The organism is Pseudoalteromonas sp. XMcav1-K (assembly GCF_044005875.1).
GTDB lineage: Bacteria > Pseudomonadota > Gammaproteobacteria > Enterobacterales > Alteromonadaceae > Pseudoalteromonas > Pseudoalteromonas spongiae.
This window is the reverse complement of record NZ_JBIPJE010000011.1, coordinates 1-41,701: the sequence shown is the minus strand read 5'-3', so window position 1 is coordinate 41,701 and position 41,701 is coordinate 1. Positions and strand designations below refer to the sequence as shown.

General features: G+C 41.6%; 31 protein-coding genes and 1 tRNA gene. 16 read left to right on the top strand and 16 right to left on the bottom strand.

Annotation, left to right across the window (positions count from 1 at the left end):
• Positions 1–445 precede the first annotated feature (445 nt).
• Positions 446–530: transfer RNA gene (locus ACHSBP_RS00390), tRNA-Tyr, on the top strand.
• Between the two features lie 25 nt (positions 531–555).
• On the opposite strand, the gene ACHSBP_RS00385 is transcribed toward ACHSBP_RS00390, so the two are convergent.
• On the bottom strand, positions 556–1,248 hold the full coding sequence (locus tag ACHSBP_RS00385; RefSeq protein ID WP_395387915.1) for a M48 family metallopeptidase: 693 nt from the start codon (positions 1,246–1,248) through the stop codon (positions 556–558).
• 60 nt (positions 1,249–1,308) lie between these two features.
• On the opposite strand from ACHSBP_RS00385, the gene ACHSBP_RS00380 reads away from it, so the two are divergent.
• Both ACHSBP_RS00380 and ACHSBP_RS00375 read left to right on the top strand, forming a co-directional pair.
• Positions 1,309–2,955, top strand: a complete 1,647-nt coding sequence (locus ACHSBP_RS00380) for a response regulator (protein ID WP_395387914.1) — start codon at positions 1,309–1,311, stop codon at positions 2,953–2,955.
• 56 nt (positions 2,956–3,011) lie between these two features.
• Positions 3,012–3,989 (top strand): pentapeptide repeat-containing protein, encoded by a 978-nt coding sequence (locus ACHSBP_RS00375; protein WP_395387913.1) that lies wholly within the window; start codon positions 3,012–3,014, stop codon positions 3,987–3,989.
• A gap of 471 nt (positions 3,990–4,460) precedes the next feature.
• Here ACHSBP_RS00375 and recD read toward each other — a convergent pair whose 3' ends face one another.
• The 3 genes from recD to recC are packed head-to-tail and all read right to left on the bottom strand — an operon-like array spanning position 4,461 to position 13,105.
• Positions 4,461–6,275: an exodeoxyribonuclease V subunit alpha gene (gene recD / locus ACHSBP_RS00370; RefSeq protein ID WP_395387912.1), complete on the bottom strand. Its 1,815-nt coding sequence runs from the start codon at positions 6,273–6,275 to the stop codon at positions 4,461–4,463.
• Positions 6,268–9,837, bottom strand: a complete 3,570-nt coding sequence (gene recB / locus ACHSBP_RS00365) for an exodeoxyribonuclease V subunit beta (protein WP_395387911.1) — start codon at positions 9,835–9,837, stop codon at positions 6,268–6,270. Before recB ends, recD begins: the two co-directional genes overlap by 8 nt.
• The gene (recC, locus tag ACHSBP_RS00360; RefSeq protein WP_395387910.1) at positions 9,824–13,105 is read right to left on the bottom strand and encodes an exodeoxyribonuclease V subunit gamma; all 3,282 of its coding nucleotides are present in this window, start codon (positions 13,103–13,105) and stop codon (positions 9,824–9,826) included. Before recC ends, recB begins: the two co-directional genes overlap by 14 nt.
• Before the next feature lie 146 nt (positions 13,106–13,251).
• Here recC and xthA point away from each other — a divergent pair, with 146 nt between their 5' ends.
• The 3 genes from xthA to rlmA all read left to right on the top strand — a co-directional run bounded on the left by xthA (position 13,252) and on the right by rlmA (position 15,643).
• Positions 13,252–14,058, top strand: coding sequence for an exodeoxyribonuclease III (gene xthA / locus ACHSBP_RS00355; RefSeq protein WP_395387909.1), 807 nt, complete (start codon positions 13,252–13,254; stop codon positions 14,056–14,058).
• 24 nt (positions 14,059–14,082) lie between these two features.
• Positions 14,083–14,730, top strand: coding sequence for a hypothetical protein (locus ACHSBP_RS00350; protein ID WP_395387908.1), 648 nt, complete (start codon positions 14,083–14,085; stop codon positions 14,728–14,730).
• A gap of 103 nt (positions 14,731–14,833) precedes the next feature.
• Positions 14,834–15,643 carry a 23S rRNA (guanine(745)-N(1))-methyltransferase gene (gene rlmA / locus ACHSBP_RS00345; protein ID WP_395387907.1) on the top strand — a complete coding sequence of 270 codons (810 nt, stop codon included), beginning with the start codon at positions 14,834–14,836 and terminating at the stop codon, positions 15,641–15,643.
• A 72-nt stretch (positions 15,644–15,715) separates the two neighbouring features.
• Here rlmA and yfbV read toward each other — a convergent pair whose 3' ends face one another.
• The gene (gene yfbV, locus ACHSBP_RS00340; RefSeq protein WP_054979437.1) at positions 15,716–16,162 is read right to left on the bottom strand and encodes a terminus macrodomain insulation protein YfbV; all 447 of its coding nucleotides are present in this window, start codon (positions 16,160–16,162) and stop codon (positions 15,716–15,718) included.
• Positions 16,163–16,301: 139 nt separating this feature from the next.
• Between yfbV and ACHSBP_RS00335 the strand changes: the two genes are divergently transcribed.
• The 7 genes from ACHSBP_RS00335 to ACHSBP_RS00305 all read left to right on the top strand — a co-directional run bounded on the left by ACHSBP_RS00335 (position 16,302) and on the right by ACHSBP_RS00305 (position 22,761).
• Positions 16,302–17,498 carry an acetate kinase gene (locus ACHSBP_RS00335; RefSeq protein WP_395387906.1) on the top strand — a complete coding sequence of 399 codons (1,197 nt, stop codon included), beginning with the start codon at positions 16,302–16,304 and terminating at the stop codon, positions 17,496–17,498.
• On the top strand, positions 17,498–19,645 hold the full coding sequence (pta, locus tag ACHSBP_RS00330) for a phosphate acetyltransferase (protein WP_010560291.1): 2,148 nt from the start codon (positions 17,498–17,500) through the stop codon (positions 19,643–19,645). Before ACHSBP_RS00335 ends, pta begins: the two co-directional genes overlap by 1 nt.
• A gap of 79 nt (positions 19,646–19,724) precedes the next feature.
• Complete coding sequence (locus ACHSBP_RS00325) at positions 19,725–20,111, top strand: ACT domain-containing protein (RefSeq protein ID WP_395387905.1); 387 nt, start codon at positions 19,725–19,727, stop codon at positions 20,109–20,111.
• On the top strand, positions 20,111–20,623 hold the full coding sequence (locus tag ACHSBP_RS00320) for a PTS glucose transporter subunit IIA (RefSeq protein ID WP_395387904.1): 513 nt from the start codon (positions 20,111–20,113) through the stop codon (positions 20,621–20,623). Before ACHSBP_RS00325 ends, ACHSBP_RS00320 begins: the two co-directional genes overlap by 1 nt.
• Positions 20,616–20,960, top strand: a complete 345-nt coding sequence (locus tag ACHSBP_RS00315) for an ArsC family reductase (protein WP_010560294.1) — start codon at positions 20,616–20,618, stop codon at positions 20,958–20,960. Before ACHSBP_RS00320 ends, ACHSBP_RS00315 begins: the two co-directional genes overlap by 8 nt.
• Complete coding sequence (dapE, locus tag ACHSBP_RS00310) at positions 20,957–22,090, top strand: succinyl-diaminopimelate desuccinylase (RefSeq protein ID WP_395387903.1); 1,134 nt, start codon at positions 20,957–20,959, stop codon at positions 22,088–22,090. The genes ACHSBP_RS00315 and dapE overlap by 4 nt, the downstream gene beginning before the upstream one ends.
• Positions 22,078–22,761, top strand: coding sequence for a M15 family metallopeptidase (locus ACHSBP_RS00305; protein ID WP_395387902.1), 684 nt, complete (start codon positions 22,078–22,080; stop codon positions 22,759–22,761). The genes dapE and ACHSBP_RS00305 overlap by 13 nt, the downstream gene beginning before the upstream one ends.
• Here the strand turns inward: ACHSBP_RS00305 and ACHSBP_RS00300 are convergent.
• Together ACHSBP_RS00300 and ACHSBP_RS00295 are read right to left on the bottom strand one after the other, a co-directional pair.
• Complete coding sequence (locus tag ACHSBP_RS00300) at positions 22,742–23,959, bottom strand: pyridoxal phosphate-dependent aminotransferase (RefSeq protein WP_010560297.1); 1,218 nt, start codon at positions 23,957–23,959, stop codon at positions 22,742–22,744. The genes ACHSBP_RS00305 and ACHSBP_RS00300 overlap by 20 nt on opposite strands.
• Before the next feature lie 194 nt (positions 23,960–24,153).
• Positions 24,154–24,495 carry an Hpt domain-containing protein gene (locus ACHSBP_RS00295; RefSeq protein ID WP_010560298.1) on the bottom strand — a complete coding sequence of 114 codons (342 nt, stop codon included), beginning with the start codon at positions 24,493–24,495 and terminating at the stop codon, positions 24,154–24,156.
• Positions 24,496–24,691: 196 nt separating this feature from the next.
• Here ACHSBP_RS00295 and ACHSBP_RS00290 point away from each other — a divergent pair, with 196 nt between their 5' ends.
• Positions 24,692–25,285 (top strand): tRNA-uridine aminocarboxypropyltransferase, encoded by a 594-nt coding sequence (locus ACHSBP_RS00290; RefSeq protein WP_395387901.1) that lies wholly within the window; start codon positions 24,692–24,694, stop codon positions 25,283–25,285.
• Here ACHSBP_RS00290 and dcd read toward each other — a convergent pair.
• Both dcd and apbC read right to left on the bottom strand, forming a co-directional pair.
• Positions 25,282–25,872 (bottom strand): dCTP deaminase, encoded by a 591-nt coding sequence (gene dcd / locus ACHSBP_RS00285; protein ID WP_010560300.1) that lies wholly within the window; start codon positions 25,870–25,872, stop codon positions 25,282–25,284. The two genes, ACHSBP_RS00290 and dcd, sit on opposite strands and share 4 nt — an antisense overlap.
• Before the next feature lie 2 nt (positions 25,873–25,874).
• The gene (apbC, locus tag ACHSBP_RS00280) at positions 25,875–26,987 is read right to left on the bottom strand and encodes an iron-sulfur cluster carrier protein ApbC (protein WP_336434864.1); all 1,113 of its coding nucleotides are present in this window, start codon (positions 26,985–26,987) and stop codon (positions 25,875–25,877) included.
• A 173-nt stretch (positions 26,988–27,160) separates the two neighbouring features.
• On the opposite strand from apbC, the gene metG reads away from it, so the two are divergent.
• The gene (gene metG, locus ACHSBP_RS00275) at positions 27,161–29,188 is read left to right on the top strand and encodes a methionine--tRNA ligase (protein ID WP_395387900.1); all 2,028 of its coding nucleotides are present in this window, start codon (positions 27,161–27,163) and stop codon (positions 29,186–29,188) included.
• A gap of 237 nt (positions 29,189–29,425) precedes the next feature.
• Here the strand turns inward: metG and ACHSBP_RS00270 are convergent, their stop codons facing one another.
• The 4 genes from ACHSBP_RS00270 to ACHSBP_RS00255 form a co-directional block, all read right to left on the bottom strand.
• Positions 29,426–32,077 carry an ATP-binding protein gene (locus tag ACHSBP_RS00270; protein ID WP_395387899.1) on the bottom strand — a complete coding sequence of 884 codons (2,652 nt, stop codon included), beginning with the start codon at positions 32,075–32,077 and terminating at the stop codon, positions 29,426–29,428.
• Between the two features lie 21 nt (positions 32,078–32,098).
• On the bottom strand, positions 32,099–34,330 hold the full coding sequence (locus ACHSBP_RS00265; RefSeq protein WP_395387898.1) for a TonB-dependent receptor: 2,232 nt from the start codon (positions 34,328–34,330) through the stop codon (positions 32,099–32,101).
• Positions 34,331–34,402: 72 nt separating this feature from the next.
• Positions 34,403–34,675 (bottom strand): acylphosphatase, encoded by a 273-nt coding sequence (locus ACHSBP_RS00260; RefSeq protein WP_395387897.1) that lies wholly within the window; start codon positions 34,673–34,675, stop codon positions 34,403–34,405.
• Between the two features lie 36 nt (positions 34,676–34,711).
• Positions 34,712–35,323: a dienelactone hydrolase family protein gene (locus ACHSBP_RS00255; protein WP_395387896.1), complete on the bottom strand. Its 612-nt coding sequence runs from the start codon at positions 35,321–35,323 to the stop codon at positions 34,712–34,714.
• A gap of 96 nt (positions 35,324–35,419) precedes the next feature.
• Here ACHSBP_RS00255 and ACHSBP_RS00250 point away from each other — a divergent pair, with 96 nt between their 5' ends.
• Entirely contained in the window at positions 35,420–36,610 is a 1,191-nt protein-coding gene (locus ACHSBP_RS00250) for a class I SAM-dependent methyltransferase (RefSeq protein ID WP_395387895.1), read from the top strand.
• A gap of 57 nt (positions 36,611–36,667) precedes the next feature.
• Here ACHSBP_RS00250 and ACHSBP_RS00245 read toward each other — a convergent pair whose 3' ends face one another.
• The 3 genes from ACHSBP_RS00245 to hrpA form a co-directional block, all read right to left on the bottom strand.
• Positions 36,668–36,937: a hypothetical protein gene (locus ACHSBP_RS00245; RefSeq protein WP_395387894.1), complete on the bottom strand. Its 270-nt coding sequence runs from the start codon at positions 36,935–36,937 to the stop codon at positions 36,668–36,670.
• Between the two features lie 175 nt (positions 36,938–37,112).
• Complete coding sequence (locus tag ACHSBP_RS00240; protein ID WP_010560309.1) at positions 37,113–37,409, bottom strand: PilZ domain-containing protein; 297 nt, start codon at positions 37,407–37,409, stop codon at positions 37,113–37,115.
• Between the two features lie 92 nt (positions 37,410–37,501).
• The gene (gene hrpA, locus ACHSBP_RS00235; RefSeq protein WP_395387916.1) at positions 37,502–41,395 is read right to left on the bottom strand and encodes an ATP-dependent RNA helicase HrpA; all 3,894 of its coding nucleotides are present in this window, start codon (positions 41,393–41,395) and stop codon (positions 37,502–37,504) included.
• Positions 41,396–41,701 lie beyond the last annotated feature (306 nt).

Below are 41,701 nucleotides of genomic sequence, written 5' to 3'. Positions count from 1 at the left end.
CAAATTCCAAATTCCAAATTCCAAATTCCAAATTCCAAAAAGTGAAATGTTATCTGGTGCTAAGTCAAACTATTTATTTTATTGATACTCACTTAGCGATTAATTACATACCTATAATTTAAATTTCAACACACAAAATACACTGACCTACTCGTTATCAAAAATGCCTGTATTCACAACGCGTAAATTAACGCTCGATTACGTTAACAAATAATTGAACGTTACTGCCTAACATAAATTATTCTTCTCCAACTAAACAAATTAACGTGTGTCCCTATGTGTCACGAACATCAAATATGAATAACAAAAGTTAATTTGGCGGTTACTTTGAGTGGTTTTGTATGAAATTTAGCTGTTATGATTGCATTTTGAGCGGTTAGCCACTTTTTTATAAAAAGTGCTTTACAGTAAGATAAAGCTTCACTAGTATTGCGCCTACTTCAGTGGAGGGGTTCCCGAGCGGCCAAAGGGATCAGACTGTAAATCTGACGGCATTGCCTTCGATGGTTCGAATCCGTCCCCCTCCACCACTTTCTCTCTGAAGCTCATCTAAATCTACTCAAGTTTAAATATATCCAATCTATATCCGTTTTCTTTAAGCCAGTGTTCAGCTTTTCGATAATCTGGATAGATACTCTCAACCGTCTGCCAAAACCTACGGCTATGATCCATCACTTTTAAATGTGCTACCTCGTGTGCAACAACATATTCAATTACCCATAACGGTGCACTTACTAGCTGTAAATTAAATTGTAATCGTCGTTTCGAATCACATGCGCCCCAACGACTGCGCACATGTTTAACACTCACACTGTGAAATGACTCGTTTATTTGTTTTGCCAATCGCTGCACCTTGGCGCTGCAATAATCAGTAAGTTTATCTTTTGCAAAATCAGCGATTAATGCCAGCTGCTTATCACTTACATTTTTTACTCGTTGCGATGTATTAATTGACAGTACCCCGTCTACTAACTCGACGTTACTTTTTGCCTGCCCTTCAACAAATACTAAATTAACCTCTTCACCTAACATAGTGAGTGTTTTTTGCGTTAATATTGAAGCTGCATCGGCACGTTTAATCTGCTTTTCTAAGTGTTTATTAATCCAACCTTGTTTTTGCATTAACCATTGTTCTATAAAGTCTTGTTTTAAATGCATAGGGGCATAAACCAACACTTCTTTTGCTTTAATTTTTATAGCGAGTGTTTTACGATTTTTACTGCGTTTTAATTGATATTTGATCGACATTATTTTCTATTGTGGTTAACTTGCTATAGTTATAAGAATCTAGCGCTAATCTGTATATAAATGAGTCAAAACAGCGAAAATCCACTCAAAGATAAGTCCATTTTAATTATTGATGACCAGAAATCGTTCCAACAACTGCTTAAAGGTATGTTGATACAACTGGGTGCCAATAATGTCTCATTTTACGATTCCGGCGAAGCCGCGCTTAATAAAATTGACAAAGATTCTGTTGATATTGTGTTTATCGATTATAACCTTGGACAAGGCCGAAATGGTAAACAGTTTTTAGAAGAGCTTAAGTATTTAAACAAATTATCTCGCCACAGTATTTCCATTTTAGTTACAGGAGAAAGTACTCGCTCGGTCGTGTTGTCGGTACTTGAAATTGAGCCTGACGATTATTTAATAAAGCCGTTTTCAAGTGGCATGTTAAAAACACGCTTAAGTAAGCTCTCCAATAAAAAGAAGCTATTTTTTGACGCGAATCAGGCAATCGAAGACGGCCAACTAGAAGCCGCAGTGCAAATTTACTTAAAAATAGCCAAAGATAGGCCGCGTAATGCCCAATTTTGTTATAAACGTGTCTGTCAGATCTACTTTGACTTAGGGCAATACCAAAATGCCTTTGAATTACTTGGTAATATTTTAGCAACAGCACGGCCCACTTGGGCGCTAACTTATATGGCACAAACTTGCATGTTTTTGGCGCAATACGACAAAGCAATTCGTATTTGTGACGAATTACTCGGGCAAAACCGCTTTAATATCGACGCCTTAGACATTAAAGCCTTAAGTTTAAACCATATTGATCAAGGGAAAGAATCACTTTTCCTTATCGAGCAAAGTTGTAATATTTCACCGCATTCATTTGCAAGGCAAAAAACCTTCGCTGAAATCGCACAAGCTAACAACGCTCTTGAGGCGCTTATTAAAGCACACGGCACCCTGCTTGCCATGTCTAAAGGCACCGCATTTGCCCATATTGATTATCAGTTTAACTACATTCGTGCCATGTTCAGCCAACTCCATTTGGCTAACTCAAAAGAAGAAAAAGCTGACCTAAGTAATCAAATTAAAGGGAGTTTGCGTCAAGCACAAAACGACCCTACCGTTACAGAGCAACACGCATTGTTTAAAGAGTTTAATACCTTTTGCGAAGCGCGATTAAGTGTCAGTGAAGGCGACTTTTTAGATGCAAAAAAAATGATAGCGCCTTATATTGCTGAACAATCATTAAGTAGCTCGGTATTGCCTGATTCTGTTATGGCACTATTTGATTTAGGTGAATTTGACGATGCCAACGCTCAGCTTGAAAAATACAAAGGGCTGAACGAATGCGATGGGCAAACCCTTAAACAATTACAAGAGCGTAACGAGTCGCTTGCAAATCATCAAACCGAGTTTGAACAGCACAATGTACGGGGTATCGAGCTGTATAAACAAGGCGATTTTCAAAACGCTATTGAGCAATTTGAAATGGCGCTTAAATACGCACCTATGAATACGGGGAGCGCACTTAACTTACTGCAAGCCCTATTACAGCTTTTGCCTCGAGCAAATCAAGCAGCGGATGTTATTTTAGAAAAATGTCGCAGTAATTTTCGCTTGGTCGAAGGTATGGCATTGCCGCGCCAACACGCTAAACGACTTGAAGATCTTAAGTTTGAATACAACAAGTTAGCTAAACTTTATTCACAATCAAATTAGCAAAACCTTAGCTAGGTGCTAGGCTTAAAGAATTCAATATCTGATATTTTTGATCTATGAGCAATGCACCAAAATGTAAATATGTATCGCCTGAAAACGAGCAATGTCGTGAGCTTGATATGGGTGGCGGCTATTGTTTTTGGCACGATCAAAAATACGATAAAAGTGGCTTAGCGTTAACTGAAAAATTAGAGCGCTATGCCAAACGCGGCGGTTTATTAAAAGGCTTACAGCTAAAACGAGCTGACCTTACCGGGCTTAACCTAGTCAATCACCACGGTGAAAATTTCGACCTATCTTACAGCAACTTTTATCGCGCAAATATGCAAAATGCGCATCTTTACAATACCTGTATTCGTGATGCGTCACTGATGAAAGCCGATTTACGTGATGCCAATTTACATTGTGCCAAATTAGAGGGAACAAACCTACTTGGCATCAAACTAGTCGGTGCACGTATCGACAATATGAAGTTAGGGCACACCTTATTGCAAGAAAACCTTGCGCGAAAAGCTGAAAAACAAAACGACAGTGACAAAGCATTGGATTATTTTGAACAATCTGAAGAGATCTATCGCGATCTTCGAAATGCCGCAGAAAATCAAGGACTGTTAGAGCTATCAGGCAAATTTAATCACAAAGTACTGATTATGCGCAGGCATCAATATCCCAAATTTTCAAGACATCGCATTGCCTCTAAGTTTTTCGATATCTTGTGCGGCTATGGCGAGCGCCCTGTAAACGTTATTTTCTTTTCGATGATGCTGATTCTGCTTTGCGCACTAGGTTACTTTACGTTTGGCGTCAGTTTTAATGGTGACACAATCCAGTTCAGTTCAACGCAAAACACGCAAGATAATTTAATGGCGCTGGTTAACAGCCTCTACTTTAGTGTAGTGACCTTTACAACCTTAGGATACGGTGACATAACGCCCCTTGGCTATTCCCGATTTATTGCCGCTGTCGAAGCTTTTTGCGGTAGCTTCTCTCTAGCCCTGTTCGTGGTAGTTTTCGTTAAGAAAATGACGCGTTAGCGTGAACACCCTTAACGAAAACTCAAACCATTAACTCGAGTATTAACGTCATATTCGTTTTGCTAATTAATGTTGCCAATAATAAACAACATCATGAATACCATTGAAAGTAATCGAAAAAAGAACAACTGCCCTTTTAAACTGCGTACCTGTTTAGACGTTTTAAAAACTTTTAACTCTAATGCTTTACAATATTCACGACTAATCATAATAGAACCCTCATAGTAGTATCGGTGTTATACCAACATACCTGTTTGGCACACTTAGTTAGACTATGCATAATCGTTACCAAGTTTTAATATGCCTTCGCGTTCCTTTTTAACCTCGCTCCCAACTTGCTATCGACCTATCAGATAAAACTTTAAACGATTTTACCGTTAACCTCGCTGTTAGCGACTTACTATCAAAAAAGTAGCTCATAAGTCGCCTGTTCGAGTTAAAGCCTAGTTATCTTTTGTGCGCTTTTTCTATCTAGCGTTCATTACGTTGAAAACGCGCATACAGACCAGAATATCGCGATACTGTGCGTGCCATGGCGCGCTCTAAGCCACCCGCTAACGATACCAACTCAAACGATTCTTTCGCACGCGTAATGCCGGTGTATACCAACTGTCGATTAAGTACCGGTGAATTAACCGGTAATAACATAGCAACATGTTTAAATTCAGAGCCTTGCGATTTATGAATTGTCATTGCATAAACAGTATCAAATTGCGGTAAACGGGTTGTTGAAATCACGCGTTCAGCACCTTGATCGTCAATAAAGCTCGCCATTAATCGACCGTTTTCGTCTTCGATGATAATGCCAATATCCCCGTTAAATAAATTAAGCTGGTAATTGTTTTCACTGATCATAATTGGCATACCAATATAAAAATTACCTGTGCGTTTAATTAACTGCTGCTGGCCAAGCTGTTTCTCAATTTTCATATTGAGCTCGTTGGTACCATACGGCCCAACACGCGTTGCACACAGGACTTGGTAGTTTGCGAACGCTAAATGAATGTCGCGAATGCTGTCGCCATTGCGTATTGCTGCAAGATAAACACTGTAGCGCTCGGCTGCACGGTCAATAAATCCCTTAAAATCAGTCTCAAGCGAGCTAAACATCAAATCTGCACTGTTTGAGTGATATACCTCATTCAGGGCATTCAAATCATTGCTATTAACCGCTTTTGCCAATCGCCCTATGCCGCTGTCGGTTTTAAAACGGTGGCTAACTTGCAAATAAGCAAGGTTATCGTTGAGCTCATACAAGGTTGGTTTTGCCGCATTCATTGGCATATTAAGTAGCTGCGCAAGGGCTTTTGCCGTCTCTGGTGTGTAATTATGATCGACACCTAACGTTAATGGGCGACATAAATCTGACAGTACATTACCCGTATCAACCGACGATAATTGGTCTTTATCACCTAATAAAATAACCCGCGCATGACTTGGTAATGCATCAAATAGTTTAGCTAACATGGCTAAATCAACCATCGAGGCTTCATCTAAAATCACTAAGTCCACATCAAGCGGGTTTTGCCGATTGTGGCGAAACTTGTTAGATAAATGGATCACGCCCAACAAACGGTGCAAGGTTTGCGCCGTGTCTGGAATATGCTTTGCAATTTGCGAATCAATATTCAAGTGTTGCTTTGCACCGGCAATCGATTCACTCAGTCTCGCCGCGGCTTTGCCTGTTGGCGCAACAAGTTGCACTTTTAGTGGTACCTTGCTGTAGAGCGATTGTAGAATTGCCAACAATTTAGTTACTGTGGTCGTTTTACCTGTACCCGGCCCACCAGAAATAATGCAAAAACGTTTTAAGCAGGCTACGGCGCAGGCCACTTTTTGCCAATCAAGGGCCCCTGAGTTTTTAAAATAATGCGACAGTAAATTACCCAACTCAGTTAAATCGAGGTTAGTGGAAAGTGCATTTCTCGCCTTTACCGCCTCTACAAATTCTCGCTCATAATCATCATAGCGAGCAAAATACAGGTGTTTTGCAAACAAACGAAGTGGCTGTTGCTCCCCTACGCTGTGGTGTGCCTGCAAAAGTGCACTAAAGTCATCATCACTTGTAAATGGCGACTGCTTTTTACCATATTCAGTAAGAGCAAGATTAAACGGGTCGTCTTTATCAATGCTTTCAAGCGGTAAACATGAGTGCTGAGAGCGCACCGCACGGCTTAATAACAGTACTAGGCAAAATATTTTAGAATCGCTATCTGGTACTAGTATGCTCGCCAGATTAAGGTCAAACTGATCGATTTTGTCATATTCAATAAGTAGTTCACGCATTGAATGTCCCCTTATCAAATAAGCTATCTAATGCAAGCACTTGCTCAACATCGGGTGCTTTGTAATACACGCCATTACCCGTTGGCATACCGCGCATAAATAAGTAAAGGCTGCCCCCTAAATGGGTGTGAATGTCGTAATTAGCAATGCGTTGTTTTAGCAAACGGTGTAACGCTACCGTGTAGAGTAAATATTGCAAATGGTAGTGATGTGAACTCATCACCGTTTCCATATTGTCTTGATTGTAGTCCTCACCGCTATCACCTAAATAATTCGACTTATAATCGAGCACATAGTAACGGCCATCAAAACAAAAGATTAAATCGATAAAACCTTTCAGCATGCCGCTTACGGTAGCGCTTGTAAGCGGTGTAAAATGGTCGCGACTCTGTGTTAACAAAATATCGTTAAGTTTGCGGGTCACTAATTCGTTTACTGGCAGCATAAACTCCATTTCGATTAGGCACTGCGTCATATCTAGCTGTTCCATCGATATGGCAAGTGGCGCTAATGGCTTAGCTAATAGCTGTTTAATCCAGTTTTCAACAACCTCCTGCCAACCATCATCAATTTGGTATGCGAGTAACTGCTTTTCCACAACATCCGCAAGCGGTTCTTTTTGCTCGAAAACTGGCTGTTCAGCAGCGTTAAAATCGATTTCTTCCATAATGGCGTGTAAGCAACTACCGGCATTGGCGCCTTTTGGAAAGCTAAACTCATTTTGTACGATTGCAGTAGTGCTCTCTTGCCAATCGAGTAAATGCATTTCATCATTGGCACCTTGTTTGTAATCAAATGAGCTGCTATCGCCATGAGACGATTTAGTTAATGATGAAAAACTCGAAAGTCGCCATTTATTTGGTACGCTTTTCGTTTTTTGCTTAACCAATAATTGATCAAACGTGGTGGCTGCTTGAGGTAACACTACGGGCGATTCTGGTGCACTATAAAGTGACGCGCTTAAACCACTATGGCTATCGCAAAATCCGCGCAATTGGTTATACCAGTCATGTCCCGTATCAATATCATCTTTATCAAGTAGCAAATGCCCTAAAGGCGTTTTTGTAATACCTGGTGTTTTACTGCGGCCGTCTTTACAGTTGTATAAGCCCACCACTAAATAATGTACTGCGCGCGTTAGCGCAACATATAAAAGGCGTAAGTCCTCAGCAAGACTTTCTTTACTTGCCAGCGCTTTCGCGTCATCGTCGGGCGCTAAATCATAAATAAGTGTGCCATCGTCTTTATGATAAACCGCATCGTTATTTTCTCTAAAGCTTGCAACAAACGGCATATACACAACAGGATATTCCAGCCCTTTTGAGCCATGCATAGTTACAATGTTCACCAGTTGTTGATCGGTTTCTAGACGCAGTTGCGAACCTTCTGCCGCGAATTTAGTAATTTGGTCATAGAACCAATGCAGCAAACGATGATAACTGTTCAGCGCCAGTTGTTTTTGCTGTAATAATTCACCTAAATGCCGAATATCCGTTAGCAAGCGTGGTACATCCCAGCCTTTTTGCTGCCAACGACTCGGAAGCGCATTTAACTCGACCAGTGATTCAATCACCGCCATTACACCTTTTTGTTGTAGCAACAATTTTAGCTCGGCAAAGTGTTCTAAGGTTTCTTCCCACGCATTGGTATTTTGCGTTAATTCATGCACTTGTGAATAATTTAGCGCAAACAACGGTCCCACTAAAACGCCGCGAAAAATCGCTTCATTGTAGGGGGTAACAAGCGCAGAAAGAAAGGTCAATAAATGACTGGCGAGTGGCGTTTCAAACACACTATCGCGCGATAAAAACACACTGGCAACGCCACATTTATAAAGAGCGCTTTTAATTGAATTTGCTTGGTTGCGATCCCTGACGAGTACCGCGATATCGCTTGCTTTTAACGCGTCACCTTCCAATTTGGCACGTCCCGCTGCGGCATCAATTAATAGTTCGGCAATTTGCGAGGCGCAAATGTTGGCAAGGTGATTATCCCCTTGTCCTTTAGCCACGGTGTCATCAAGTTCATCGAATACACAAAAATGAATACCTGACTTACTTTCTTCATTAACGAATAATCCCGATTCGCTGCTTTTACCAAACGCGTTTACTTTGCTAAATGGAATGTCTTTATTAAAAATAAAACTATCGTCTTTGTTAGCGAAAATACTGTTTACACCATCAACAATTTGCTGCGAAGAGCGATAGTTAGTATCCAGTGTGTAATGACTTTCTAACGGTACTTGGCGCTTGGCGTCAATGTAGGTAAAAATATCAGCGCCGCGAAACCCATAAATAGCTTGCTTAGGATCGCCAATCATAATCAATGCGTTGTCGTTATTTGATACGCTTTTATTGTTTAAATAAATATTGGCGAATATACCGTATTGAATAGGATCGGTATCTTGGAATTCATCGATTAGTGCAACCGGGTACTGGCTTAAAATTGCATTCGCCAGCTCACCACTTGTGTTAGTTTCAAGCGCTAAACTTAAATTTTGTAATAAATCATCCGGATTAATCAACTGATGCTTTTGTTTTTCACTGAGTAACCAATCAACAAGGTAGTGATACGCACTAATTAAAATCGACACTGGCAATGCTGCTTCGGCCTGCGCTTTTAGCGTTGCCGCTTCATCAAATAAGGTTGCTAGTTGATGGCTAACCGGAGATTTATCTTTTAAATAATTGCCTTTATCCGCAAATGCTTGCTCACCCCATATCTCAAACGAACGCTTTGATGCGCCTTCAAAAATGACCTCATCACTTTGGCAATAGGCATTTAATAATGCTAAGTTTTTGCTGCTCGCAATGGGCTTTGATTTTTTAAACGGCGTGTTTTCAATAAAGCCGATAAACTCTTGCGCTAAGACCTGCTGTTTAAGCGTACTTGTAGTCTCATAAAGCGCCGCCTGTAACGAAAGCGCTTGCTCAAAGGTATAATGCGGCGTAATTTCAACGCCTGTGCGGCTCAATAATCCAAATAAATTTTTAAGCAATACATCCGGTGATGAAAAACAGCTGGTTACCGCCGCGTAGCTTTGCTTTTCAAGTGGAAAAACAAACTGACGCCAAAAATCTTTAATCGCGGTCTCAAGCAGTTCACTCTGATCCATAATAAATTGCAAATTAAACGCCATTCCAGATTCAAACGCATGTTGTTTCAGCATACGTTGACAAAAACCATGAATCGTAAAAATGGCGGCATCATCGAGTGATTTAACTGCGCTGTCGATTTGATAAAACGCACTGTGGCTATCATCTATTTGGCTTACTAACTCGTTAACTACCTGATCATTGGTTTCTTTACCCAGCAGTGTGTCACGCAAGGTAATTAAACGCTGCCTTACCCTGTCTTTAATTTCCGCGGTGGCTGCTTCGGTAAACGTTACAACTAAAATCTGTTCAATACTGAGCGGCGTTGTACGTTTGCCTTCTTGGGTAAAGCCAAGTAGTAACCGTAAATATAGTGCTGTGATGGTATACGTTTTACCGGTACCCGCACTTGCCTCAATTAAGTTTGCGCCGCACAGCGGCATCGCCATAGGTTTAAGATTTTGCATATTTATGCTCCGTAATAATGGCGTCTATCGGTGCAAGATAGGTTTCGGTTAATTCAATAAACTCGTCAGCGACACTTTCTAGAGAGGTAAAATCAAGTGCAATATACGGGTCGCTCAATTCGTTTTGACCAACAAACGAGGCACCTGAAAACGTGTTTTCGGCCGCGGCAAAATCGCGTTTTTGCAAATAGCTAAATCCAGTCGTCGCAAACAGTGGCAACGGTCGAGTAAACATACAGAGATATAGCTCGCCCCATTTTTCAAGCTGACTTAATGCCTCGCCTTGGTTCAGTTGCTGGTATTCAATATAGCTATCAAGGGATAAAAACACGGTGCTATTTACGTCACCACTGGCTGAGCCCGCTAGGTGATATAAATACCCAGCAATTTTATCTTTTGCTTTTAATTTAGCTGTAGGACGATACAAATATTGCGTCGCCAACGATACAGGTTTTAATGCACCACTTATTTTCAGCATTGATAGTGACAAATCAACACGTTTTGGCTCAATGGGTGTTTCATCACCTGTAATAATCTGATGGCGCTTTAACTCCATCAACAAAGGCTCTGCAGTATTCACCATGTTATCAAACGCCAACTCAGCACCCGCACCTTGCGGTAAGTCGCCTCTTGCAATAATTGCCGCTAAATTAGGGGCATTACTGAGATAATCGCGCTCGATAATTTCTTGCAGGTAGCGGTAACGCGTTAAACCGTCTAAGGCAAAGGTTTCGTCATCTTGATTATTAAATTGATAGTCACCTAATCGTGCACCAATGGTGGAACGATAAAACGATTGCTGTGGTGCAAGTAATTGCTGAATAAACAGCGCTAAATCAACCTGTGTGTCGATATCTGCAACTAACGGTTCGTTTTGACCCGTTGCTGGCGTTGGTTTTGGTAACCAAATCGGGTTATAGCTTTGCAGGTGCGATTGTTGATAATACGCAGGATTAAACGGCTGCAAGTAGTGGCTCACCGTTAACGATTCAATTAGTTCACCCTTATCGTGCTCAAACACACGGGATAAATAGTCTGTTAGTTCACTGACTAAAACACTAGGTAAACGCTCCGAATTATCCACACACGAATTACCGATATAGCTTAAATACACATGTTCACGGGCACTTAAAATTGCTTCTAAAAACAAGTAACGGTCGTCCATTTTACGTGAACGGTCACCTTTTTGTGGTTTGCTGTGCTGAAGTAAATCAAACCCCAGAGGCTGCACAGTGCGCGGATAATCGCCATCATTTAAGCCTAAAATACACACCACTTTAAAAGGCACCGCACGCATTGGCATTAAAGTACAAAAATTTACCTGGCCCATAAAAAAGCGCTGGCCAACCCCTTTTTGCATCAGTTGCTGCTTGAGAATATGCACCATTAGCACTTGTGATACCGCGCCAGTATGATCGTTGTTTTCAAAGTGCTGTAAAACGTTTTCGAGTGCCTTTTGTACAAAGCCTAAGTCGTTATTTTGGCTTATATCACTTGCGTAAAAGCGCATTGTAAGTTGTTGCAACTGCTTTACTTTTTCAGCTAAGTTGCCACTGGATTTTAACTCTTTTTGTGTTTGTTCAAGTGCATCAAAAAAGCGAATTAATTTAGCCAGCGTTTCAACCGCCATACCTTCAACTTGGTCGGCGGCAAATAACTGGTTAAATTCGGTGTTTTCGTCTTTGCTGGCAAACCCCAGTATTAAGCGCGACAATCCCTGTCGCCAACTGTTAATGGCAATTTTCGGTTGGTTAAATTCGCCCTTATGTTCGCCATCAATGCCCCAGCGTATATTAACCTGCTCTAACCAATAACCAATTTGATTGAGTTCTTCGCTCGAAATTTCAAACTTTGCTGAGATTTCGTCAACTTGTAATAAGTCCAAAATATCAGATACATAGAAACGGCACGCGCCTAAATCGGCAAGTTTAATAAAGCTGTTTACGATTGGTTTTTCTTGCTCAACACCTAAGTCAGAAATCGCAAATGGAATGTAACGGTTGTCTTTTGCACTGCCAAATACCGCTTCAATATATGGGCTGTACTGGCCGGAATCAGGCATCATTACAATAATATCGCGCGGTGATAAGCTATCGTCAGCACTAAATAAGTTCAACAAATGGTCGTGCAGCGCTTCTACTTCTCTAAGTGCATTATGGCAGCGCGCAAACTGAAACGACGAATAGCCTTTGTTTTCACTATAAGTTAACTTGCCCTCATCTGATACAAACCAAGTTGGGTCACTAGCAAGCGGCACGCCTTTAAACGCTAATTCAAAAATTTCCTGTTGTAATTGACCCAGTAAATTCTCATCAAACGCTTCAATAAATATATCGGTCCACTGTGCATCTAATTCCACCAGCTGCTCTAAATATTCGCGCCCTAATTTACCCCATGATGCCAAAAGTGGATTACCTACGATGTAATAATCCTCGCCTTCGGCATCAATATTTGGTTTAATGTCATAATTGGCAATAATTTTCGCTTTGGTTTTTTCATCAACCACATCGCCCCAGTAGTGTTTACTTGGGTTACATAAATAAATGTACACATCAATGTGCTCGGCTAATGCCTGAAACACTTCAAGTTGCTGACTGGGAATGGCAGACAAGCCAAATATGTATAAATTTTGATGAGATAAATTAATTGCATTTTGGTTTAGAGATGCAATTAAATCTTGGTGCAAATTCGCACGGTGATATGGGTTTTGCCCAAGTGTTTGCGTATGCTCAACTAGTTTTCGCCATAATATGGGCTGCCACGGTGCAATTGATATATCGACATCGGCAAGTTCATCGTCACCCTGCTGCCAGCTCTCTAACCAGGCTGGTCGATACATTAAATATTGGTCAAAGGCATCGGCAATTTTTTCGCACAAACTAAATAATCGCGTATCGTTATCGAGCGCAGTTTGCGTATCCACCAAGTACTGTTTTAACAGTGCAAATTCCGCTTGTTCTAAGCAATTAGGCAAAATATTAAATAGCTTCCACGCCATATTATTTTTGTTAAATGACGATTCTTGTGGCACATCTGACAACAAGCTTTGATACAAACGCCAAATATAACTTGAAGGCAACACATAATCGATTTGCCCAGTGACACCATGTTGCTCGGCAATCAACACCTTTAGCCACTGCGCCATACCGGGTGATTGCACCAATACTTGTTCTTTATTAAAAATGCTCGGATTGGGGCTGTGCATCAGCGACTGAGATAAGTGAAGCTGAAGCGCTTCCATACGGTTTGATTGAATAATATGCAGCATTTTAAGAACAAACTAACTAATTGGTTTACCTTATATTAATTTAAATAAAAGCGGCTGACTATGAAAGAGTAAAAAGCTAACGTGACACGCGTGTTTTTTGTTAGACTAGTGCGCACTAATCTCAGATGTGGATAACAAGGTGAACAATGAAAGTTATCAGTTTTAATATAAACGGCTTACGTGCTCGTTTGCATCAACTACAAGCGGTTATCGACAAGCATCAGCCTGACGTAATTGGCCTTCAAGAAATTAAAGTACATGATGAAGCTTTCCCTATCGAAGATGTTGAAGCGATGGGATATCACGTTGCATTTCATGGTCAAAAAGCCCATTACGGCGTGGCGGTTCTTACTAAACAAGCGCCAATCGCAATTGAAAAAGGCTTTCCGACCGATACTGAAGAATCGCAAAAACGCATGATTATTGCGACAGTAGCAGATAAAAACGGTAATCCGGTTAAAATTTTAAACGGCTACTTCCCGCAGGGTGACAACATTGCCCACGAAACTAAATTCCCATACAAACGTCAGTTCTATCTCGATTTAATGACTTATTTAGCAAGTCATGATCCTGAAGAGCAAATTATCGTAATGGGTGATATTAATATTTCACCTCTCGATTTAGATATCGGTATTGGTGAGCCTAATCGTAAACGCTGGCTAAAAACTGGTAAATGTTCATTCCAACCAGAAGAACGTGAATGGCTTGCTCGCCTGCTCGATTGGGGATTTGTTGATACCTTCAGAGCATTAACGCCAGACGCCACTGAAAAGTACTCGTGGTTTGACTACCGTTCTAAAGGCTTTGATGATAACCGCGGTCTGCGTATTGATGTTGTGCTAGCAACCAAAGTGCTTGCAGCAAAGTGCATCGAATCAGATATTGATTACGAGCTGCGCGGCATTGAAAAGCCATCAGATCACGCGCCAATTTGGGCAACATTTGATATTTAACCGAGTCAATTGGTAGGTAACCCTATGCAATTTGATTTAGCTGAATTAACCTGTTTGTTGTTATTTGCAATTGCAGTGATTAAATCACTGAATGCGACCACGCGTCATATTCTTTTATCAAATCAAGTTGTGCAGCGAAGCGTGCTCGCCATCAGCCTAATGTTAGTTGGCTTTTGGTCACTCAAGGCTGGGCTTTATCCCGGTCTTGATATTCACGTTTTAGCACTGACGGGTGTAACGTTAACGCTTGGTCCTCGCCTTGCAATTCTCACTGCAGCGCTTAGCCATAGTTTACAGTTAGGCCTTGGTTTAGTACCGTTTGAGCAAATTGGCAGCTATGCCCTATTTACCTCGCTTTTGCCTATTTTGTTTAGCTACGCACTGTTTTTATTGTGCTACCAATACATTACCCGCCATTTATTTGTTTATATCTTTGTTAATAGCTTTTTAGGCGCTGGCCTTACCGCCGTGTTTCATATTGGCTTAATGACAGGCTATCATTATTTTTCTGGCCACTATGATTGGCAAACATTACTTGATAATTACACTTTTTTAGCAAGCCTCATCTGGTTTCCAGAAGCCACCATCAACGGCATGGCAATGACGGTGTTAATTATTTATCGCCCTCATTGGGTAAGAACCTTTTACGACAACGAGTATTTAGCGCGCTAAATCACATATTTTGAAAGAGCCGAGTTTATGGTGCACTAATCTCGTATCTGCTGGTGGTTTAAGGTTATAATTATGCGATTATTTATCGTGTAACCAGATTTAAATGTCTCAACTTTATTTTTGCCCTATGTGCCAGACGCCACTTGCCGATGACACACATCGTTTAATTTGCGCCAATAACCACAGTTTTGATAAAGCCAAAGAAGGTTATATCAACCTGCTGCCCGTGCAAAACAAAAAAAGTAAAGATCCGGGCGATAACAAAGAAATGGTTATGGCACGACGCGCGTTTTTAGCCCGTGGTCACTATAATTTTTTACGCGATGCGATTTGCCAACAGATTGAAGCACTGGCGAATAACAGCACGTTGCTAGATGTTGGTTGTGGCGAAGGTTTTTATACCCACAAATTTGATGAATGTGAGAATGTCGCAACGACTTACGGGCTCGACATTTCAAAACCTGCGGTTAAATATGCTGCTAAGCGCTTTAAAAACTGCCATTTTAGTGTTGCTTCATCGTCGAATGCACCATTTAACGATGCAGCGTTTGATATTGTAACCAGTGTATTTTCACCACTGTTTAGCGATGAATTAAATCGCCTTGTAAACGACAACGGAACACTAATTGTTGCAAGCCCAGGTGATAACCACTTAACTGAGTTAAAATCGATTATTTATAACGAAGTAAGGCCACATCAAGCAGTTGAAGCGCCGGCTGGCTTTAGCCTTCAAAGCCATACGTTACATACCGAAGTAGTTAGTTTAGAGCTCGATGCGTTAACTGAATTAATTAAAATGACACCATTTGCGTGGAAATTCCGCCCGGAGCATTGGCACTCTCTCAGAGAGAAAACACCTTTTACAGTGACTCTGTCGTTTTATGTAAGTGTGTTTAACAAAGGCAATGCTTAATCTTACAAAGCATTAAGAGAATACAAAAAAGTGTCAGCTAAAGCCCTGACACTTTTTGTTTTCATAGGGTATTTAAAAAAGATCGCGCTTAAACGCATTATCCATTTTGTCGTACACCTCTTTAAGCAGATATGCCAAATCGCCGTAACGCGGTTTGGTAATTGATACTGGCGGCTCGACCCCGTGCTCAGTCATTTTGCCGTAAACCTCGCGAAACCACACCGCTTCTTGGGGCGGTAGCAACGTATTGGCGCGCTTACCTAACCAATACAAACCTTGCACTGGCATTGACAACAAAAATAAAGAAAAGGTTAACGCTTGCGGTAAATATTCAAGGCTTAAAAAGTTTACCTGCACAAACACACTTAACACCGCAAGCAAAGGCACAACTTTAATGGCAAGCTTAGTTGCCTTTATGACACGAAACTCCAAAAATACAGCGCCTAATTTAGGCTCCAACGGCCATGTTTTGCTGTAGTGATGCCCATCAGAAATTTGCGCTAACATCGATTTTTGCATTACCACCTCGAAATTGCATTGAGTTTCTAGAATTACCTAACGAAAAAGTAAATTTTAGGGTAAAATTGCAACTAATAAAGTCAAGTATACCATAGTCTGAAATGACTGCCGAAAAATCTATTTAAGGAAACCATTAACTATGTCGCACAATGTGCTCGTATTAAATTGTGGAAGTTCAAGTTTAAAATTTGCCATTATCGATGCCACAACCGGCGCAGCAAGCCTAACAGGCTTAGCCGAGTGTTTATCACTTGATAATGCATCGCTAAGTTACAAACTTAACGGTGAAAAGCATAAAATCGAATTACCAAAAGGGGCACAGCACGACACTGCCATTGCAGAAATCGTTAATCTAATTAAACAGCAAAACTTAAATAGCAGCTTAATTGCGGTAGGCCATCGCGTCGTTCATGGTGGCGAAGCATTTACCGGCTCAGTTATCATTGATAGTGCTGTATTAAATAGCATCGAAAATAATGTTGCCCTCGCACCACTTCACAACCCAGCTAATTTAATGGGTATTCGCGCAGCACAAGCGGCATTTGCAAACTTACCGCAAGTTGCAGTATTTGATACGGCATTCCACCAAACAATGGAAAAGCAAGCGTACTTATATGCGCTACCGCTTTCGCTATACAAAGAGCACGGGGTGCGCCGTTACGGTTTCCACGGCACGAGCCACTTCTTTGTTGCTAATGAAGCTGCTAAATTAATTAATAAGCCAATAGAACAAAGTGCGATTATTACTGCGCACTTAGGCAATGGCTGCTCTGTTACAGCGGTTAAAAACGGCAAAAGCGTTGATACCAGTATGGGTTTAACACCGCTTGAAGGCCTTGTAATGGGTACGCGTTCAGGCGATTTAGACGCAGGTCTTTACAACTATTTATCAACCACACTTGACTATTCAAACAGCCAAATCGACGCATTACTAAATAAACAAAGTGGCTTACTTGGCTTAAGCGAACTTTCGAGCGATTGTCGAGAAATTGAAGAAGCAGCCGAACAAAATCACGTACAAGCTAAGCTTGCTCTTGATGTATTTTGTTACCGCCTTGCTAAGTACATCGCGTCATACGTTGTACCATTAGGTCAGCTTGATGCCATTGCTTTTACCGGTGGCATTGGCGAAAACTCATCGCTTATTCGTGAAAAAGTCATTCAATTACTGGCTTATTTTGCCTTTGAACTTGATAATGATGCCAACCTTGCAGCACGCTTTGGTAATAGTGGCGTAATCGCGTCAAACCCACTAGGTGCAAAAGTGCTTGTTGTGCCAACCAACGAAGAATGGGTAATCGCGATGGATGCACATAAGCTTGTGGAGGCACGCTAATGTCACATCGTATTATGCTTATTCCCGTATCAACGGGCGTTGGCCTTACCTCGGTTTCTGTGGGCTTAGTACGTGCCCTTGAAAAAAAATCGGTAAAAGTTAACTTTTTTAAACCTATTTCTCAGCCTCGCGGTAAAAAAACAGGGCCTGAGTTATCTACCGAAATCGTTAAAATTGGCTCAACCATTAACCCTGCGAAATCAATCGATTTACATACCGCGGAGCAAATGATTGGCGACGGTAAAACTGAAGTTTTACTTGAAGAAATTGTCGGACGTTTTGAAAAACATGTTGGCAAAGATGATGTTGCAATTATTGAAGGTATGGTACCGACACGTAAGCAACCTTATGTTGGCCGTGTAAACCGTGAAATTGCACAAACCCTTGGTGCACACATTGTATTCGTTTTAACGCCAAGTAACGATGACGTAGACGAAATTGAAGACCGTATTGAGCTAGCAGCAAGTTTATACGGTGGCGTTGAACACCCTCGCGTACTCGGCTGTATTTTCAATAAAGTAAATGCACCACTGGATGAAGAAGGTAATATTCGCACTGACTTTATCGAGCCAAGTAATGATGAAAGCTTACAAATTGAGCTTAATCGCATTGCATCGCTGCCACTATTTCGTAAAAAGCCGTTTAAGTTATTGGGTTCGGTGCCTTGGTACCAAGATTTAGTTGCGCCTCGCGTAATGGACTTAGCCAAGCACCTCAACGCCGAAATTTTAAATTACGGTGATATCGAGCATCGCCGCTTAAGAAGCGTTACATTCTGTGCACGTACCGTATCAAATATTCTAAACCACTTTTCACCAGGTGCATTATTAGTAACCCCGGGCGATCGCTCGGATGTGTTAGTTGCAGCCTGTTTATCAGCAATGAATGGTACAAAAATTGGTGCGGTACTGTTAACAGGTGGCTTTAAACCTGAAGAACGCATTTTAAAATTATGCGAACAAGCGTTTGATACTGGCCTGCCAATTATTTGTACAGAAAATGACACTTGGCGCACCTCGATTCTACTACAAAGCTTTAATCTTGAAGTACCAGTAGACGATGAACAACGAATCGAAAAAGTAAAAGACCATAATGCACGCCATATCGATAAAGACTGGTTAGAATCACTGACGCAGGGCGTTGCGCTAAATCGTAAAATGTCTCCGCCAGCGTTTCGTCATTTGCTGTCATCTACTGCACGCTCAGCGCAAAAAACCATTGTCTTACCTGAAGGCAACGAACCGCGCACAATCAAAGCTGCGGCTATTTGCGGCGAGCGTAACATTGCCCGTACCGTTTTACTTGGTGACCGTGAAGAAATTGAACGTATTGCAGAGCAACAAGGTGTGCAGCTAAACGATAACGTTGAAATTCAAGATCCGAGCATTGTACGACAAAACTACATTGCGCCTATGGTTGAGCTACGTAAACACAAAGGCTTAACGGAAGTTATTGCCGAAGAGCAACTGCAAGATAACGTAGTGTTAGGCACCATGATGCTCGCAGAGAATAAAGTCGATGGCCTTGTTTCGGGCGCGGTGCACACTACAGCCAATACAATTCGTCCGCCGCTACAATTGATTAAAACAGCGCCAAATAGCTCACTGGTATCATCTGTGTTCTTCATGCTTTTACCAGATCAAGTATTGGTTTACGGCGACTGTGCAATTAACCCTGATCCAACAGCAGAGCAATTAGCCGATATCGCCATTCAATCGGCTGATAGCGCAGCCGCATTTGGCATTGAACCACGCGTTGCGATGATCAGCTACAGCACAGGTACATCAGGTACCGGTGATGACGTTGAAAAAGTACGTTTAGCTACCGAACTTGCTCAGGCAAAGCGCCCTGATCTATTAATTGATGGTCCACTGCAATACGACGCGGCAATTATGGAAAGCGTAGCGAAGAAAAAAGCACCAGACAGTAAAGTTGCCGGTAAAGCAACGGTGTTTGTATTCCCAGACCTCAACACAGGTAATACAACATACAAAGCAGTACAACGAAGCGCTGACCTGATTTCTATCGGTCCAATGCTGCAAGGTATGCGCAAGCCGGTAAACGATTTATCTCGTGGCGCCTTAGTAGACGACATTGTTTACACCATTGCATTAACTGCGATACAGGCAACGCAAGAAAGCCGCTGATCAGGTTGAAAATAGCCTTACAGATGATATTTTTTTTGATATTGTAAGGCTATAAACCACAAGGATTTTTGGGAGTAATATGTCTCAACAAACGTTAGCCGTAATGCAAGAAACCTTTACGATTCACAGTTTTGACGTAGACACACCTATTCCACCTGCCGTTTATCAAAGCAAGGTGTTTTTTATTGCGCGCACCTATGATGAGCTCTCGGTTGTATGCCCGTCCCACGTAAAACTTGATTCAAACGAGCAAGAAGAAGATTGGGCAGCGCTTGAGGTCTTAGGCCCTCTTGGGTTTTCTATGACTGGTATTCTTTCTAATATTTCGGGCGTACTGGCAAGTGCAAAGATTTCCATTTTCGCAATCTCAACATTTGATACCGATTATATTTTGGTGAAGAAATCATTAATTAATGACGCCGCAACTCACTTATCAAAAGCAGGCTATAAAGTGGTTAATAGCTAATGCGCGTGTTAAAACAAGATTTTTACAGCGTTAAACATGCAGCTCTCGCTATTCACGCGCCATTTTCCGGTCGGGTGATAAGCCAAAGCGACGCCACAAACCCATTAGTACGCAATCAATTGTTGGGATTAGGGGTTGAACTAGAAATCAGCAATTATCAGCTTTTCGCGCCATTCTCAGGCACTCTCCTCTCAGTCAATCAAGGTGGTTTAGAGTTTGTCTTTAAATCAAAGCAAGGCCTTAAATTGCTAGTACTCGTCAATCTAGATGAACAATCTCTACCAATGACAGGCTTCAAACAACACCTAAAGGTTGGCGATTTGGTTTCTGCTGGGCAACTTGTCGCTAGCTTTGATTTTCGTAAACAACATCACAGTGTTTTCTCGAGCATTTTACTGCTTGAACCCGAACGCTTAAGCAAGGTGCTTGATAAATGTTATTATCAAGCGAGCCGCGTAACCGCCGCAAACGATATTTTATTTAAACTAACAAAACGAATTAATCATGATTAAACTTTTTGGCATTCCAAACTGCGACACAATTAAAAAAGCAAAAAAGTGGCTTGAACAAAACAACATTGAATATACTTTTCATGACTACCGCAAAGACGGTGTAAACTCAGAGATGGTAAATAACTTTTGCCAACAGCTAGATTGGCAACAAGTATTAAATAAGCGTGGCACGACCTATCGCCAGCTCGATGATGCAACTAAAGAGAATCTTAACGCCGAATCTGCGGTCGCACTATTAGTAGAGCAACCAGCCATGATTAAGCGCCCTATTTTAGAAAAAAATGGCGAATTCCATTTAGGTTTTAAAGCAGATCAATACCAAAGTATTTTCTCATGAGTGATTACAATGTAGTAAGCCTTACCCAAGCGCTAATTCAAAAGCCCTCTGTGACACCCGATGATGCTGGCTGCCAAGATTTAATGGCCGAACTGCTAACGCCGCTCGGATTTAATATTGAATCTTTATTTTTTACCGACACATTAAACATGTGGGCGCGCAAAGGCACTGAGGCCCCGTTATTCTGTTTTGCAGGTCACACCGACGTGGTTCCAACTGGGCCAACAGATGCATGGCATCAACCACCATTTTCGGGTAATTTACTCGACGGCTATATTCACGGTCGCGGCGCCGCTGATATGAAAGGCTCGCTTGCCGCTATGCTGATTGCCACTGAGCGTTTTGTTAAAAAGCACCCAAATCATAAAGGAAGTATCGCCTTTTTAATTACCTCAGACGAAGAAGGCCCGTTTATTAATGGCACGACTAAGGTGATTGACGTATTAGAAGCCCGTAACGAAAAAATTGATATGTGCTTAGTGGGCGAACCTTCATCTAGCCATACCTTAGGCGATGTAGTTAAAAATGGTCGTCGCGGTTCATTGACTGGGTTTGTTACTGTGAAAGGTGTGCAAGGCCATGTCGCCTACCCGCATCTTGCAAAAAACCCAATTCATTTAGCTGCCCCCGCATTGGACGAACTGGCAAATACGCAATGGGATAACGGCAACGAGTACTTCCCAGCCACCAGTTTTCAAATCTCAAATATAAACGGTGGTACTGGTGCAGGTAATGTCATCCCAGGCAGTGTTGAAGTGCAATTTAACTTTCGCTACAGCACTGAAGTAACCGCTGATGAGCTCACTGCGCGTACAGTCGCGATTTTAGACCATCACGGACTTGAATATGATATTCGCTGGGTTTACAACGGACTGCCTTTTTTAACCGATGAAGGTCCACTACTTGAAGCAACCGTAGCAGCCATTAAAGATGTACAGCATATTGATACATCGGTTGAAACCACAGGTGGTACATCTGACGGGCGTTTTATTGCACAAACAGGCGCACAAGTGGTTGAACTGGGTCCTATAAATGCAACCATTCATAAAGTTAATGAATGTGTAAACGCACGCGACCTTGAGATCCTTGCTGATGTGTATGAGGCCATTTTAGTTAAATGTTTAACCTAGATGAACAGGCTGCGCTTGGTCTTACACAAGCGCATTTATGCGATTATCACGGTCGCTTAGTTGAGGAATCGATTGTACGCGACCTTAAGCAAATGCAAGTTGCAGCAAGCAAATGCAATATTACTCTTTCTCTTGCCTCTAGCTTTCGTGATTTTGAAAGGCAGAGCCTTATTTGGAACAATAAGTTTAACCAAATCAGACCTGTGTTTGATATCAACGACCAGCCGGTCGATTTAACTCACTTAAACGAACAAGACAAATGCCAAGCAATCATGGTGTTTAGTGCGATTCCTGGGGCAAGTCGACATCACTTTGGCACCGATTTAGACGTGTTTGACGCAAATAAGGTAGATGATGATTATCAATTGGCGCTTAGCCAACAAGAGTATGCGTCGGGTGGACCGTTTTTTGAACTTGCAAAGTGGCTTGAACAACACGCTGAAACGTATGGATTTTTTTTACCTTATAGGCAATTTAATGGGGGCGTTGCAAAGGAGCCGTGGCATATTAGTCATATCAGCCGCGCGCAATATTACAGCAATATTCACTCTAAAGAATTGCTTGAAAAACTACTGATAAACTCAAATGTGGCAGGTTGGCCAAGTTTAGTTGACCAACTCGATACAATTTATCCTCAGTATGTCAGCAATATTAGCGCTGCTGGTAATTAGCAAAGAAGCGCTGTATTCCCTCTATCGCAGGAGTTAATTGGTCTGGATGCGGCAAAAACACAAGCCTAAAGTGATCTGGATCCGGCCAATTAAACGCACGTCCATGCACTAATAAAGTGCGCTCTTGCTTAAGTAAGTCTAAAATCAGCTTTTCATCGTCATCGACATTAAAGCGCTTACGATCAAACTTAGCAAACGCATACAGTGCGCCCTTTGGTTTTACACACGAAACACCATCAATGGCGTTTAAGCCTTCATATGTCATATTACGCTGCTGATACAATCTGCCGCCTGGCAAAATCAGATCGTCGATTGATTGCACACCACCTAATGCTTGTTGAATGGCATATTGTGCAGGTACGTTTGCACACAAACGCATTGATGCAAGCATTTCGAGCCCTTGCATATACTCATCTAACAATGAAACTTTGCCACTGAGTACCATCCAACCCATGCGCAGGCCCGCTGCGCGATAGGTTTTTGCTAACCCATTAAAGGTAATAATTGGTACATCGTCACACAGGCTTGCAATCGACGTGTATGGCGTATTGTCGTAGATGATTTTTTCGTAAATCTCGTCACTAAATACCAGTAAATTGTGCTCTCTCGCTAAACCTAACAGGTCATTAAGCAATGCTTTATCGTAAACAGCGCCCGTAGGGTTATTTGGGTTAATCAACACTATTGCTTTGGTATTTGACGTAATTTTACTTTTAATATCATTTATATCTGGAAACCAATCTTGCTCTTCATCACACAAATAGTGCACTGGGTTACCACCAGCCAGCTTAACCGATGCGGTCCAAAGTGGATAATCAGGCGCCGGGATCAGCACTTCATCTTGGCTGTTAAGCAAAGCTTGAGTCGCCATTTGAATAAGCTCACTAACGCCATTACCAATGAAAATATTATCGATTGATAAGTTAGAAAACTGTTTATTTTGGTAGTATTGATAAATAGAAACGCGGGCCGAATATAAGCCTTTTGAGTCACAATAACCCTGTGCAGCGCTCATATTTCGAATAATGTCTTTTAACATATCTTCTGGCATGTCAAAGCCAAAGGCGGCGGGGTTACCAATATTTAACTTTAATACCTGTTCCCCTTGATCTTCCATTTCGCGTGCCATTTTTAAAACTGGCCCACGAATGTCGTAACAAACCCCTTGTAACTTATCGCTTTTTTTAAACACTGCCAAACGTCCCCAAATACAAATTTTTGCGTTTACCTTAAACGCTCTATTTTTATAACAACCAAACGCGCAACGGACTTATGTCGTTACATAAGTCCGATAAAAGCATATATCAATTGAAAGCTAACGCGTGCTCAAGCCACAGGCTATCGCATTTGCATTAAAAGCGAAAGGATAAACACACTAATGGAATAAAATAATTAAACCAGTCTATTTATTGCGTCTTTAGTAGCAGAAATATGCGCGGGCAAAGTCGTTTTTAATTCGCTGGCTAGGGCCATATTTGACTCGTTAAGCGCGTGTTCGAGTTGTCTCGCGATTTGCGCAAGCGAGTCTGCACCAAATTGCGCCGCATTTGATTTTAAACTATGGGCATGTCGCGTTGCCTCGGTTAAATTACTATCAAAATCGTTTTCAAGATCTTGATAAAGGCGGTCAAATTCTGTCAGGCAGAATTCTAAGGTAGGTAAGAATTGATCTTGCAGCAGATCTTGCATAGCAAACAGTGCATCTGAATTAATGTTTACGTCTATTTCACTCATAGTAAGCTATTAAAGTATTTAACTTACTTTAACATTAAACCAAGATGCGCCACTTTTCTATTCCGATTTAAAAATTAACTGTTAGTTCCTATATTTAGCACAATATTTAGTTTTTATTTAACGCATCAATCGGCGTGCTTGAATGAAGTAACACGGACTATTAAACTACTCATTTTAGCGACGAAACTACACACCTATGGCCCGCCCCACTTGTAATACATGTCACTTTGTTAAAACTGATTGCATATGTGCACACGTTAAAACCCTTTCTAATTGCATCAACATCATTGTATTGCAACACAAAGGCGAAGAGAAAAACGCAAAGAATACAGTGCGATTGGCCGAGTTGATTTATTCAAATATAACGGTTTTAGTAGGTGAAAAACCTGAAGACTTTGACGCACTCAACGAACTGCCACAAAATTCCAGTGCCCTTTTGTACCCAACAGAAAATGCTGTGCCACTAGAAGACAACAATACCGCGTCACACCTTACCCATTTAATCGTGCTTGATGGTACCTGGAAAAAAGCGAATAAACTGTTTTTTAGTCTGGATATTTTGAGTCAGTTTAAACAGGTGAGTTTTAGCAAGCTACCTGAAAATCGGTATCATATTCGTAAAGCCAACCGTATGGATAGCTTATCGAGCTTAGAGGCGATTGCTTACGCTCTAAACTTAACGGAAAAACTACCGATGGAACCCGCCTACGCGGCATTAGAGGCAATGATGGAGAATCAATTTAAGCACATGCCCGCAGAAGTGCGAGCACGCTACAAACAAAACGATTAAGACTGGCTGTCGTCACTAATACGACTAGCCACAGCGCCAGATTGGCCTTTGTATTTTGCGTCTTTACGGCGGTTATAAGGGTTCTCTGCCGGACCAGACATGGTTTCAAAGCTAAGCGCCCCTATTTTCATATACGGGCGAAGGGCTAATGGCAATTTGCCTGAGTTATAAAACTCAAGCACGATATTACCTGACCAACCTGGATCAATTCGGTGAGCGGTTACATGAACCATTAAGCCTAAACGCGCAAGCGACGAACGGCCATCTAACCAACCTACGATATCGTCAGGCAAAGTGACACTTTCATACGTGATAGCAAGGGCAAGTTCACCCGGGTGTAGGAAGAATGCTTCTCCCTCTTCTAGCACAATTTCATCGCTCATAATCGATTCCATTGCCGCAGACACCAACTCTTTTGGACCACTTAAATCAACATAGGGTGCTTTATGATCCTGAAATACACGAAATTTGTTGCCTAATCGTAAATCGACCGTCACACCGGAAATCATGTCATCTTTTGGTGCAGGATCAATGCTAATTTTACCCGCGTTTAGATACTCTTTTATATGGGTATCGCATAATCGCATAGTTAATCGTCCGTTATAATAATTTCGACGGGATTGCTGCCACTTCCTTGATAAAACAAATGACTAGCAATAAGTTTTGCCGCTCGATTATAAATGGCAACGAGCGCCTTGTCAGCATTATGTGAAATAAACTCACCTGCTTCGCCACTTTCGCGAATGGCATGGGCCAGCGGCACTTGGCCAAGTAATGGTACATCAATACGCTGGGCAAGTGCTTTACCACCGTCTTCACCAAATACGTGGTTGATACCATTACAATGTTGACAGTGAAAGTAACTCATATTTTCAAGTAAACCTAAAATTGGCACTTTTACTTTATTAAACATGTCGATGCCCTTATTGGCATCGGCAAGCGCTAAATCTTGTGGTGTTGTAACAATCACAGCGCCACTTGCTGGAATTTTTTGCGACATAGTGAGCTGAATATCTCCCGTACCAGGAGGCATATCCACAATTAAATAATCAAGCTCAGGCCACGCGGTTTCGTTTAGTAGCTGCATCAGCGCTGTGGATGCCATAGGACCCCGCCACACTGTGGCATCCTCTTTGCCTAGCAAAAAGCCAATAGACTGAGCCGCCAGTCCATCTTTCATTATCGGCAACAGGGTATTGTCATCTTTTGCTTGAGGTTTAGCATCTTCGAGCCCCAGTAATAACGGAATAGATGGGCCATAAATATCGGCATCTAGCACCCCGACGGCTGCACCATTTTGCTTCAACGCATGAGCCAAATTAACGGCACTGGTTGATTTACCGACACCACCTTTGCCACTGGCAACTAAGATAATATGTTTAATCGTGCTATGGCGAAAAGGCTCGAGCAATTGCACCTGCACACTCACGTGCACCGGTTTTTGCAGTTGTTCTGAAAGAAACGCGGCGATTGCAGGCTGCTCTGTCGTGGCAGCAAAATGAAGCGTTAGAGCAACTTTAACACCGTCAACATCATCCACCGAGACTAAACTACACGCTTGTTGTAACCCCACAGGAAAGACGTCCGAGCGATAATCGCCGAGCAAACTGTTTATTTGCTCAAATAAGTCGGAATTTTGTGGTTTTTTCAGCGCTTTTTCGGCTGCTTTGGACCCTCGGAAAAGATTTTTAATATTAAACATGTAAATCTTCATTTGGCTAATGAAATACGCGCTGGAATTATGTAATATTCCTGACCTTAACTCCAGTTTTAAACTTAGCTTGTTGTACTGTTTAATATTCGCTTTCACAAGTTAGGTGTTACCCGTTGGGTATTTTAATGGTGTTGTCACCACACTAGTTTACGGTAAACGATATGTCGCAAAGAAAAATCTTAATTACAAGTGCATTGCCTTATGCAAATGGCCCGACTCACCTAGGCCATTTACTTGAGTACATTCAAACGGATATCTGGTCGCGCTTCCAGAAATTACGTGGTCACGAAACGTATTATGTATGTGCCGATGACGCGCACGGTACGCCGATTATGCTAAACGCGCAAAAACAAGGTATTACACCAGAAGAAATGGTGGCGAATGTAAGTGTTGAGCGCCAGCGCGACTTTGCTGACTTTCATATTAAATTTGATAATTACCACAGCACTCACTCAGAGGAAAATAAGCAGTTTTCTGAGTTAATTTATAACCGTCTAAATGATGGCGGCTATATTAAAAAACGTACTATTTCTCAGCTATTTGACGAAGAAAAAGGTATTTTCTTACCAGATCGTTTCGTAACAGGCACGTGCCCTCGCTGTAAAGCAGAAGACCAAAATGGCGACAGCTGTGACGCATGTGGCGCAACTTACAGCCCGACTGAGCTGGAAGCACCAAAATCTGTGATGTCTGGTTCAACACCAGTATTAAAGGATTCTGAGCATTACTTCTTCGATTTACCAGCATTTGAAGACATGTTGAAATCGTGGTTAACCTCAGGCGCAATTCAAGGCGAAATGGCAAACAAACTAAACGAGTGGTTTGAAGACGGCCTACAGCAGTGGGATATCAGCCGTGATGCACCATATTTTGGATTCGAAATTCCTGGTGCACCAGGTAAATACTTCTACGTATGGTTAGATGCGCCAATTGGTTACATGGCAAGCTTTAAAAACTTATGCGATAAATCTGGTCTAGAGTTCGACGCATTTTGGTCAACCGATTCGGATGCTGAGCTATATCACTTTATTGGTAAAGACATTGTCTATTTCCACAGCCTGTTTTGGCCAGCAATGTTAGAAGGTGCTGGTTTTAGAAAGCCAAATAATGTATTTGCTCACGGTTTTGTAACGGTAAATGGCGCTAAAATGTCTAAATCAAAAGGCACCTTTATTAAAGCGCGCACATACCTAGATCACATTAACAACCCTGAGTACTTACGTTACTACTTCGCGGCGAAGCTAAATTCGGGTATTACTGATTTAGATTTAAACCTTGAAGATTTTGCTCAGCGCGTTAACTCTGACTTGGTCGGTAAAGTAGTGAATATTGCGAGCCGTTGCGCTGGCTTTATCACCAAGAAATTTGATGGCAAGTTAAGCACTGATATTGCAGAGCCTGAATTACTTGCTGAGTTTGTAAACGCACAAGAAAGCATTGCAGCCTCATTTGAAAACCGCGAGTACAGCCGTGCCATTCGTGAGATTATGGCGTTAGCGGATAAAGCAAACCAATATATTGATGCTAAAGCACCGTGGGTGTTAATTAAGAACGAAGAAACCCAAAACGAAGCGCACCTTGTGTGTTCAATGGGTATTAACTTATTCAAATTATTAATGACTTACTTAAAGCCTGTGCTTCCAGCAATGGCCGAGCAAGTAGAAACGTTCTTGAACACAGAACTGACATGGCAGAGCATTAATACAGCACTAACTGGTCATGAAATTAGTAAGTTTAAAGCGCTTATGCAGCGTGTAGAAATGGATAAAGTTAACGCTATGCTTGAAGAATCAAAAGAAAGCCTTGCACCAGCAAAACCGGCAATTGACCCAAATAGCCCACTGGCAAAAGAGCCAATTGCTGACGAAATTGAGTTTAACGACTTTGCAAAGGTTGACCTACGCGTTGCTAAAATTGCAAAAGCAGAGCACGTCGAAGGCGCTGATAAGTTATTAAAGCTTACACTTGATTTAGGTGGTGAAACACGCCAAGTGTTTGCAGGCATTAAGTCAGCTTATCAACCAGAAGATATTGAGGGTAAGCTTACAGTTATGGTTGCAAACCTAAAACCACGTAAGATGCGCTTTGGTATGTCTGAAGGTATGGTGCTTGCTGCAGGTCCTGGCGGTAAAGAGATTTACATCTTAAACCCAGATGACGGTTCAGAGCCGGGTATGCGTGTAATGTAATAGCAATTCTGTTGAGAGTGTGTTCAGAAATGGCGCAGGGTAAATTCAGACGCTGTTAGCAAAATATATACCCGCTAGCATGAACAGCTATTCAAGTAAATTGGTAGAAAATACACACTTAAAAAAACCGCCCACTGGCGGTTTTTTTGTATCTCAACAATTTAATAGGCAAAGCGCTTTAAACGGTCATTACATACCTAAATTAAAGCTAAACGGGTTAAGCATAAATCGGGAAACTTAACTCACCTGTTTAATCGAGCGCATAAATGATTGATACGATGAGCTAATATCTTTTTGTGATTGTGATTTCAAGGCGCCTTCTAAGCCTTTAGCCATTTGACCCAACTCATCAAAGCCAAACATCCCTGCTGCGCCATAAATTGCATGGCACAGTTTAGCCAACTCTTTATTATCACCTAAACAAAATAGGTGCTCAGCGAGGGCTTTTTGTTCCATTAAGTTATTAATAAATTGCAAACGCATAATTTTTAAGTCTTGCTCTGGAATGGCCGCGACTTCAATTGGTATACCAGTATACTTGCTCAGTTTTTCATAAAACTCGGTTTGATCAATGGGTTTGGCAATATGATCATCAAAACCTACTGATAAATAGTGTTTAATTTCATCTGTCATAGCATTAGCAGTAAGCGCCAAAATCGGGCACGATACACCGGTTGAGCGCATTAATTCATGGGCTTCAATACCATCCATCACTGGCATTTGAATATCTAACAAAATAATATCAAACTCATCGGTGAAGGTGGCATCAACTGCCAGAGCACCATTTTCAACACACATAACCTGAAATCCTAAATTCTCAAGCATTCGGGATATAAACAGGCGATTATCTGGGTGGTCTTCTGCCAGCAAAATACTGCCTTCGAGTTTTTTAACCTCGCCAGATTGTTTTTTCTTGGTATTCGCTTCTTGAGTAACTTGGTATGAATCAAGCCACTTGGTTTCTGTGGTTGTATAACATGGCAGTGTAAAACTAAATTTTGATCCTTTGCCTGGTTTGCTCGAGACGTTTATTAAACCACCCAAGCGCTCAATTAAGTTTTTGGAAATATGTAAACCTAAACCAGTGCCACCATATTGCCGTGTGGTCGATATATCGCCCTGATGAAATGGCGTAAACAACTTTTTAACGGCTTGTTCATCCATGCCAATGCCTGTATCGACAATGGTAATTTTCAGGTCGTCCTCTTCCATTTCAACCTTAATACTGACACTGCCTTTTTTGGTAAATTTAACTGAGTTACTGGCTAGATTAAGTAAAATTTGGCGCAACCTAACGGGATCTGACATGATGGTATTAGGCAGCGGAAAATGGTAATCAATATTAAATTCAAGGCCTTTATCGCGCACTTGGCGCCCCAAAATTGAACCTACCTCGGAAAGTAGCTGGAAGATATTCGTTGGTACTTGCTCAATGGTAAGTTTGTTTGCTTCAATCTTAGATACATCCAGAATGTCATTAATTAGACTTAGTAAGTGTCGGCTGTTCTTTTGGATGACTTTAAGCGCATGACGCTGCTCGTTTTGCGTTAACGTGTTATCGCTGTTTAAGGTATCCACATAGCCTAAAATAGAGGTCATCGGCGTACGAATTTCATGACTCATATTGGCTAAGAAGCGTGATTTTGCCTGATTTGCGTCTTTAAGCTCATCAGTCAATACTTCAAGGGCGATGGTACGTTCACGTACTTTTAGTTCTAGGTTTTGACTTAAATCGATATTTTGCTGATTGATTAAACGCAATTTATCAGCCACCGCAAACGCCAATAACAAGGCATCTAACGTGGTGCCAATTAAGCCGTACAAGTAAAAGTTTGCGTTAACATCGCCCAATAACCCCAAGTTATTTAAATTGCCCACCATATTCGGCAGCAGCATAGCAATGTAAGCCAAAATAAAATAACGGGCTGGTTTAAAACCATGTTGCCAACTAAGTAAACCAGACGCCATGCCAATCACCATCATGGTTCCGGTAACGAGCGTGGCCCAGATAAAGCCGAACCCCGGCATAAACAAACTTATGGGAATGCCGGCGAGCGCGCCATAACCAATCCATAAAGCGACTTTTGCCAATTGGGGAAAGCGTTCATCCAGTCGTAAAAACGGAATAAAAAACAGTGCATTGGTAAGCGGTAGTAAAATAAAGCCTAACCAATGAACAGACGCGGTATTAACATTAAACAGCTGCTGTGGAATTAAAAAGAAATGACTCCACGCGAATACCCACGACGCGGTAAATAATGCATAGTACAAGTGCATTTTTTCTCGCGAAACAAAGTAAATCAGTAAATTATATAACCCAAGCGCTAAACCAATGCCAAAACAAAGCAGCATTATGGTTGAGTTTACAGTTGCTTGCTGTTCAAACTTGGAGGTGTGACTAACCGTTACTTTTGGCGCAGTGTAAAAATAGTTACTGGTGATGCGCATAATCACCATATATTGCTCACCTTGTTTTAAGTGAACACGATTGGCAAAATGAAATGGCACAATTAATGGATAATTAGCGCCGGAATACGTGGTTTGTACGCCATCTTTGGCAAAAACTCGTACCTCAATGTCATCAGCCATAAAGTTTGACGGCGCAAATACATAATCACCAGTAGCGAGTTGATTATCAATTGAAAGCGCATACCACACTTCATCGCCAAATATATTAGGTCGTTTTACGGCTTGTGCTTTGTGCTGCCAAGTTAGGGATTCTTGAAAGCTCAGCGGAAAGCTTAGAGGCTGTGAGTTATCAATTTGTACCGCGTGGGTTAATACATTACTACCGAGTTGTTCTTCAGACAGAACAGTTGCTGAGGCCAAAATTGGACTCAGCAAACACCAACATATCAGTAAAAAGTATATCCCACGTGTTCTGATCATCTACTGCTTTCCGAACAAGAATTAAAATTGATAACGCAGATTTACGCCATATTGACGGCCTTCGGCTTTAAAATCTTCGAGCATGCCTAAAAATGAGCTCAGGTCGAACTTTAAGTGACTGTACTCTTCATCTGTTAAGTTTTTACCCCACAGATTAACATGCCAATTTGCAATGCGATACGATACGTTTGCGTGCCATAACAATACATCATCCTGCATCGCAAACTCATTCATGTTCTGGTCAAAGTAATATTCCGACTGGTAATCGTTGCCAATGCCAAACGTAAGTTCGCTTTTATCAAAATTAATGCGGTAATTTACGTTGCTTGAAATATTCCATTCAGATGTAAATGGTAAACGGTTATCGGTAAGCTGATTACCAAGTGGATCGGTATATTCGTCAAATTCTGCATGAGGTAAGTAGCCAATATTAAGCACGATATCTAAATCGCTGCCGACAAACCACGTATTTTCAAATTCCACACCATAAATTGTTGATGAAGCGACATTTTCTAATAGCTGTAACGGCGGCGCATTAGGTGTAGCGCTCGCCTGATTCATAAACACTTGCTGATCTTGATAATCATAATGGAATGCTGCAGCTGAGATTTTCCACGCATTATCAAACAGCTCTGTACGCAGGCCCAATTCATTCGCAATCAAATATTCAGGACCATATGCAGCTAGCTTTGCCTGCTCTTCGGTAGCAATAAAGCCGCCATAGTAACCGCCACTTTTATAACCATTGGAAAGTGAATAATAAAATTGCGTGCCATTTAATGTTTGATAATTAAGCGCTAACTTTCCTGATAGCTGCTCATCGCTTTCATCACCAGACACGCTGTAGTAATCAATTGTTTGTCCAAGCAAATCACTTGGGTCGAGCACAAGGTTTAAATCGCTATCGGATTCATATTTAACCGTTTCATCGGTATAGCGCGTGCCAAGCACCACGGTAAATTGCGAATTGACTTGCCAATCAAACTGGGCAAACAAGGCTGCAGATTCAACGTTAATGGTATTATCATAAAAGAAGGTCGTCGTTAAACTAGGATCAAGCACGCCACGTAGGTCACGCAGAATGTCATTGAAGTTATTTTGTTTAATATCTTCATGTAAGTAAAACAAGCCCGCCATTAAATGCCCAACATCGAACTTTGACGATACGCGAATTTCCTGACTAAACGCATCATCTTTGGTACCCAAATGGCCTTCACATAGCTGGGCTGGACTGCCGTCACAATTGAAGCCGTGATCGCGGTTAAGGGAGTTATATGCGGTAATGCTAGTGAGCTGAGTTACATCGTTAAATTGATAATTAAGTTTTAGCGACGCACCAATATTTTCCGTATCGTGTTCTTGCTCATTATTCACCATAACATCGAAAAAATTCTCACTGCCATCGTTAAAGCCAAACGCATCAAAGCAGCTATTTGAGCCAAGTTCGTCTTTACTGCATAAAGAACCATCGGCAGGATTTTTAAATATGCCAATAGAGCCAACTGGATTTACTCGGCCATCCCAGTCATTGCCATTGATTTTGAACAGCATATCAAAGTTATCCCATTGCCCATAAACAGCAATACGATAATCGGTTTGCACCATATTCGCTTGTTCTGAATCAGGAAGTAAATTGTTGGTAGAATAATCATATTCTTTTGAGCTCACCGCTACTCGCGCCGCGATTGAATCACTCAACGGAAGATTCGCCACACCTTCAAGCAAACCAAAGTTTAGATTACCTCGCCCTACTTTTATGTAGCCATCTAAATTATTTAGCTCGGGTAACTTATTACGAACTAATATTGCCCCACCGGTACTATTGCGTCCAAATAAGGTACCTTGCGGTCCGCGCAGCACCTCGACGCTTTCGATGTCAAATAAGTTAACTAATTGATTATTGGCAGCACCAACAGATACATCATCCTGATAAATCGCAATAGGCGATGTATTTGATGTGTTGTAATCAATTAGGCCAACGCCACGGATATTTACAGCGGGCGTTGTACCCTCTGCGGCATTTTGGGAGATTTTAACGTTTGGAATTAAATGACCGATGGCGGTGATGTCTTTTAACTGCTCCGCATTAATCTGCTCACCATCTATTCTCGACAGGGTTACACTTACTTGTTTAATCGGTTGTGCACGTTTTGTAGCATAGACCTCAATCACCTCCATATCACTTTTAGTTGATTGAGCAAACGAAGGGGCGCAAGCAAGCGCGCAGGCAACATAAAGTAAGCGTAGTTTCATACGTAAGAGCATTCTTTTGTTAGTTATAAATGTAAGTATAATCAGTGAATTGCAAAGGTACTAATTTTTTCGCTATTGTACCTCAAAGCCATTAAAGTGTTTTGTTTGAATATAATCCCACGACACCTTTTCCACCTCAGCTTTACTTGGCCCTTGCTCTAAAAACTCAGTGAACTTAATGAGTTTTAAGTCTTGGCCAGTGGCTTCAACTTCTACTTCACCATTAGCAAGGTTTTTTGCATAGCCACTAATGCCTAATTGCTCTGCAACTTGCTTGACTGACGCGCGATAAAAAACCCCTTGTACGCGCCCAGCAACAATAGCTTTTAAGGTTCGCTCTGACATATCCACACCAATTTAATAGCAACTGTTTAAACAAACTTAGTCGGTCACTCTAGTATTGCCAAATTTTTCATAATAATTCGCAAAACTGTCACCTTCAACGGCGTCAATACTTTGCAAAAGACAGGCTATTGCCTGCTCTCTTGCCGTGAAATTAAACTGCTGCGAATCTGGATTTACAAAGCCATGGCGATATGGCGCGCGATAAAGAGAAAGCGCAGTTTTTGGCAACAACGCATCAATTATTTGGTTTTGGTCAAAATGCGCTTCGTATTGCGCAAACACAATATGCCAAGGCACCGCAGGCTGCACTTCTAGATAGTTTCGGATCTGCCCCGGGTAAAAAGCTATCGCTTTTTTAAGTGACGGCAACAAGTGTTGTCCCGCCCAAACTGCCGCGCCGCCAGCACTGAAACCAAGGGCTATATCAATTTCACCCGCATTTTCCAAACTTTTTAAGCGTAACAGATAGTTATCCATACCACCTGATTGTAAAAAATACTGATAGGCGTCTGATTCATTCGCAAATGCTGGGGGGTTATGCTCGTACGGTGAAAGAGACGTAACTGAATGATGTGACGCTAAGCGTTCACAAAGTGCCAAATGTGATGGGGTTCCACCAAAAATATCTGTGGCAATAAGAATCTTCATAGCAATTGTCCGACTGCAAAAGCGTATTCTACTTGTAAGCACCTACGAGGTTAACTAAAATAACGACCTTTTTTACCTGCAACAACCGGAGCCATTATGTCTGGGGTTATTTATCTTCAACCAGGGCGTGAAAAGTCGTTAAAGCGCAAACACCCTTGGATTTTTTCTAAAGCCATTAAAAAAGTTAAGGGCAACCCGGGCTTAGGTGACACCGTTAGCGTTTACGATGCAGATGGTAAATTTTTAGCAATTGCTGCTTACAGTCCGCAATCACAAATTCGCGCACGTGTTTGGTCGTTTGATGAAAATACCATTGTTGATACAGACTTTTTCTATAACCGATTAAAGCAAGCCCTAAGTTTACGCGATTATGTTATTGAAGAAGGCGGGCTAACCGGTTTTAGATTGTGTGCCGCAGAATCAGACGGCCTACCGGGCATCACCATTGACAAGTTTGATAACTACTTAGTGTGCCAGTTACTAAGTGCCGGTGCCGAACGCCATAAAGGCGAATTAGTACAAGCACTAATTAAATTATTCCCAGGTTGCAATGTATATGAACGTTCTGACGTTGATGTACGCAAAAAAGAAGGCTTGGAGCCAATTACTGGCGTATTACACGGCAGTGCACCAACCGAGCCGGTTAAAATAATGGAAAATGGCTTAGCGTTGGAAGTGGATATTTTAGGCGGCCACAAAACCGGTTTTTACTTAGACCAACGCGATAGTCGTAATGCGCTGAGTCGTTTCTCTAAAGATAAAACCGTACTTAACTGCTTTAGCTATACAGGCACATTTAGTCTGTACGCATTAAAAGCAGGCTGCGAAAAAGTGACTAATGTCGATGTATCAGAGAGTGCACTCGCCATTGCCAAACGCAATGTCGAGCATAACAACCTTGATCTATCAAAAGTAGACTTTATTAAACAAGACGTTTTCAAATTACTGCGTGAATATCGTGAAAACGGCGTGAAATTTGATACGATTGTAATGGATCCACCTAAGTTTGCAGACAGCAAAGCACAATTGACCGGTGCATGCCGTGGTTATAAAGACATCAATATGATTGCCATGCAAATTTTAAAACCAGGTGGCACGTTATTAACCTTCTCATGCTCTGGTTTAATGGAACAGAATTTATTCCAAAAAGTGGTTGCCGATGCGGCATTAGATGCGGGCCGAGAGCTGCGTATTATGGAACGATTAAATCAAGCACCAGATCACCCAATTGCGGGGGAATACCCTGAAGGATTCTACCTTAAGGGCCTTATCTGTAAGGTACTATAAAGACTTAAACTGTCAGATTCAGGTATTGCATCTGACAGTTCTTTTTAAGTTTCAAATTTAACAGTCACCGCCCCCGCCAGAACAATCGCCACCGTTTGAACCACTATCACCACCGAGAAATCCACCGCCACTAAAGCTAGTTCCATTGGTTCCGCTTCTAGAGTTACTAACACCAGATGAAAGAAGTGATGCTTTAATTAAAGTGGTAATAATCAGTATCACAAAAATAATCGGGCACACTATCGCTTGCAAGTTTGATTCAGAATACACATCGGTAAAATACCCAGATGCGACTAGGCCTAGTACTATCATTATCCATGACCACATACACATATCCTTTTTGCTAAAATCAAAACTACGTTGCCGCCCTTAGTGCGTTGTGTCAACACTAAATTCTTTATATTCAATAAAGTAACGCTAAGATCTAGGGTCTGTTGACCTTTAAAGTTCGTTTTATTTCAGGTAGATTTTGCCATTAAAAAAGGAGCATCATGCTCCTTTTTTAATTTATTTCCAGTACTTCTAAACCCAGCAAATATTCTTGATCTTCTATTTCGCTGCAGCGCACCACAGTTGCTAGTGCATCAAGTGCCGGCACACTGTTATTGGTGGCATCGATACGTACTTTTACTTGCGTACTTACCTCTAATGGCTCATCGATTTCAATCGCCATTCCCGTTGCACTTAAATCTCGGCATACACCATCAATTTTACGGCCAGCTTCTGAATCTAAAATTACTAGCTGTGCTTCGGCATTTACTAACATGCGAAAAAAATTACGCTTGTCTTCATACAACATTAGATTTCCCCTAAACTTCCTGTCGCAGGTTTATTATTACCACAGCAAATGCCGATTTCCAATAACAAAAAATTTACATTTACTTGTGATATTTATTCGCCACTTCTCTCTTTGATTGCATTTTGTATGCGCTTCAACGAGATAGGATACGCTGTACCTAAATTCTGTGCAAACATTGAAATGCGCAGTTCTTCAATCATCCAGCGTACTTCCTCAAGTTTCTGTTTTTCACTGTTTGAACGCGCTTTACCAAGTGCATCGCTAAGTAGCTTTTGTGCTTTTTCCACATCCAACATTTTAAGTTTATCTTGATGCGGGTCAATCGGCAGTTTTTCTAATCGTCGCTCAATGCCTTTTAAATAGCGGATCACATCTTTGATGCGCTTGGCGCCGTGACGGGTGACAAAGCCTTTAAAAATAAGCTGTGATAACTGTTCTTTAATATCGCCTTGCGCCAAGATCATAGTGAGATCAGTTTTACCTTTAAGCTTTTTATTCAAGCCACTAACTAGGCTAAGTGCCGCTTCAACATCGAGTGCAATAGCAACAACTGCATCACCCAACTCACCGCGAATGGTTTCTTTAATCTCGGAAAACGATTGCTCATCGCGTACAGCGCTACTCGTAGCCAAAATGTCATCAACTGCGGCGGCAATACAATCGTCAATCAGTTCGTTAATTTTACCAAACGGATTAAAATAAAGGCCTAACTTCGCCTTGTTTGGCAGTTTTTGCTGTAAATACTTAATCGGCGATGGAATGTTTAATAACACTAAACGGCGTAAGCCTTTTAAGTGTGCACTATCTGCTTTGTCTTTAGCATCAAACAATTTAATGCTTGTGGATTTTCCTTCATCTACTAAAGCTGGATACGCCTTAACCTCGTACTGACCTTGTTTTTGTACGTAAGATGCCGGTAATTCACCAAATGACCATTCAATTAAGTCACTTTGTTCTATGCCTTTTTCAGCCACTTTGGCAAGATTGTCACTTACTTTACCTTTCAGTTTTTCTTTAAGCTCAGTTAAGTCGAAACCACTTGCAAGCAATTTATTTTTATCATCTCTAATGGCAAACTGAAGTTTCAAATGACTTGGCAACGCAGAATAATCCCATTCTTGTGCTTTAATTGTAATACCTGACATACGCAATAACTGCTTACTGATTGCTTCAATAAAACTGCCCTGCATTGGCTCAAGCGACGCCATTACGGCATCAGCGTAATTAGGCGCTGGCACAAAATTACGGCGCGTTGTTTTCGGTAACGATTTGATTAACGCAGTTATTAACTCATGACGAAACGCCGGAATATGCCAATCAAAACCTGTATCTTCCACTTGGTTTAACAGCGCTAAAGGCACCTGCACCACTACACCATCCAATGCTTGCCCCGGTTCAAAATGATATTCTAACGGGAAGAACAAATTGCCTTGCTGCCAAACGTCAGGGTAATTGTCTTTACTAATATGAGCCGCATCATGTTGCATTAACGCCGCTTTATCCATATGCAGGTATTTTGGCTCAGTTTTCTTTTTACTCTTCCACCAAGTATTAAACTCAACGCGACTGGTGATATTATCTGGCAATCGTTGATGGTAAAAGTCCATCAAGGTTTCTTCATCGACTAAAATATCGCGACGGCGCGCTTTGTGCTCAAGATCTTGTACTTCATCAATCAGCTTTTGATTAAAGTTTAAAAAGCTTTCACTTTGACCAAGCTGTTGTTCAACCAACGCACTGCGTATAAAAATTTCACGGCTTAACTTGGCGTCTATTTTATTAAATTGCACACTTTTACGTGACACAATGGTTAAGCCATATAGGGTTTGCTGTTCAAACGCCATTACCGCGCCCGCTTTCTTTTGCCAGTGCGGTTCACTGTAACTGCGATTCACCAAATGCTGTGCAAGTGGCGCAACCCATGCAAGATCTATCTTGGCATTAATACGGGCAAAGAGTTTACTGGTTTCAACGAGCTCTGCGGCCACTAACCATTTCGGTGACTTTTTGAAAAGACCTGAGCCTGGGAATACAAAGAACTTACTTTGACGCGCCCCTGTGTATTGCTGATTTTCATCTTTCATACCAATGTGGCTGAGCATACCTGCCAAAATTGACTTATGAATTGCTTCGTAATCGCTCGGGTTTTGGTTAATTTTAAAACCCATTTCTTCGCATGTTGATACCAGTTGATAAACAATATCTTGCCATTCACGCACACGCATATAAGCAAAGAATTCGTTTTGGCAAAGCTTTCTAAATTGGCTGCGCGACAACGCTTGTTGTTGCTCTTCTAAATAACGCCATAAATTTAAAAAGCCGATAAAATCAGAATTTTTGTCCGCAAAGCGGCTATGGCTTTCTTGTGCTTTGGCTTTTTTGTCTTGCGGGAATTCTCGTGGATCTTGAATCGATAACGCCGCCACAATCACAATCGCTTCGAACATGGTGTCGAAATCTTTCGCTGCGTGCACAATTTTAGCTAGCCGCGGGTCAACTGGTAAGCGGCTTAATTCGCGCCCTGCTTTAGTCAGCTTATAATCTTTCTTTCGTGTAACCGGTGTAATTGCCTGAATTTCTTCGAGTAAGCGAAGACCATCGGTAATATTACGGTTATCTGGTGCTTGCACAAATGGGAATTTCGCAATATCGCCTAAGCCAAGTGCCAACATTTGCAAAATAACTGACGCTAAATTTGTGCGTAGAATTTCAGGGTCGGTAAATTCAGGGCGGCCCAAAAAGTCTTCTTCTGAATAAAGACGAATACAAATACCTTCCGCCACACGACCACATCGCCCTTTACGCTGATTGGCACTGGCCTGCGAAATTGCTTCAATTGGTAAACGTTGAACCTTAGTACGGTAGCTGTATCGGCTAATGCGTGCCGTACCAGGATCGATAACATAACGAATGCCCGGAACCGTAAGTGACGTTTCTGCAACGTTAGTAGACAATACAATGCGACGGCCAGAGTGCGAGGCAAAAATACGATTTTGCTCAGCATTTGAAAGGCGCGCATAAAGTGGCAGCACTTCGGTATTTGCAAGGCCGCGTTTTGCGAGCGCATCGGCAGTATCGCGAATTTCACGCTCTCCATTCATAAAAATAAGAATATCGCCCGGCCCAGCTTGCATTAGCTCATCAACCGCATCAAAAATACCTTGCAGTTGATCGCCCTCTGCTTCCATCTCTGTTTTGTCGATTTCCGTTAACGGACGGTAACGTACCTCAACAGGGTAAGTGCGGCCCGATACTTCAATAATCGGCGCATTGTTAAAATGCTTTGAAAATCGCTCGGGATCGATGGTTGCCGAGGTGATAATCAGTTTTAAATCGGGGCGTTTGGGTAACAGGTTTTTCAAATAACCTAAAATAAAGTCGATATTTAAACTGCGTTCGTGCGCTTCATCGATAATGATGGTGTCGTACTGGTTTAAAAATCTATCTTGTTGAATTTCCGCAAGCAACACACCATCAGTCATCAGCTTCAAATAGCTTGAGTTAGAAACTTGATCACTAAAGCGAATTTTAAAACCCACTTTATCACCTATGGTAGTGCCAATTTCCTCAGCAACACGGGCGGCAACACTGCGCGCAGCTAATCGGCGTGGTTGGGTGTGGCCAATTAAACCTGCAACACCTCGGCCAAGCTCTAAACAAATTTTAGGTAACTGAGTGGTTTTACCTGAACCGGTTTCACCCGCGACAATCACCACCTGATTTTCGCTAATGGCTTTTTTAATATCGTCTTTTTTCTGACTAACTGGTAGGTTTACTGGATAACTCACCTTTGGCAGTTGCTTTAAACGTAACTCCCTCAGCTCGATGCTTTTTTCAATGTCTTTTGTAATTGTGGTAAGCACCTTCACCTGTTTTGCTTCATCATTTATTTTTTTCACACCATCGAGGCGACGTTTGAAGAAAAACTGATCTTTCTTAAGACAATTTTTTAAGAGTGAATAGAGCTGCTGTTGTGGATTAGCCATAGATAGAATAAAGCGGAATTTCAAAAGGCCAATAATAACAAATTGATTGTCATAAAATAAGGGAAGCATTGCGCTTCCCTTATTTTAATTTTATTCAACTAGGGTCTGTTGATCTTCGCTGTTCTATTTTCGTTATGTTTGAGCGTGCTTTTATCGCGGCGCTCGGTGTGTGGGCTAGCAATCTAAGCGAATATCGAGCAAAGCTTCCGCGTCCTGCTCACGCCCCTTACCTACATCCATATAGGCAACAATGAGAAAAGTGCGCTCAAAAGAACCGTTCGGCAGCGCTTGATTGGCTTTTCTACT

Bases quoted from the DNA above. Each gene is read 5' to 3' on its own strand.
- ACHSBP_RS00385 (WP_395387915.1), bottom strand. From the start codon at position 1,248: ATGTCGATCAAATATCAATTAAAACGCAGTAAAAATCGTAAAACACTC.
- ACHSBP_RS00380 (WP_395387914.1), top strand. From the start codon at position 1,309: ATGAGTCAAAACAGCGAAAATCCACTCAAAGATAAGTCCATTTTAATT.
- ACHSBP_RS00375 (WP_395387913.1), top strand. From the start codon at position 3,012: ATGAGCAATGCACCAAAATGTAAATATGTATCGCCTGAAAACGAGCAA.
- recD (WP_395387912.1), bottom strand. From the start codon at position 6,275: ATGCGTGAACTACTTATTGAATATGACAAAATCGATCAGTTTGACCTT.
- recB (WP_395387911.1), bottom strand. From the start codon at position 9,837: ATGCAAAATCTTAAACCTATGGCGATGCCGCTGTGCGGCGCAAACTTA.
- recC (WP_395387910.1), bottom strand. From the start codon at position 13,105: ATGCTGCATATTATTCAATCAAACCGTATGGAAGCGCTTCAGCTTCAC.
- xthA (WP_395387909.1), top strand. From the start codon at position 13,252: ATGAAAGTTATCAGTTTTAATATAAACGGCTTACGTGCTCGTTTGCAT.
- ACHSBP_RS00350 (WP_395387908.1), top strand. From the start codon at position 14,083: ATGCAATTTGATTTAGCTGAATTAACCTGTTTGTTGTTATTTGCAATT.
- rlmA (WP_395387907.1), top strand. From the start codon at position 14,834: ATGTCTCAACTTTATTTTTGCCCTATGTGCCAGACGCCACTTGCCGAT.
- yfbV (WP_054979437.1), bottom strand. From the start codon at position 16,162: ATGCAAAAATCGATGTTAGCGCAAATTTCTGATGGGCATCACTACAGC.
- ACHSBP_RS00335 (WP_395387906.1), top strand. From the start codon at position 16,302: ATGTCGCACAATGTGCTCGTATTAAATTGTGGAAGTTCAAGTTTAAAA.
- pta (WP_010560291.1), top strand. From the start codon at position 17,498: ATGTCACATCGTATTATGCTTATTCCCGTATCAACGGGCGTTGGCCTT.
- ACHSBP_RS00325 (WP_395387905.1), top strand. From the start codon at position 19,725: ATGTCTCAACAAACGTTAGCCGTAATGCAAGAAACCTTTACGATTCAC.
- ACHSBP_RS00320 (WP_395387904.1), top strand. From the start codon at position 20,111: ATGCGCGTGTTAAAACAAGATTTTTACAGCGTTAAACATGCAGCTCTC.
- ACHSBP_RS00315 (WP_010560294.1), top strand. From the start codon at position 20,616: ATGATTAAACTTTTTGGCATTCCAAACTGCGACACAATTAAAAAAGCA.
- dapE (WP_395387903.1), top strand. From the start codon at position 20,957: ATGAGTGATTACAATGTAGTAAGCCTTACCCAAGCGCTAATTCAAAAG.
- ACHSBP_RS00305 (WP_395387902.1), top strand. From the start codon at position 22,078: ATGTTTAACCTAGATGAACAGGCTGCGCTTGGTCTTACACAAGCGCAT.
- ACHSBP_RS00295 (WP_010560298.1), bottom strand. From the start codon at position 24,495: ATGAGTGAAATAGACGTAAACATTAATTCAGATGCACTGTTTGCTATG.
- ACHSBP_RS00290 (WP_395387901.1), top strand. From the start codon at position 24,692: ATGGCCCGCCCCACTTGTAATACATGTCACTTTGTTAAAACTGATTGC.
- dcd (WP_010560300.1), bottom strand. From the start codon at position 25,872: ATGCGATTATGCGATACCCATATAAAAGAGTATCTAAACGCGGGTAAA.
- apbC (WP_336434864.1), bottom strand. From the start codon at position 26,987: ATGTTTAATATTAAAAATCTTTTCCGAGGGTCCAAAGCAGCCGAAAAA.
- metG (WP_395387900.1), top strand. From the start codon at position 27,161: ATGTCGCAAAGAAAAATCTTAATTACAAGTGCATTGCCTTATGCAAAT.
- ACHSBP_RS00270 (WP_395387899.1), bottom strand. From the start codon at position 32,077: ATGATCAGAACACGTGGGATATACTTTTTACTGATATGTTGGTGTTTG.
- ACHSBP_RS00265 (WP_395387898.1), bottom strand. From the start codon at position 34,330: ATGAAACTACGCTTACTTTATGTTGCCTGCGCGCTTGCTTGCGCCCCT.
- ACHSBP_RS00260 (WP_395387897.1), bottom strand. From the start codon at position 34,675: ATGTCAGAGCGAACCTTAAAAGCTATTGTTGCTGGGCGCGTACAAGGG.
- ACHSBP_RS00255 (WP_395387896.1), bottom strand. From the start codon at position 35,323: ATGAAGATTCTTATTGCCACAGATATTTTTGGTGGAACCCCATCACAT.
- ACHSBP_RS00250 (WP_395387895.1), top strand. From the start codon at position 35,420: ATGTCTGGGGTTATTTATCTTCAACCAGGGCGTGAAAAGTCGTTAAAG.
- ACHSBP_RS00245 (WP_395387894.1), bottom strand. From the start codon at position 36,937: ATGTGGTCATGGATAATGATAGTACTAGGCCTAGTCGCATCTGGGTAT.
- ACHSBP_RS00240 (WP_010560309.1), bottom strand. From the start codon at position 37,409: ATGTTGTATGAAGACAAGCGTAATTTTTTTCGCATGTTAGTAAATGCC.
- hrpA (WP_395387916.1), bottom strand. From the start codon at position 41,395: ATGGCTAATCCACAACAGCAGCTCTATTCACTCTTAAAAAATTGTCTT.